At 60.8% G+C, this 56,904-nt stretch carries 54 protein-coding genes and 1 pseudogene (2 of these 55 cut by a window edge); 30 read left to right on the plus strand and 25 right to left on the minus strand.

What is annotated here, in order from left to right; translation table 11 throughout:
* Positions 1-293, minus strand: partial view of an ABC transporter permease gene (locus tag X742_RS159795; protein WP_023771395.1) — the start only. Its footprint begins 511 nt before the window's first position; only the first 293 of its 804 coding nucleotides appear in the window; the start codon lies at positions 291-293; its stop codon lies off the left edge, out of view.
* 94 nt (positions 294-387) lie between these two features.
* Complete coding sequence (locus tag X742_RS159790; RefSeq protein ID WP_023771396.1) at positions 388-1,371, minus strand: ABC transporter substrate-binding protein; 984 nt, start codon at positions 1,369-1,371, stop codon at positions 388-390.
* 435 nt (positions 1,372-1,806) lie between these two features.
* Between X742_RS159790 and X742_RS159785 the strand changes: the two genes are divergently transcribed.
* From X742_RS159785 to X742_RS159770, 4 genes are all read left to right on the plus strand, one after another.
* The gene (locus X742_RS159785; protein WP_023771397.1) at positions 1,807-2,202 is read left to right on the plus strand and encodes a GFA family protein; all 396 of its coding nucleotides are present in this window, start codon (positions 1,807-1,809) and stop codon (positions 2,200-2,202) included.
* Positions 2,203-2,250: 48 nt separating this feature from the next.
* Positions 2,251-2,667, plus strand: a complete 417-nt coding sequence (locus X742_RS159780; RefSeq protein WP_023771398.1) for an HD domain-containing protein — start codon at positions 2,251-2,253, stop codon at positions 2,665-2,667.
* A gap of 244 nt (positions 2,668-2,911) precedes the next feature.
* The gene (locus tag X742_RS159775) at positions 2,912-3,169 is read left to right on the plus strand and encodes a hypothetical protein (RefSeq protein WP_023771399.1); all 258 of its coding nucleotides are present in this window, start codon (positions 2,912-2,914) and stop codon (positions 3,167-3,169) included.
* A gap of 448 nt (positions 3,170-3,617) precedes the next feature.
* Positions 3,618-4,337, plus strand: a complete 720-nt coding sequence (locus X742_RS159770) for a Crp/Fnr family transcriptional regulator (RefSeq protein ID WP_023771400.1) — start codon at positions 3,618-3,620, stop codon at positions 4,335-4,337.
* Positions 4,338-5,006: 669 nt separating this feature from the next.
* On the opposite strand, the gene X742_RS159760 is transcribed toward X742_RS159770, so the two are convergent.
* From X742_RS159760 to X742_RS159750, 3 genes are all read right to left on the minus strand, one after another.
* Positions 5,007-6,353 (minus strand): sorbosone dehydrogenase family protein, encoded by a 1,347-nt coding sequence (locus X742_RS159760; protein WP_023771403.1) that lies wholly within the window; start codon positions 6,351-6,353, stop codon positions 5,007-5,009.
* On the minus strand, positions 6,350-6,781 hold the full coding sequence (locus tag X742_RS159755) for a DUF2231 domain-containing protein (RefSeq protein WP_023771404.1): 432 nt from the start codon (positions 6,779-6,781) through the stop codon (positions 6,350-6,352). Before X742_RS159755 ends, X742_RS159760 begins: the two co-directional genes overlap by 4 nt.
* Before the next feature lie 362 nt (positions 6,782-7,143).
* On the minus strand, positions 7,144-7,893 hold the full coding sequence (locus tag X742_RS159750) for a Crp/Fnr family transcriptional regulator (RefSeq protein WP_023771405.1): 750 nt from the start codon (positions 7,891-7,893) through the stop codon (positions 7,144-7,146).
* 600 nt (positions 7,894-8,493) lie between these two features.
* Between X742_RS159750 and X742_RS159745 the strand changes: the two genes are divergently transcribed.
* The 4 genes from X742_RS159745 to X742_RS159730 all read left to right on the plus strand — a co-directional run bounded on the left by X742_RS159745 (position 8,494) and on the right by X742_RS159730 (position 11,928).
* Positions 8,494-9,585, plus strand: coding sequence for a flavodoxin family protein (locus X742_RS159745; protein WP_023771407.1), 1,092 nt, complete (start codon positions 8,494-8,496; stop codon positions 9,583-9,585).
* Positions 9,585-10,439, plus strand: coding sequence for an alpha/beta hydrolase (locus tag X742_RS159740; RefSeq protein ID WP_023771408.1), 855 nt, complete (start codon positions 9,585-9,587; stop codon positions 10,437-10,439). Before X742_RS159745 ends, X742_RS159740 begins: the two co-directional genes overlap by 1 nt.
* 429 nt (positions 10,440-10,868) lie before the next feature.
* On the plus strand, positions 10,869-11,423 hold the full coding sequence (locus tag X742_RS159735) for a LysE family translocator (protein WP_245273854.1): 555 nt from the start codon (positions 10,869-10,871) through the stop codon (positions 11,421-11,423).
* A gap of 28 nt (positions 11,424-11,451) precedes the next feature.
* Positions 11,452-11,928, plus strand: coding sequence for a GNAT family N-acetyltransferase (locus X742_RS159730; RefSeq protein ID WP_084056256.1), 477 nt, complete (start codon positions 11,452-11,454; stop codon positions 11,926-11,928).
* Between the two features lie 81 nt (positions 11,929-12,009).
* On the opposite strand, the gene X742_RS159725 is transcribed toward X742_RS159730, so the two are convergent.
* From X742_RS159725 to X742_RS159715, 3 genes are read right to left on the minus strand one after another with little or no spacing between them, the layout of a single operon-like run.
* The gene (locus X742_RS159725) at positions 12,010-12,849 is read right to left on the minus strand and encodes a DUF3618 domain-containing protein (RefSeq protein ID WP_023771411.1); all 840 of its coding nucleotides are present in this window, start codon (positions 12,847-12,849) and stop codon (positions 12,010-12,012) included.
* Entirely contained in the window at positions 12,846-13,238 is a 393-nt protein-coding gene (locus X742_RS159720) for a phage holin family protein (RefSeq protein WP_015316434.1), read from the minus strand. Before X742_RS159720 ends, X742_RS159725 begins: the two co-directional genes overlap by 4 nt.
* A complete protein-coding gene (locus X742_RS159715) occupies positions 13,235-13,846 on the minus strand; it encodes a hypothetical protein (protein ID WP_023771412.1) in 612 nt (203 codons plus the stop codon). The genes X742_RS159720 and X742_RS159715 overlap by 4 nt, the downstream gene beginning before the upstream one ends.
* A gap of 331 nt (positions 13,847-14,177) precedes the next feature.
* Between X742_RS159715 and X742_RS159710 the strand changes: the two genes are divergently transcribed.
* Positions 14,178-15,818: a M20/M25/M40 family metallo-hydrolase gene (locus tag X742_RS159710; RefSeq protein WP_023771414.1), complete on the plus strand. Its 1,641-nt coding sequence runs from the start codon at positions 14,178-14,180 to the stop codon at positions 15,816-15,818.
* Positions 15,819-15,882: 64 nt separating this feature from the next.
* On the opposite strand, the gene X742_RS159705 is transcribed toward X742_RS159710, so the two are convergent.
* Complete coding sequence (locus X742_RS159705; RefSeq protein WP_023771415.1) at positions 15,883-16,728, minus strand: manganese catalase family protein; 846 nt, start codon at positions 16,726-16,728, stop codon at positions 15,883-15,885.
* A 176-nt stretch (positions 16,729-16,904) separates the two neighbouring features.
* Positions 16,905-18,023 carry a hypothetical protein gene (locus X742_RS159700; protein ID WP_245275514.1) on the minus strand — a complete coding sequence of 373 codons (1,119 nt, stop codon included), beginning with the start codon at positions 18,021-18,023 and terminating at the stop codon, positions 16,905-16,907.
* A 157-nt stretch (positions 18,024-18,180) separates the two neighbouring features.
* On the opposite strand from X742_RS159700, the gene X742_RS159695 reads away from it, so the two are divergent.
* The 3 genes from X742_RS159695 to X742_RS159685 are packed head-to-tail and all read left to right on the plus strand — an operon-like array spanning position 18,181 to position 21,073.
* Complete coding sequence (locus X742_RS159695; protein WP_023771417.1) at positions 18,181-19,353, plus strand: glycosyltransferase; 1,173 nt, start codon at positions 18,181-18,183, stop codon at positions 19,351-19,353.
* Between the two features lie 2 nt (positions 19,354-19,355).
* Positions 19,356-20,519 (plus strand): UDP-galactopyranose mutase, encoded by a 1,164-nt coding sequence (gene glf / locus X742_RS159690; RefSeq protein WP_023771418.1) that lies wholly within the window; start codon positions 19,356-19,358, stop codon positions 20,517-20,519.
* A 32-nt stretch (positions 20,520-20,551) separates the two neighbouring features.
* Complete coding sequence (locus tag X742_RS159685; protein WP_023771419.1) at positions 20,552-21,073, plus strand: ferritin-like domain-containing protein; 522 nt, start codon at positions 20,552-20,554, stop codon at positions 21,071-21,073.
* 55 nt (positions 21,074-21,128) lie between these two features.
* Here the strand turns inward: X742_RS159685 and X742_RS159680 are convergent, their stop codons facing one another.
* Positions 21,129-22,298, minus strand: coding sequence for a hypothetical protein (locus X742_RS159680; RefSeq protein ID WP_023771420.1), 1,170 nt, complete (start codon positions 22,296-22,298; stop codon positions 21,129-21,131).
* A 316-nt stretch (positions 22,299-22,614) separates the two neighbouring features.
* Between X742_RS159680 and X742_RS159675 the strand changes: the two genes are divergently transcribed.
* The 5 genes from X742_RS159675 to cyoD all read left to right on the plus strand — a co-directional run bounded on the left by X742_RS159675 (position 22,615) and on the right by cyoD (position 27,782).
* Positions 22,615-23,484: an MBL fold metallo-hydrolase gene (locus tag X742_RS159675; RefSeq protein WP_023771421.1), complete on the plus strand. Its 870-nt coding sequence runs from the start codon at positions 22,615-22,617 to the stop codon at positions 23,482-23,484.
* Positions 23,485-23,663: 179 nt separating this feature from the next.
* Positions 23,664-24,680 (plus strand): ubiquinol oxidase subunit II, encoded by a 1,017-nt coding sequence (gene cyoA, locus X742_RS01000000169895; protein ID WP_023771422.1) that lies wholly within the window; start codon positions 23,664-23,666, stop codon positions 24,678-24,680.
* Positions 24,681-24,682: 2 nt separating this feature from the next.
* Positions 24,683-26,686: a cytochrome o ubiquinol oxidase subunit I gene (cyoB, locus tag X742_RS159670; RefSeq protein WP_023771423.1), complete on the plus strand. Its 2,004-nt coding sequence runs from the start codon at positions 24,683-24,685 to the stop codon at positions 26,684-26,686.
* A complete protein-coding gene (locus X742_RS159665) occupies positions 26,683-27,369 on the plus strand; it encodes a cytochrome (ubi)quinol oxidase subunit III (RefSeq protein ID WP_023771424.1) in 687 nt (228 codons plus the stop codon). Before cyoB ends, X742_RS159665 begins: the two co-directional genes overlap by 4 nt.
* Positions 27,366-27,782 carry a cytochrome o ubiquinol oxidase subunit IV gene (gene cyoD, locus X742_RS159660; protein WP_023771425.1) on the plus strand — a complete coding sequence of 139 codons (417 nt, stop codon included), beginning with the start codon at positions 27,366-27,368 and terminating at the stop codon, positions 27,780-27,782. The genes X742_RS159665 and cyoD overlap by 4 nt, the downstream gene beginning before the upstream one ends.
* A 279-nt stretch (positions 27,783-28,061) precedes the next feature.
* Here cyoD and X742_RS1000000175595 read toward each other — a convergent pair whose 3' ends face one another.
* From X742_RS1000000175595 to X742_RS1000000174770, 3 genes and pseudogenes are all read right to left on the minus strand, one after another.
* Positions 28,062-30,629 (minus strand): DEAD/DEAH box helicase, encoded by a 2,568-nt coding sequence (locus X742_RS1000000175595; protein ID WP_348524171.1) that lies wholly within the window; start codon positions 30,627-30,629, stop codon positions 28,062-28,064.
* 147 nt (positions 30,630-30,776) lie between these two features.
* Positions 30,777-31,112, minus strand: a pseudogene (locus X742_RS1000000175600) (DEAD/DEAH box helicase); the annotation flags it as partial.
* Between the two features lie 530 nt (positions 31,113-31,642).
* Complete coding sequence (locus X742_RS1000000174770; protein WP_023771428.1) at positions 31,643-31,906, minus strand: hypothetical protein; 264 nt, start codon at positions 31,904-31,906, stop codon at positions 31,643-31,645.
* A 225-nt stretch (positions 31,907-32,131) separates the two neighbouring features.
* On the opposite strand from X742_RS1000000174770, the gene X742_RS159650 reads away from it, so the two are divergent.
* The 4 genes from X742_RS159650 to X742_RS159640 all read left to right on the plus strand — a co-directional run bounded on the left by X742_RS159650 (position 32,132) and on the right by X742_RS159640 (position 34,435).
* The gene (locus tag X742_RS159650) at positions 32,132-32,866 is read left to right on the plus strand and encodes a Crp/Fnr family transcriptional regulator (protein WP_023771429.1); all 735 of its coding nucleotides are present in this window, start codon (positions 32,132-32,134) and stop codon (positions 32,864-32,866) included.
* Positions 32,867-32,885: 19 nt separating this feature from the next.
* Positions 32,886-33,122 carry a hypothetical protein gene (locus tag X742_RS159645; protein ID WP_023771430.1) on the plus strand — a complete coding sequence of 79 codons (237 nt, stop codon included), beginning with the start codon at positions 32,886-32,888 and terminating at the stop codon, positions 33,120-33,122.
* A gap of 377 nt (positions 33,123-33,499) precedes the next feature.
* A complete protein-coding gene (locus X742_RS0136480; protein ID WP_023771431.1) occupies positions 33,500-34,093 on the plus strand; it encodes a sigma factor-like helix-turn-helix DNA-binding protein in 594 nt (197 codons plus the stop codon).
* A 165-nt stretch (positions 34,094-34,258) separates the two neighbouring features.
* On the plus strand, positions 34,259-34,435 hold the full coding sequence (locus X742_RS159640; protein ID WP_156939363.1) for a hypothetical protein: 177 nt from the start codon (positions 34,259-34,261) through the stop codon (positions 34,433-34,435).
* A gap of 420 nt (positions 34,436-34,855) precedes the next feature.
* Here the strand turns inward: X742_RS159640 and X742_RS159630 are convergent, their stop codons facing one another.
* From X742_RS159630 to X742_RS159620, 3 genes are all read right to left on the minus strand, one after another.
* Positions 34,856-35,248 carry a response regulator gene (locus tag X742_RS159630; RefSeq protein WP_023771434.1) on the minus strand — a complete coding sequence of 131 codons (393 nt, stop codon included), beginning with the start codon at positions 35,246-35,248 and terminating at the stop codon, positions 34,856-34,858.
* Positions 35,249-35,558: 310 nt separating this feature from the next.
* Entirely contained in the window at positions 35,559-36,080 is a 522-nt protein-coding gene (locus X742_RS159625) for a DUF1003 domain-containing protein (RefSeq protein ID WP_023771435.1), read from the minus strand.
* A gap of 41 nt (positions 36,081-36,121) precedes the next feature.
* A complete protein-coding gene (locus X742_RS159620) occupies positions 36,122-36,940 on the minus strand; it encodes an alpha/beta hydrolase (protein ID WP_245275515.1) in 819 nt (272 codons plus the stop codon).
* A gap of 12 nt (positions 36,941-36,952) precedes the next feature.
* On the opposite strand from X742_RS159620, the gene X742_RS1000000175610 reads away from it, so the two are divergent.
* Entirely contained in the window at positions 36,953-37,120 is a 168-nt protein-coding gene (locus X742_RS1000000175610; RefSeq protein ID WP_245275516.1) for a hypothetical protein, read from the plus strand.
* Positions 37,121-37,256: 136 nt separating this feature from the next.
* On the opposite strand, the gene X742_RS159615 is transcribed toward X742_RS1000000175610, so the two are convergent.
* Complete coding sequence (locus X742_RS159615) at positions 37,257-38,183, minus strand: NAD(P)/FAD-dependent oxidoreductase (protein WP_023771437.1); 927 nt, start codon at positions 38,181-38,183, stop codon at positions 37,257-37,259.
* A gap of 333 nt (positions 38,184-38,516) precedes the next feature.
* Here X742_RS159615 and xth point away from each other — a divergent pair, with 333 nt between their 5' ends.
* Positions 38,517-39,302, plus strand: a complete 786-nt coding sequence (xth, locus tag X742_RS159610; RefSeq protein ID WP_031247779.1) for an exodeoxyribonuclease III — start codon at positions 38,517-38,519, stop codon at positions 39,300-39,302.
* A gap of 16 nt (positions 39,303-39,318) precedes the next feature.
* On the opposite strand, the gene X742_RS159605 is transcribed toward xth, so the two are convergent.
* Together X742_RS159605 and X742_RS159600 are read right to left on the minus strand one after the other, a co-directional pair.
* On the minus strand, positions 39,319-39,603 hold the full coding sequence (locus X742_RS159605) for a hypothetical protein (RefSeq protein WP_023771439.1): 285 nt from the start codon (positions 39,601-39,603) through the stop codon (positions 39,319-39,321).
* A 103-nt stretch (positions 39,604-39,706) separates the two neighbouring features.
* On the minus strand, positions 39,707-39,949 hold the full coding sequence (locus tag X742_RS159600) for a hypothetical protein (protein WP_023771440.1): 243 nt from the start codon (positions 39,947-39,949) through the stop codon (positions 39,707-39,709).
* Between the two features lie 423 nt (positions 39,950-40,372).
* On the opposite strand from X742_RS159600, the gene X742_RS159595 reads away from it, so the two are divergent.
* The 7 genes from X742_RS159595 to X742_RS159575 all read left to right on the plus strand — a co-directional run bounded on the left by X742_RS159595 (position 40,373) and on the right by X742_RS159575 (position 51,979).
* Positions 40,373-43,525, plus strand: coding sequence for a GAF domain-containing protein (locus tag X742_RS159595; RefSeq protein WP_023771441.1), 3,153 nt, complete (start codon positions 40,373-40,375; stop codon positions 43,523-43,525).
* A gap of 246 nt (positions 43,526-43,771) precedes the next feature.
* Positions 43,772-43,915, plus strand: a complete 144-nt coding sequence (locus X742_RS0136485) for a hypothetical protein (protein ID WP_023771442.1) — start codon at positions 43,772-43,774, stop codon at positions 43,913-43,915.
* A 372-nt stretch (positions 43,916-44,287) separates the two neighbouring features.
* Positions 44,288-47,017 (plus strand): AMP-binding protein, encoded by a 2,730-nt coding sequence (locus X742_RS159590; protein ID WP_023771443.1) that lies wholly within the window; start codon positions 44,288-44,290, stop codon positions 47,015-47,017.
* Complete coding sequence (gene nadE, locus X742_RS159585) at positions 47,014-47,997, plus strand: NAD(+) synthase (RefSeq protein WP_023771444.1); 984 nt, start codon at positions 47,014-47,016, stop codon at positions 47,995-47,997. The genes X742_RS159590 and nadE overlap by 4 nt, the downstream gene beginning before the upstream one ends.
* Positions 47,998-48,000: 3 nt before the next feature.
* Entirely contained in the window at positions 48,001-48,429 is a 429-nt protein-coding gene (locus X742_RS1000000176490; protein ID WP_280800187.1) for a hypothetical protein, read from the plus strand.
* A gap of 4 nt (positions 48,430-48,433) precedes the next feature.
* A complete protein-coding gene (gene asnB, locus X742_RS01000000169900) occupies positions 48,434-50,098 on the plus strand; it encodes an asparagine synthase (glutamine-hydrolyzing) (RefSeq protein WP_280800188.1) in 1,665 nt (554 codons plus the stop codon).
* A 1,614-nt stretch (positions 50,099-51,712) separates the two neighbouring features.
* Positions 51,713-51,979, plus strand: a complete 267-nt coding sequence (locus X742_RS159575; protein ID WP_023771446.1) for an acyl carrier protein — start codon at positions 51,713-51,715, stop codon at positions 51,977-51,979.
* Between the two features lie 54 nt (positions 51,980-52,033).
* Here the strand turns inward: X742_RS159575 and X742_RS159570 are convergent, their stop codons facing one another.
* The 5 genes from X742_RS159570 to X742_RS159550 form a co-directional block, all read right to left on the minus strand.
* Positions 52,034-52,726 (minus strand): class I SAM-dependent methyltransferase, encoded by a 693-nt coding sequence (locus X742_RS159570; RefSeq protein ID WP_023771447.1) that lies wholly within the window; start codon positions 52,724-52,726, stop codon positions 52,034-52,036.
* Positions 52,727-52,786: 60 nt separating this feature from the next.
* Positions 52,787-54,046 (minus strand): polysaccharide biosynthesis/export family protein, encoded by a 1,260-nt coding sequence (locus X742_RS159565; RefSeq protein ID WP_023771448.1) that lies wholly within the window; start codon positions 54,044-54,046, stop codon positions 52,787-52,789.
* A complete protein-coding gene (locus X742_RS159560) occupies positions 54,033-55,295 on the minus strand; it encodes a hypothetical protein (RefSeq protein ID WP_023771449.1) in 1,263 nt (420 codons plus the stop codon). The genes X742_RS159565 and X742_RS159560 overlap by 14 nt, the downstream gene beginning before the upstream one ends.
* Entirely contained in the window at positions 55,292-56,296 is a 1,005-nt protein-coding gene (locus X742_RS159555; RefSeq protein ID WP_023771450.1) for an SDR family NAD(P)-dependent oxidoreductase, read from the minus strand. The genes X742_RS159560 and X742_RS159555 overlap by 4 nt, the downstream gene beginning before the upstream one ends.
* Before the next feature lie 64 nt (positions 56,297-56,360).
* Positions 56,361-56,904, minus strand: partial view of a sugar transferase gene (locus X742_RS159550; protein WP_023771451.1) — the 3' portion only. Its footprint extends 131 nt past the window's final position; 544 of the gene's 675 nt are visible here — the last part of the coding sequence; its start codon lies off the right edge, out of view — the gene reads right to left on this strand; it ends in the stop codon at positions 56,361-56,363.

Genomic DNA, 56,904 nt, shown 5'->3' on the forward strand with positions numbered 1-56,904 from the left:
AGCCCCAGTGGCACCGAGATCAGCGAGGAGACGATGAAGCCCAGGATCACCACCTTGGCGCTGGTCAAAGTGTGGTAGAAAAGGCTGCCGTCCAGGGACATGCGATAGGTCGTCTGCAGCACGGTTCCCGGCGTCGGCAGGAACATGTTCGGCACCACGCGGCCATAGGACAGCAGCGCCCAGCCGCCGATCACGACCACCCACATCGCCAGCGCGAGTGTCGTTGCCGTGCTGGCGGGAATGTTGGCGAATGGGGTCGTCAGGCGTGTCCACGCCGTCCGCCTCTGTGCCATGGCATGGCCTCCGTTGATTTTCTGAAGCGCGAAGCTCTGGCCTTTTGGGAAACCGGGTTCGGCCAGGCGGACCGACCCCGGCTATCCCGGAGGCTCACTGTTCCCTGATGAAATCGGTGTCGAGGATGGTTTTCGCGTCGATCGTCATCTTGAGCTTGCCGGCCTTGCCCCAGATGTCCTGCGCGAAATTCACCAGCTCGGACGCCTCGCTCTTTTCCGGCGTGCCGAAGAATTCCAGGTTGCGATCACGATCGTAATAGCGCACGCCCTTGGCGCCGGCGGCGAAATCCTCGGGCTTTTCGAGATAGCCGCCAATGCCCTTGGCCATGATCTCATAGGCCTTTTCCGGATTGGTCTTGATGTATTCAACCGCTTTGTAATAGCCCTTGACGAGGGCCTTTACGTCCTCGGGATGCTTTTCGATCAGATCGCATTTGAGGGCGATCACATCCACGATCAAGCCAGGGGTGGTCGTGGAATCGATCAACACCTTTCCCTTGCCGCCCTTGCGGACTTCGGTAAGGTGCGGCTCCCACGTCACGGCGGCGGGAACCTGGCCGGCGATGAAGGCGGTCGCCGCGTCGTCGGCGGTCATGTTGGTAATGGTAACGTCGTCCTCGGTCATGCCTTCCTTTTTCAGGAGCACGTTGAACCAGAATTCGGAAACGGAGCCCTCGTTCAAGGCCACCTGCTGGCCCTTCAAATCCTTGAGCGACTTGATCTCGGGCTGCGTGACGACGCCATCACCGCCGTGGCTGTCGTCGAGCGCAAGAACGTATTTGAAGCAGAGATCGTCCGAGCGGTACTTCATCAGCTCGTCGACGGTGGAGGCGGCGCCATCGAGATCGCCGCCGGCGACCGCAGCCATGTAAAGCGCTGATTCTTCTATGACCTTCAGGTCGACGTCGACGCCGGCCTCCTTGAAGTAACCGAGGTCGCGGGCAAGAAACAGCGGCCCGTAACCTACCCAGGTCGTCATGCCGAGACGGATGGCGCCCGCATTGGCGGGAGCTGCAAGTCCCAGGCCCAGCAGGCCTGCGCCGACCGCGCCCATCAGGCAGTTTCGAAATGTCTTCATTGTCGTGGTTCCCCTATGGCTGTTGCCGGCATCGGCCTCATTCTCGCGGCCTATGCCGGTTGCGTTTCGGCAGCCGCTCTTGTTTGGGCGTCGCCTCCCAGCGAGCCTTGCGTGTTCTAAGGTTCGCAACAGAGCATCCGGGCCGGATCGCAAAAAGAAGTCTTTTTCTGCCCATTGCTTCGTCGAAACCGAAGCGGCTTGATAGCCGATCGGCGGACTGGCTCTGGACCCTGGCTGGCCCATTTTCCGCAGGGTCGCCGACAGAAGCAGCCTCGATGGCACGGCGGTGGAAAAGACAAGCGCCTCGTGCGCGAACTCGCTCCTGCGGGGCACAGGAACCGACGAGGGCGGCCGACGTTTTCGCCAGATGAACGAAGCTGCCCGCACGGGATTGGAGAGCCTGCCGAAACGCAGGCCCATCGGACTGGAGCCAAGGTGGAACTGAACGGCGGATGTCTTTGCGGCCGGATTCGCTTCAACGTCACAAGCGAACCGAGAGTGCACTATTGCCATTGCGATATGTGCCGGCGCGCGACCGGAAGTGCATTCGCGGTCCTGGCGTGGGTGCCTTCGCCAGACCTGACCTGGATCGACGCCACTCCCGCCTATCGCCGATCTTCACCGATCGCCCAAAGGGGGTTCTGTCCTGCCTGCGGATCGCCGCTCACCCTTGCCTATGACGTCTCGCCCGGGGAAATCGCGCTGCATGTCGGCACATTCGACGACCCAGCGCGGTTGGAGCCTCGCTACAATTACGGATCAGGGCAGCGGCTTGGCTGGGTCTGCTGCGGCGTGGACTTGCCGCACCGCGAAACCGAGGAACGCTGGTAGCTCTGAAGGCAACGCGGATCGCTGGCCGAAAGGGTGGAGATGGATGCGATGAGTATTTTTTATCGGGCGGCCAAGATTGCGGAGCAGGCGCATGCATCGCAGCACGACAAGACAGGAGGACCCTATATCGACCATTGCCGTCGAGTAGTCGACGCCGTCGAAACGATAGACGAGAAAGTTGTCGCCTATCTGCACGACGTCCTGGAAAAAAGCGAAGGCTGGAGCCGGGCCAAGCTCGAGGAGGCGGGCTTTGGACCGACGATCGCCGCTGCGGTCGATGCCATGACACGCAGAGAAGGCGAGGACTATTTCGCATTCGTACGCCGGGCCGCATCGAACCCATTGGCGCTGCCGGTGAAACGGGCGGATCTCACCGACAATATCTGGCAATCACGGCAGATCGGAGCATCCACGGCCAAGTATGAAGAAGCATTGCGCATTCTTGACGACGAGTTCAGCAAGTGAATGCCGGAATACTGGCGGCAATCGCGTCATGGCATCCGACAGGCGCCACTGGTCGATGCCCTGTAGTCGCGCGATGCTAAGATGCATGGGTTACGGAAACCAACTCGTTTGGTAATTTTCGTACCAACGTTTTTTCGTGACACGCTGGGTGGGTGGTTTTATGAATCGACGACCGATCCGCGTCCGGCATGCCTTCTGGTGCGCAATGCCTGGCCGCCTTCGGATCGCTTCCAAGGTGACGCCCATGCGGGAATTGCCGAAAGACATTGACGCCGATGTGGTGATCGAAATCAGCAGATTGCTGGACGACAGCGCGCTTTTCGCGCCTGTCCGCGTTCATGAACTCACAGCAAGGGTAAGGCAGAAAGTGAAGACGGGGTTGCCGGATCGTTCGATCGAAGAGTTGATCGTGGAAATGGCTTCCTTGCGTCGATTGGCCATGGCCTTTGAACTGCCCGGATCGGAAAATGTAGTCCAAATTCCACAGCGGCTCCCACGCTGACCCGCATCAAGGTCACGCGCTGCACCCGGCGGTCAGGAAAAGCGATGCCTCGAACACCTGGGCGCCCGCCTCATTGCGCACCTTGCCGGTATCTTGACCAGCTCGCGATCCGGCAGTTCATCGCGAGCGACTTCCTGCGAAATGCGAATGGCTTCCGCCCTCGCCTGTTCTCGCGATTCAAACGGCTGGTCATCGTCGTCGGGTACGAGGCCGTTGCCGTAATAGAGATAGAAATGACACCGTTTCATTTTCGGGGCAGCCTTGGACACCTCTAGCGTGCTAATACCTGGCGACACTGGTGGTTCCCGCTCCGGCGCTTGCGCCAGAATACGCGCAGGCTGCCGATGATAGGGTCCGCCATCTTCCGAAGGCCTAAGGTCCGGCTGCTATCCTTGCGTCCAGGACATCTGGCGATCGGCGTTTCAACCCCGATCGCCTCGAGGCTATGATGTTAGAGTCTCTCTATCTGCAACTCGGCCAACACGACACTTTGTCGGACGTCGAGAAGGTCTTGTTGGCCGAAACGGTTGTTTTCGGACGCGAGTTCGAAAAGGGGCAAGATGTGGTCAAAGCGGGGTCCCGGCCAACCTATAGCACCATGCTGCTGGATGGCCTGGCGGCACGCTACAAGGTGCTCGAGGGCGGCGGTCGGCAGTTCACGTCCTTGCAGGTGCCCGGCGACTTCGTCGATCTCCACGCCTTTTTGCTCAAGACCATGGATCACGGCATCATCGCGCTGTCGCCTTGCCGGGTGATGTACGCGGATCACAACAAGCTGAAAGCTATTACGGAACAGGCCCCTCATCTGACCCGGCTGTTGTGGCTCGATACGCTGGTCGATGGCGCCATACATCGCGAATGGATCGTGGCAATGGGCCGCCGCTCCAGGACCTCGCATCTGGCCCATCTCATCTGCGAACTGTTCGTACGCCTGCAGGCGGTGAAACGCACCAACGGAATGAGCTTCCACCTACCGCTGTCACAGACTGAAATGGCCGACGTGCTTGGGTTGTCGGTCGTGCACATGAACCGGGTGATCGGCGGCTTGAAAAAGATCAAGGTAGTTAACTGGACGAACCATATGGTCACCATTCTGGACTGGGACCAGCTTGCCAGGCTTGCCGAGTTCGATCCTACCTATCTGAGCATCAACAACGAACCGAGATGAGCAGCCTTAAACTCAGTTACGAGGCGGATTGCTCCACCAACTCAAGCGGCCCGGGTTACGAGCGGGCCTTGTCCTTCCCTACGGGTGGATAGCGCCTGATTTGGCGGCAAGCCGGTCCAGCAGCTTGCGCGCTTCATCGATACGCGCGCCGCATGTCTTCAATATCCGAGCGAAGATCGGCAATCTGTGCCGCCGCCCTCCGTTGATATAGGCGCGCACTTTCATTGAGGAAGTAGTCAGGTTCCCACGGGTCCATCGCTATCAGATCCGTTGCGCACCAGTTCGAACGTCACCTTTACCGTAACGAGGGGTTTGCTAGCACCAGCTCGGACATGCAAGCCAACCTCTCGGAAATTGCCGTCAGGCATCTGGTCCTTTACTATTTCGAGCAACGCCTTTGCCGCCTCATCCTCAGCTACCTCCAAGCTCGGAAGCTCGGTTCCTTCAGTGTCCGGGAAGGAGGTTCCATTGTCGACTAGATCAAAATAATAGCGCGCCATCATTGCCGAACAAGGCGGCGCGACCTTTGTTCCCCTCGACCTAGCCGTATCGCGCGTGCCGGTTAACGCATACCTTGAATCTTCAGTAGAGGTTACGCCGCCGGTAACAGCGTGAGGGTCAACTGGCCAGCGTGTCACGTACCGGCTTCCTGCGTATACAATCCGATAGCTACCGAGATGCGGTCACGCGCCAGACCGTGTTTCCGACATCGTCCGCAATCAACAGCGCGCCCGCCTTGTCGACAGCAACGCCCACGGGTCGCCCATGTGCCTTGTTGTCACTGTCCAGGAAACCGGTGATGACGTCCTGAGGCTTGCCGTTGGGATGACCTCCATTGAACGGTATGAAAACGACCTTATAGCCGTTGAAGCGCTTACGGTTCCAGCTGCCATGTTCGCCGACAAAGGCGCCATTGCGATAGGATTCGGGCAGATTCGTGCCGGTGTAAAATGCCAGGCCCAGGGGCGCGACATGGGAGCTCAGTGCATAGTCCGGAGCGATCGCCTTGGCGACCAGGTCCGGCCGCTGCGGCATCACCCGCGGATCGACATGCTGGCCATAGTAGCTGTAGGGCCAGCCATAAAACGCGCCGTCCTTGACCGAAGTCATGTAGTCGGGAACCAGATTGGGGCCGAGTTCGTCGCGCTCGTTGATGACGGCCCACAGCGCTCCGCTCTGCGGCTCCCAACTCAAACCGTTGGGATTGCGCAGCCCGCTTGCGAAAATGCGCGAACGGCCTGTCGCCCTGTCGACCTCCCAGATCGCGGCGCGATCCTTTTCCGCCTGGATGCCGTTCTCGGTGATGTTGCTGTTGGAGCCGACACCGACATAAAGCAGCGATCCGTCCGGACTGGCGACGAGAGACTTGGTCCAATGATGATCGATCGGGCCGCCGGGCAGAGGCGTCAGCACGGTGCCTGGCGCGGTGATCGTGGTATCGCCGGATATGTAGGGATAACGCACGATCGCATCCGTGTTGGCGACGTAGAGATCGCTGCCGACCAGAGCCACGCCGAAGGGCGAATTGAGATGATCGAGGAATACATCCTGCACGTCGGGCACGCCGTCGCCATTCGAATCACGCAACAGCGTGATACGGTTGCTTCCCTCGGTACCGCCGCCCGACGTCGCCATGGACTCGATCCAGCCCATGATCAGGTCCTTCGGACGCTTGATCGCGGCGCCGGGCGGCGCCACGGACTCGACCACGAGAATGTCACCGTTCGGCAAGGTGTAGAGCGAGCGTGGATGCTTCAATCCCTTGGCGAATGCCTGGATCTGCAAACCCTTCGCGACCGTTGGTTTCTCGTCCTGTTTCCAGCCGACGACCGAAGCGACATGCATGGGCGGGACAAGATATTGCGTTGGTTCAGGCAGTGTCGGACTTGGGCCGACCTGGCCGCTCGGGTCTGGGTCGTCGTTGCTGCAGGCTGGCAATGCCAAAAGCGATCCGCACAACAGACCGAACCCAAGGGCACGCCGGACGTGAGTGTTCGAAACCTGCAGGGCGTTCATTCGACCACCTCCACGCGAGTGCGGCCGGTGCTCCATCCCAGCAACCGCACGAGAACCAAGACGATCACGGCCGCCGCGGAGAGGATGAGTCCTGCCGGCACGACCGACGTCCACGCGTCACGGCTGTGCACCAGCGCGTTGAAGAACGACAGCACAAGCACCACCAGGCTGCCGAGCAGATAGGCTCCGTGCGTACGGAGAATTCGACGGGTGAAGAGATCGAAAAGCGCCGCAAGCACCGCAAGAGCGCCCATCACGAGGCCGGCGAACAGCAGCCATGCGGAAAAATCGGCCCACATCATCTCCGCGGTTCGCCAATAGGTGAGGTCAGTCAGCAGCGCACCGATGAAACAAGCATTGGCGACCGCCATCGGTGTCCGATGGATCGGGCGGCCGACGACCACCGGTATCGATCGCGAATTGACCATGGACCTTCTCGCCCTGCTCCGGATAGCATCTGGGCTTCAAACAAACCTGGAGTTGAGATGTTCCGGGAACAGTTTGCGTTCAAGGACTTGTGATTGCCCTGACCAAGGGCGATCGCCGTCGGCGGTGAATGGCGCGAAGCGCGCCGGCATCGTCAGCGCGAGATTAAATTCGTACGTTTCTTACCAAACCTTGGCCCTTTATTGTCAGTCATTGGCAGAGGACTAGATTGACCAGGCGGCATCCCCAAATCATGCCGCAGTGGCCGATGCGGGCTTAGGCAATGTGCCGTCACTGGCATTGTCGCGTCGGCCACTCCCGCAATGCATGCAATACCCGCCCTGCAATGCCGACATGATGGCGGTCAGGTGGGCGGACGGTCCTGCCTCGAAGGGTTCTTTGAACCGAGGTCCCCGACCAGCCGACGGTATTGCAGTTCGGGAGGGCCGTAAGATTCTCGTGCCAGCGCCACGAGACCTTTCCGATCCCGGATGGTAATTTCGCCGCGGCGGGCACGGATGTAGCCATGGCTTTCTATTGTCTGAAGCCCCACGGTAACTCCGGGGCGCCTGACGCCCAGCATGACGGAAAGGAATTCGTGGGTTATCATAATCCTGTCGCCGACGGTCCGGTCACTGCACATCAGAAGCCATCTCGCCAGCCGGACCTCCAGGCTGTGTCGTGCGTTGATCGATGCCGTGTAGCTCGTCTGGACGTGGAGATACTGGACGTAGCGCAACAGGAACGGCCGCAAGGTCGGGCTCTCTTCCAAGGCTTCGACAAACGGCGAGGCGCTCATCCGTATCGCTTCGCTCGTCGACTGGATGTAACAATCGAAGCTTGCCAGGTCGTCGCCCATGATCAGCGCCGAACCGGTCATGCCTTCGAAGCCGATTATTCCCACCTCTGATTCCGCCGTTCCCGAAGTCTTGGCGACGACCGATGCGATGCCACTCTCCAGGAAATAGACAGCTTCGATCTTTTTGCCTTCGATCTCCAACGGCGAGCGCAATTCCAGAAAAACACTTTCGAGATGAGGCCGCAGCCGCTCGAAATCGGCCGCGCTCATTCGGCGCAACAACTCGCTCTTGGCCTGCAGAATCTTGTGATCCACGAGACGCTCTCCACTTGGGCAAGAGCGCTGGGATCTCTCGGCCGGCCGCGCCCCTCGAACGAGCGGACGGTGGCAAAACATAAACCGTCCCACCCGGCCAGCACTAGGCAGGCGGCCGCGTCGGTATGAAACCGACAGTAGCTGCTGTGGACAAACCGCAGGTTTTGTCGGCTATCCATCCTTGGCGAGAAGACGAGCTTCCCTGAGGATCGAGGAGCGGTCGAACCCCACCAGCAACACTATGTCTCGTATCTGCTGTTCCGTAGCGCCCGATTCTCGGGCAAGTGTACGCACGGCTTCGGCCGCTAGACCGGGGCGCTCGGGGTCTTTCGCCATGACATCCTAGCCTCACGCTGGGGCAGGAGTGCGATGGTCGCTCCCAAGCGTCAACGCCCGTATCGTGCTGCTGACGACCTCTTTGTGTACGCCTTCGTACCGAACTTGGCGAATCAATTCGCAACACGCCGGTTCGGGTGATTTCAGCGCGCCTCGTTTGTTCGCCAAAAAATCCTTGCAGATCATGGCTATCGCGCGTTCGGAACGCCGCGCCTGTTTGCTGCGTTTGAGCTTGGATGGCTTTCCACGCAGAGGTGAGACCCCATGTTCGATTGGCTGAAGAGCGGCGCGCCAGAACCGCGCAAGGGCATGCCCAGCCCCCGCCTCGACGAAGAGGCTTTCAAGCGTCGCTATGGCGAACAGTTCAACGATCCGGCGTTCGAGCCCCTGGCCGCCGACATCGAGCGAATAACGGAGGTGGCCTGGCAGGCCTACAGGGATTCCAGAAAGAGCCCGCGGACCCGAAAGGCGGGACGTGGCTTTGCCGATCCCGATTACGATCTGGCGGTCGATTGGCTCGAGGCCAGACAAGCAATCGAGCGCGCAAAGCGCATGAATGAGCGGGGCAAACGACGCCGCGTCCTGATCGTGAACGGATCGCCGCGCAGCGAGCACACCTGCCCCGGCGAGATGTCCAAATCCTATCGTTTGGTCGAAATCGCCCGGAAGATTTTCAACACCGGCGGCGCGGAAATCGAGATCCTGGATTTGTCCCGGCTGGCCGCCGAATACGGCCGCAAAATCTACCCCTGCAAGGCCTGCTTCTCCACTGCTGCCGCGCTTTGTCACTGGCCCTGTTCCTGCTATCCAAATCATTCGCTCGGCCAGACGCAGGACTGGATGAACGAGATCTATCCGATGTGGGTTGCTGCCCATGCGGTGATGATCATAACGCCTGTCCACTGGTATCAGGCCACCTCGCCGCTGAAGCTGATGATGGACCGTCTGGTATGCGCCGATGGCGGCAATCCCGATCCTAGTTCCACGCACGGCAAGGAGGCGCGGGAGGCGAAGGCGCTGGAACTCGAGGGATGGGACTATCCCCGGCACCTTGCCGGCCGGCTCTTTTCGGTAATCGTGCATGGCGATACCGAGGGAGCCGAAAACGTCCGGCGCTCTTTATCGGATTGGCTGAAATCGATCGAAATGGTCCCGGCGGGGCCGAAGGCCGAACTCGACCGTTACACCGGTTATTGGAAGCCGTACGCGACCAGCCACGACGACCTCGACGATGACAAGGACCTGCAGGAGGAAGTCCGAAACGCGGCGCGTACGCTTCTGGCCGCGGCGGTTGCTCGGAAGGAGGGCACTTTCGTCGCCGCTGGACAGTCGCTGACCGACCCTCGGCAAAAATGATGTTTGACGGCTTTGCCCTGGAGATCGTCAAGCTTGCGGATGCGATGTTGCGCGTGCGCCATGGTGGGGCTGGCCCGCCAGTGTTGCTCCTGCATGGGCACCCGCGAACCCACACCACATGGCATCGCGTCGCGCCGATACTGGCAAGACGTCACACCGTCATTTGCCCGGACCTGCCGGGTTTTGGGCAATCATCCGTCCCGGCCGATGGCTGGGAAAGCGCGGGATCTTCAAAGCGGGCAAAGGCCGGCATTTGCGTCGCTCTGATGCACAGGCTTGGTTTTGATCGTTTCGCCGTCGCCGGGCATGACCGTGGCGCCCTTACCGCATTCAGGATGGCGATGGATCATCCCGCCAGTATATCGCACCTTGTCGAAATCGATGGCATCCCGGTCCTCGAGCATCTGGAGCGTTGCGACAGCCGCTTTGCGACAGAGTGGTGGCATTGGTTCTTCTTTGCCCAGCCAGACAAGCCCGAGCGCGCCATCAATGTCGATCCGCAGGCGTGGTATGGCGGATCGGCCGAAGCGATGGGCAAAGAAAACTTCGAGGACTACCAGACGGCGATCAACAGTCCGCACGTCGTGCATGGGATGCTCGAGGACTACCGGGCCGCCCTAACGATCGATCGGCGGCACGATGCGGAGGATCGCGCCCAAGGGCTACGGGTCGAATGTCCAACGCTTGTCCTGTGGTCGCTGCGCGACGATCTTGAACGGCTCTATGGTGATGTGCTGGCGATCTGGCGCCCGTGGGCCCGGCACCTGCAAGGCCAAGGCATCGACAGCGGTCACCATGTCGCCGAAGAAGCACCGGACCTGTTGGCGAAGGCCATCCTGGACTTCCTTGCTTGACGGCCCACTGGTTTTGATCTGGCGAAGATGGGACGGGCAGCACAATGGTCGGGCCACGTGCTGCCGGATGACACGCAGCCTTCGTTCCCCGGGAACAAATCTCCCTTTGGAAAATTGTGACGCCGAGGAGAATATCGGAAGCTCCGGGCCGGAAATATCGCGTTGCGACGGAGTTCTCAGCGAGCAGGTATATTGAGAACATTTTGTGACCGAGGGGGGCTCCATGCGGTTCGACAAGGCCGGCTAGACGGCCCCAGGAGTGATCGCGCCAAGGCAAAATGTCGCCGCTTGCCGGGACAGGGGGCCGGCATTGAACGCGCCAAATAGGCTTGGGCAGGGAGGTGTAAGATCGATCCCAATCTGTGGTTCGCCTTTCTCGGCACCGTGATCCTGTTGCAGATGCCACCCGGCCCCGACAGCATGCTGGTCATGGCACGTGGCATCGGGCAAGGCCGTGGCGTGGCGTTGTTCACGGTCGTGGGAATGACATTGGGCGCAGGCACGGTGCAACTGCCGCTGATCGCCTTGGGTGTCTCCTCGCTCCTGCGTGCATCGCCATTGGCATTCGACGCGCTTCGTTGGGCTGGGGCAGCCTATCTGGTCTGGTTGGGCATAAGTTTGCTCTCGGGCACGAAAAGCGATCTGGATGTCGATTGCGTCAAGCGCGTCGGTCCGCTCGCAGCGATGCGGGAAGGTATGATAGCCAACCTCATCAATCCGTGGCCCATGACCTTCATGATCGCGTTCCTGCCCCAGTTCGTCGATCCGAACCGTGGCTCTGTCTGGTTCCAGATGCTGATGCTCGGCGCGACCCAGAAATTGACTGGCGTCTTGGTCCTGGGAACCTATGCGGTTGCTTCTGGTGTGCTCGGCGAATGGGTCATGCGTCGACCCCGCGTGAGACTTTGGCAACAACGGATAGCGGGCTGCTTCATTGTCGGCCTTGGCATTCGAATGGCCGTGGGCGGCGGGGCCGGCAAGTGAAGCGAAAGTCTCCTTCGCAGATCCAACGATGACAAGATCGAAGCAGGTTTCAGACTGGGCATGTTCAGCGAGCGGCGCAGCACGGAAGCCGGATCTCCTGATCGAGTTGGTTGAAACAGGCGGGGATGCCAAGGCAGAAGCGGGCGCTGCTCTCTATCGCTACAATGTGGCCAAGTCCGGCGTCGCGGATCGAATGCCGATCGGCGCCATAGTGCGCGACGCCTCGGGAAAGGTCGTTGGGGGTCTGTGGGGCAGGACTGAGCTTGGACTGTTGTTCCTGGACATGTTTTTCCTGACTGAGGATGTTCGAGGAAAGTCGTATGGCAGCCGGCTTCTGTCAGCCGTGGAAACAGAGGCAAGAAAGCGTGGCTGCGCGCGCGCCGTGGTCGAGACCAGCAGCTTCCAGGCACCTGGCTTCTATGTTCGCCACGGATACGAGGAATTTGGCAGGGTTGAATTTGGCATTCCGGGCACCGCGCGCATCTTCCTGCGAAAAGAGCTCTGAAGACTAGAGCGACAACCCTTTCGCGAGTTGCCTGCGCCGCCGCCAGTCGCATGAGGATGACGGCGGCTCCAGCATCCTCGGCTAGGATTTTTGTTCCGATGGGAGAGAGACCCGTTCCCGTACGGACTGCTCCGTCGTGTCGGCCGCGGACTTGACGATTTCACCAATCTGGTCGGCCACCGTGCCTGCTTGTGTGTCCTGCCGTCCAGCTTCCTGCTTGATCGTCTCATAGGCGTCCGCGGCAACCTGCTTGGCCTGGTCGAGGCCTTGCTCGAGCATGGTCTCCGAGGTGTTGCGAAGCTTCTCGCCATAGGCCCCCAGTTGCTCATCCTCCACTGCGGTATGGGGCAACATGGCGCCTATCGCGGCGCCGATGGCGAGACCGACCGCCGCGACCGCGAGGGGCTGATCGTTCAACAGCTCCTGTGCCGAGCGACTGGCTTTTGCAGCCATGTCGCCAGCCGTCGATCCTGCGCTGGCGGCGTTGCTCGTCAATCCTTCGGCGGCGCCGCTCGCTGCGCCCGTTATGGCCGCGCCCACGCTACTTGCAGCTGACGAGAGCGATTCAGCGGTTCCGGAGAGCGTGCTGCCCAAGCCGCCGCCCTCCGCCTCGTCACGCCCGCTGGGCGGAGTAGGCGCCGTATAGCCGGCCCGGCGACGATTGCCGTTCGACGGACCGCTGCCCAGCATCAGCCAAGCCAGACCTGCGCCCACCATGGTCACGGGCAAGGGATTGTCCCTGACCTGCGTTCTCAGATTGTTGAGCATTGCCGAACTCTCTCCTCCGGAGAAGATGCCGGTGAATTCATCCAGCAATTGTCCCGGGGACATCTTGCCTCGAATGGATTCGGCGGTCTCCACCACCCTGGCGCGCGCGGCCTCCGCCTCGCGTTCGAGTTCGGCTGCGGATTTCTCGGTCATCTCACTTGTTCCTTGATCACAGTCGCGTCGCGCCTGAGCTGTTCTTGGGTTCGGTCGGGAGTAAGTTCGGAAGGCGCCATGCTTGCCATGCCGGTGCGCAGCAGAATGACGCCAAGAATTGCCACCACAACGCCGACCAACAGGGAGGACCACCCGGCCCCCAGCCCTGCCCGCGTCAATGCGATGACCAGGGCCTGAAGCAGCACGAGCAGAGCCGCGAGCAGGCAGATGGCCCCGCCCAGCACCTCGGCGGCGCCAGCTCCCGTCTTGGTAAACTTTTCAGAGAGCTCCGCCCGCAGAAGCCTGGCTTCGGTTTGCACCAGCGTGGTGACGTTTTGGGCCAAGTCGGTCACCAGGGTCGCGAGGCTGGGATTGTCTTGAGTGTTCATCTGTCTTGCTCCCCATACGGCGTGGCCAGATCGTCAACGCCGCCGCCGAATCCTTGCACACCGTCGGCTGACCAGCCGGCAGCTTCGCCGGTCTGCGAGTTAACACCACCCGAGGCACTTCGAGATGCTTCGGGGCTTCTCGGTGGGGAAGCCTTGATGAATCGACCCAGCGCCAATCCGGCCAATACGGACCCGGCAAGCAGGACACCGGGGTTTTGCCGGCCGAAGGACTGCACATCCTCAAGCACCTGGCCAAACGGCTTTTCTTTCAACGAGGAGGAAAGCCGCTCCAGCCCGCCGGCGGCGTCCAGGGCAAATTTCGACGCGGTCCTTTCATCATTGTTGGCCAGATGCTCGCTGGCAGCGCGCAGCGCGCCGCCCAACGCCGTCAAGCTCGATCCGATGTCGCGCTGCGTCTCCTCCGCCTTGTCCGAAATAACCTGCGTGGCTTCCGTCGCGTAGTCGCCAGCCTTGCGGGCCAGTCCGTCGCGAGCATCGTGAAGCAACTCGCTCGCGCGCTGTTTTTCCCGGCCGAGCCTGTCGGAAACGTCGCTTGTCGCCTTGTCGAAATCAGTGGGTTTACGGCCCTGGCCGTCATTGCGTTGCATGGGTCACCTAGTGAAAACCGAGGAAGGAGAGGATCGCGAGCACGACAACGACGAGGCCGATAAGATAGATGACACCGTTCATGGGCACGTTCCTCCTTGGCAGCCCAACTTCATAGAACCTGCGATGTTCCGTCGGCGAAGAGCTTTTTGCGATCCAAGAGCAATGCGGGAAGAACCGGTCGGGAGCGCCGCCAGTCCGTCATCGAGACGAGCTGCCTCGGCCGAGAGTTGCTTCCAAGTCGATTCCACTGAGCCACCGCCGAAGTGCGCTTGAGAGAAATCGCTGGACCAGGATAGGGTCCACCGTTCCCACCCGAATGGCAGGACGGCAATGACCCGCAATCCTATCGAGACACTATCCAGTCGTGCGCGGCGCTGGGCAGTCGGTTTGACCGAGCAGAAGAGCGTCACCGGCACGGACGGCGAGGCTGCCTTCGGCCCTTGGTTGGCGGCGCAACTCCGAAAGGAGACGGCATTTCAGAACGCGGAGGTCTGGACGATCGAGGTCGGACCTCAGGACGGCCGTCACTGCGTGGCGATGCTCCTGCGCGGCACTGGTCGCCCGACCGTGCTCTTGACCGGTCACTACGACACCGTCGGGACAAGCGATTACGGACAGTTGGAGCCTCTGGCCACTCGGCCCGACGCGCTGACAAAGGCGTTGCACGGTTCCCTCGTCGCCGCGAATGCTCCAGCCGCCATCCTGGCGCACCATGATTTCGCGGGCGGCGAATTCCTTGCCGGACGCGGCCTTCTCGACATGAAAGCGGGCCTTGCAGCGGGGCTGGCCGTATGCGCCGAATTTGCCGAAAGCGCAAAGCCGGCTGGAAATCTGCTTTTTATCGCCGTGCCGGACGAGGAGAACAATTCCGCCGGCGCCCGCAAGGCGGCACAGATGCTGCCTGGACTCTGTAAAGAGCGCGACCTCGATTTGCTCGCGGTGATCAATCTCGATGCGATCGCGGATGATGGCGACGGCAGCAAGGGTCGCGTCATCGCTCTGGGAACCGTCGGCAAGCTGCTTCCAGCCGCCTGCGTGGTTGGTGTTCCCACACATAGCGGCTTTCCCTTGAATGGCCTCAATGCCGGCGCTATCGCCGCGGCAATCGCCACGCGGATCGAATGGGCGCCCGAGCTCACCGACATGTGCGGCACCGGACCCGGCACCCCGCCCAGCCTGCTCGGGATTCGGGACGGAAAGACCGGATATGATGTCACGACACCGCGGACCGCCCATGCCACCTTCAATGTGCTGAGTTATCGCCGAGCGCCCAGTGAGGTGCTCGACCGGTTCGACAGCCTATGCGCCGAAGCGGCCTCGCTTCTTTTGCAGGAGCTCCGGCGCCGCGTCTCTGCTCAGCACGAAACAGGTCTGCTTGAGGTGGTGCAATCTATCCCCGTCCATCGGTATGAGACTCTGCTGGCGCGTCTCGAAGAACCGGAGCGGCTGCGGCTCGAAGCTGTTTCTGCTTCGATCGCCGCCGGCGAACAGCCCCTGCCCGAGAAGTGCCGATTGATAACCGAGCAGGCTTGGGAACTCAGCCGCTTGGCCGGGCCAGCCATCGTGACGGGCTTCGGATCGATACCCTATCTGCCGACGAACCTTTCCGCGCAGCCGGCAGCCGCCAGGCTGCGAGCCGCTGCCGTCGAGGTGGCCGACGAGGCAGGGGCTCGCCATGGCAGCGTGGTCACGTGCGCGGACTATTTCGCCGGGATTTCGGACATGAGCTTCTTTGGCGAAGCGGCCGAATCCTCCCTCGACATCGTCGCCCGCAACACGCCAGCCTGGAAAGACAGCGTGCGCTGGCCTCTCACGCGAGCCCTGGCCAACATGCCGACGATCAACATCGGTCCGTGGGGACGCGATTATCACACGCCGCTGGAGCGATTGCATGTCGGCTATGCGTTCGACGTCCTGCCGCAGCTCATTCGCGATGTCTGCGCCAGGCTCCTTCGGCCCGACGCGTCCTGACAGGCACGAACGGCACAAGCGGATGCGGCCGCATTTGGCCGCCGCCTTCTGCCTGTGACGATGACTATTCGGCTGCCTTCCTGTCGAACATCTGCTCACTCTGCGCACCAGAGCTTGGCCGTGGCGGCGAGAGCATTGGCTCCTCGCCCATCGGTGCACCGGGCAACAGGGAGAACTCGCCCTTGCCGTCCATCGACGGGCCTTCGCTCCAGCGTCCCTGCGCCGGTGCGACACCTTCGACGAAACAGTTGATGAACGCATAGGATACGTCTTGATGCTCTTTCTCCCGCGGGAAGGAATTGGGCACCGGCAGAGACGCGGTCAGGCCGCCCATGTCCTCGATCGCCGCCAGCCACTGCTGCTGATGCATGGTGTCGCGCGCGATGAGGAATGACAGCATGTCCTTCATTCCGGCATCGTTGGTCATGTTGTAGAGGCGGGTCGCAAGCACGCGCCCGCTTCCTTCCGCGGTGACGTTGGCGACCATATCGGCGGCAAGATTGCCGCTGGCATAAACATGCGAAGCATTGAAGGGAACACCGTTGGAGTTTTCCGGCAGGGCGGCGAGCCCAGTCGACAAGATATGGCGGAAATTCATCCCGTTGAGGACAGAGCCGCCGACCGCATCGGATGACACGTCCTCCTGCAGTGAAAGCGGTGCCCCTTCGAGATTGAGCGCGACCGCGGTCGCCAGCATCTCGATATGGGCGAGCTCCTCGGTGGCTGTGTTCAACAGCAGGTCGCGGTACTTGGCCGGTCCACGGCACCCCCAGGCTTGAAAGAAATACTGCAAGGCGACACGAATTTCGCCTTCCACTCCGCCTATGGCCTGCTGTAAGGCGCGAGCAAAGATTGGGTTCGGCGTCTCGACTTGAACCGGGAACTGCAATTTCTTGTCGGTGTAATACATGGCTGACTCTCCGTTTGAAGTCAGCCGAACCTCAGCCCGGAAGCATTGTTCCGCCCGAGCAGGCGTTTAATTTGGGAAGAACTGGCAGCGGATCGTCTAGGGTCAGCGGAAACTCAATTGCACGACGACGACGGCCGGTCGAACACGGTCGTGCCGGCCGGCCGGCAGGGCAGGGATCATGCAACCTTGGAAAACAGTGCCACGTCACATCGGGCCAAGCCGTAGCGCCACCGGTGGTCGGTCGCGGCAACCCGGCTTTGGTAAAACAGTGAAAGCTGGCTGCCTTCGATCATCACCGTTGAATGACCGTTCTCGCCCGGCTGGCCTGGCTCGAGCACCGGCCCTATCGACACGTAAGGTCCGGCAACCTCGTCAGCGATGGCGAAAAACACGCGCTGACGATTCCCACGAAGGCCATTTGGAAGAAAACAAGTGGCGTTCAGGAGCACTCGGCCATCCGGCAACTCGACCAGTTGGGCACCTTCTATGCCCCATTCATAGTCGGGATCCTCTCTCGTATTGTGATGAGGGACATCAGCGTGATCGAGGATCTTGCCGATCCGCTTCCACGGACCGAACCACGAATCGGACTGGCTGCGAGCGAGATAGATGTCGGGCTGCGGCACTCTGTTGAATTTCGGCATGGCAGAGTAAACGAGATAGCGCTTGCCCCCAATGACCGCCGGGTGCGGATCGTAAATGCCATCCTCCTCCGTATCGGGGATGGCGAGAATGGCCGGGCTGAGAACCACCCAATGGAAGCCGTCGTTGGAAACCGCATGCTCGCAGCGGCCACCGGATTTCATGAACTCGGTCTGGATGAACATGTGGAAGACGCCACTTTCGTGGATGACGCCCGGAGCCGCGACCCCCGTCCCGTTGATGGGAAGCTCGATCGCCTCGTGCTCGATCCAAGGCCCATAGAGGTCGGGCGCCGTCGCGTGCAGGATTCTCCACGTCTCGGTCGTCACCGTCCCGCTAGAACCGAAGACATGCCACAGCCTGCCATCGAAGACGGGGCATGGGTCCTTGAGGTCATCCACGCTTTGCGGATGGAACAGCGGAAACACGTTGGTGTCGAAATCGATCTTCATCTTAGCCCCGGAATTTGCCCTTGCCCCGGACGCGCCCAATGCCGCGGGCGAATCAAGTTGATGTCCGGGATATTTTATAGCCAGCAAGTGCAACGCAAATACGGCAAAGGCGGTTCTCCACCAGCAAACCTCGTCGGGGGCAGTTCGATGACCCGCCATTTGAGACAGCCAGTCTGCCTCCGCGCGGCCGGCGCTTTGCATTCGTCCAATCCGAAGCGGCGACCGAGCTCTCGTTTCACTTTGGAACAACTCACCTACCCGAAAGTTAGGAGCTGAAACCGAAGTCTAGTTGTCCCTCATCCACGATTAACAAATGTTAGTCGCAACACAAATGACCGTCTATAAAAGGAATATCTCAATGGAAGCAGCCTTGGGCAGGGTAATGGTCAGTAAACAAGCTGACAGGCAAAATCTACTGGTTTGCTTCTCCCATTTAAGGTGGAATTTCGTTCATCAACGCCCGCAGCATATCCTCACTCTCGCATCCATGCAGCAGAGGGTTGTCTACTTTGAAGAACCTGTTTTCGAAGAACTGGCGCAGCCGCTATTGCGGACGAGCGAGGCCTCGCCAAACATTCTGATTGCGACACCAGTGCTCCCGGTCGGCACGTCGGCCGCGAAAGCAGACGCCGCGCAGCGGAGATTTGTTCAGCAGACAATCGCTTCTATGCCGCACAGCCGGCTGATCGCATGGTATTACACGCCAATGGCTCTTCGTTTCACGGAGTACCTCCAGCCGGACATATGCGTCTATGATTGCATGGACGAACTCTCGGCGTTCAAGAATGCGCCGCCCGAACTGAGGCAGATGGAGAAGGCGCTTCTGAACCGCGCCGATCTTGTTTTCACCGGCGGCCTGAGCCTGTTCGAGACCAAGCGCCACCTGCATCACGCGATCTATCCCTTTCCGAGCAGCATCGATGTGAACCACTTTCACAAAGCCAGGAAGCCGGGAAAGGACCCAGCCGATCAGGCCGGCATTCCTCACCCGAGGGTCGGCTATTTCGGCGTCATCGACGAGCGGCTGGACGTCGACCTCGTAGCCCAGGCGGCGGAGACCATGCCGGACGTGCATTTCGTCATGCTTGGCCCGGTGGTCAAGATCGATCCTACAAGCCTGCCGCAAGCCGAGAATCTTCACTGGCTGGGCGGGAAAGCCTACCGCGATCTGCCCGACTACCTGCGCCACTGGGATGCCGGCTGGATGCCGTTCGCCCTCAATGAAGCGACCCGCTTCATCAGCCCGACCAAGACGCCGGAGTTCCTCGCGGCCGGGCTGCCGGTGGTCTCGACGGCGATAGTCGACGTGGTGCGCAGCTACGGCGCTGCCGGACTGGTGGAAATCGCCGACAGCGACGATCTGGAAACCAAGCTCCGCTCGGCTCTTTCGCGACCGCGCCAGATGCTCCGGCGACAAGTCGACGCCTACCTTGCGGATACCTCCTGGGAGCGAACATGGAATGCCATGGCAGCTCACATCGAGCGCGCCCATGAACGCAAGAAAATCGTCCCTCTTCGCAGGAGCGCTTAGCCATGTTCGACTGGCTGGTCGTCGGGGCGGGTTTTGCCGGCAGCGTGCTTGCCGAAAGGATAGCCTCGCAGCGTCACGAAAGCGTCCTGCTGGTCGATCGTCGCGGCCACGTGGGGGGCAATGCGTATGATTGCTATAATGAAGCCGGCATCCTGATCCACCGCTACGGTCCGCATATCTTCCACACCAACAGCCAGGCGATCGTGGACTACCTGTCGCGGTTCACCGAGTGGCGGTCATACGAGCACAGGGTGTTGGCGGCGGTGGACGGGAAACTCGTTCCCATCCCGATTAATCTCGACACGATCAACAGCCTTTATGGGCTGGACCTGACCTCGGCCCAGTTGGAGGAATTCTTTGCGTCGCGACGCGAGACGGTAGAGGACGTTCGCACGGCCGAGGATGTCGTTGTCAGCACGGTGGGCCGCGAGCTCTACGAAAAATTCTTCCGTGGCTACACTCGGAAGCAATGGGGCGTCGATCCCAGTCAGCTGAGCAAATCGGTGACGGCACGAGTGCCGACCAGGACCAACCGTGACGACCGCTATTTCAGCGATAGCTTCCAGAAAATGCCGGCCGGCGGATACACCAGGATGTTTGAACGCATGCTCGACCATCCGAACATCAAGATCATGCTGCAGACCGATTTCCGCGAAATCCGTGAGAAGATCCCGTTCAGGCGGATGATCTATACCGGTCCAATCGACGAATATTTCGGGTGGCAGCTTGGGCATCTTCCCTATCGCTCGCTGCGTTTCGAGCACGTCACCCTGGACCGCGAGCAGTTTCAGCCGGTTGCGGTCGTCAATTATCCGCAGACGCAAGATTACACCCGCATCACGGAGTACAAACATTTGACCGGCCAGCAGAACGCGCGGACCAGCCTGACTTACGAATATCCGACGGATATCGGGGACCCGTACTACCCGGTGCCGCGAGCCGAAAACGAAGCGCTCTACAAGCGCTATGAAGCGCTCTCCGCAACCTGTCCCGACGTGTGGTTTGTCGGCCGCCTGGCAACATACCGCTACTACAACATGGACCAGGTGGTCGGACAGGCCCTGGCTACTTTCGCTCGCATCCAGAAAAGTCTGCCGGAATGGGCGGGCACCGGAAGGACGCCCCTAGGCGGACTGGCGGTGAGTTCTCCCGCACATGGGAGCTGAATTGGCGCCGGCAAATCAGAAGGAGAATTGTGATGGATACAAACTTCACCACGGAGAGCCGTTCGATCTTTATTGTTGGCTTGCGCAACGCCCATGCCATGGAGAACCAAGCGCTGTCGATCATGAAACCACAGGTCGAGCGTATCGAGAATTATCCTGAGGTGGTTGATCGCTTGCGCCGGCACATTCAGGAGACCGAGGGCCAGATCACCCGGATCGAGGCGGTCCTGGAGGGCCTCGATGAAGAGCACTCCACGCTCAAGGACACGGCCCTATCGATTGTTGGCAGCATGGCGGCCATGGGACACTCGATGGCAGGCGACGAGATCATCAAGAACAGCTTGGCGAATTTCGCCTTCGAGAACTACGAGATCGCTGCCTACAATTCGCTCCTGGTGCTCGCCGATGCCGGCGGCTTCCAGCATGCCGAAACGGCCCTCAGGCAGAATCTGAGCGAAGAGGAAGCCATGGCCGATTGGCTGAAGGAAAATCTGAGCGACGTGACCCTGCGGTACGCCAGGTTGCGCGAGGCGGGGGAGACCGCAAAAAGCTGATCCAACGGCGCGGGACGGCATCCACAACCCGCCCACCTTGTTGCCGGCCGCTCCTTCAGCGCGTCCGGTTCGGTGCGAACAGACCTTGCTGCCGAACCAGTTCGTCCGCGACGGGCTGGCGGAGGCGTCGCGTACCATCCGCCTGGATGACCGAAAACAACCCCACCTCCGCATGTCGGGAATTATCCCACCCAGGGTAAGCGGTTATCGGATACAGGCAAATACCCTCGATCGGCGCGTCGAGGCTCATCGCCGCACGCACCTCGTCGCAGACATAGTGGAGCCAAGCAGCCCCGCCCGATCCCTCCGAGCCGGTTTCGGCGATGAACATCGGCTTGCCATATCGATGAGCGACCTCGATCAGCATTTCCGACAGAGCACGGTACTCGTGGTGTCCCATCGGAATGGTCGGCCCATTTATGTACCATTGATTGTGCGGATAGAAGTTCAGGCCCACGGCATCGACAACATCCTCGCTGCCGCCCAACTCGGGTTCGACGCGGCCCAGCAACATGTCGTAGGCCTCGAACTGTCCCAGTCGGGCGTTTTCGGCGCGGCGCCGTTCGCCGCGGGTCCGGTCGCGAGGCGCGATGTGGATGAGCGGCTCGGCCCAGACAAATCTGCATGCCGGATCGACCTCGCGCATTGCACGAACACCGGCGATGGCAGCCTTGACGAGATGCCGCTTGAACCATCCCCGCTTGTTCAGCCCTACGCGCGGGAAATAGCCGACCTCGACGGCCCAGGCGAAGAAGGAGATTTCGTTGATCGGACATAACAGAGGCGATGTGCCGGTAATCGAGCGGTGCACCCTCACGGCTTCCGCCGCGAACGAGGCATAGGCATCGATGAAATGGATGGACCCCTGATCGACATGGTCCGGGGATCCATAGTGGAAGATATCCCAGATGACCTGGACACCTGCCGATCGGGCTGCCTCGACCATAGGCATCCAACTTGACCAGTCATAGGTTCCGGGAGCGGTTTCGATCAGGTGCCAGCGTAGCCCATCGCGAATGGTGCGCAGGCCGAGGTCGGCGCAGGCCCGGTAGTCGCCGAGGGCATGCAAATTGTGCGAGGTCGCACGAATAAGGTCGAGGCGGACGCCGTCCTTGCGCCGGTGCGAGGAGCACTCAAAGCCCGCCATGAAAAAACTGGCGAAGCGCGAAGCTCCCGGAGCCGGCTCACCCACTTCGTGCCCGTCCGTGAGTCCCACTTCGTCCATTCGGAGTCTCCTTTGGGCAGTTTCAAACTCGGCCGCCCTGTTCGGACCGCGAATTGCCTTTGGCGAAACGCCGGATCCGACCGGGCAAGCCGCATCCCTTTGCTCAGCTCAGCAGATCCTTCGTCCTGCCTGACCGGGTAGTGCCGAACNCCGAACCGACGGGCCGAGCCTTTGTTCCGGTGGTCGACCGCCTGGGAGCTGGGTGGCGATTGGCGACGTCAGGAACAAGGAGGCTTGAGCCAAGTTCGGGGCAATGTAGCACCGGCGTGGCTTAACTCGACCGGCTGCTCGGCAAACAACAGAGGCACGGGATCATATGACCGTTCAAATTCGACTTTCAGATATCGACCATGCCAGGCGCGAGGATCGTGGCGACGGTGCTTGGAGCATCGCACCGGATCTTGGCTATTTGCGGTTTGCAATCGTCAATGTCGTGTTGTTCGGCGCACCGGGCAGCGGAGACCGGAAATGGGTGCTGATCGATACCGGTTTGCCGACGTCCCGGAGCAGCATCCTTGCTGTGGCGGAAAAGCGCTTCGGGACTGACGCGCGGCCGGCTGCGATCATCTTGACGCACGGCCATTTCGACCATGTGGGAACGGTTCTGGACCTCGCGAATACGTGGGACGTGCCTGTCTTCGCACACCCGCTCGAGCGCCCCTATTTGGACGGGACCACATCCTATCCGCCGCCGGACCCCTGGGTTGGAGGTGGACTGATGGCGCTGCTTTCGCCGCTCTTTCCACGCGGGCCGATCGATCTTGGCAACCGCCTGGAACCCTTGCCGAGCGACGGATCGATCCCCGGAATGCCCGGATGGCAATGGCTGCACACACCAGGACACGCCCCGGGGCATATCTCGCTCTGGCGCGAGGAGGACCGCTCGCTGATCGTAGGGGACGCCTTCATCACCACAGGGCAGGAGTCGGTCTATGAGGTCGCCGTTCAGGATCTCGAGATGCACGGTCCGCCACGCTATTTCACGCCGGACTGGGATGCGGCGGAAAGATCGGTGAAGCGCTTGGCCGCGCTGAAGCCCCAGATGATCATCAGTGGACATGGGGCGCCGGCGGCTGGCGTGGGCATGCGTCAAGCTCTTGACAGCCTGGCTGATCGGTTCACGGAGTTTGCCGTGCCGCCGAAAATGAAATTCGTGCGCGAGCCGGCGACGGTTCCAAATAGCTGAGCCTCCGAGCGCAGCGCTCTGCCGCGGTTCTCAAGATCTGTCAAAACCGGGCCAGCTTTGCCGCTCGGCTGCCCAAGACGGGCGGCGGCGGAACAAACGTCACAGGCGCCAGTTAGGGCGTTCGTTGGGCGGCAAGCGACACCGGGCGTATCTCGAATTCTGCGTCAGGGAAGACTTAGATGGAAAACGCGAAGAACGCGTGCCCTCACGACGCGTCCTCCCCGAGATGCGTGGCGCAGCCGCTGTTTTTGCCACCCACCTTCAAGCCGGCGCACTCGCTGCTCGGGATACCCGCGGCCGCATTCTTGCCCGGCTGCGCGGGAGGCGTGCTCGACCCGCAAGGGCCAATTGGCGCGGGCAATCGCACGATCCTTTTGAACTCGCTGGCGGTGATGCTGGTGATCGTCATTCCGACGCTGATCGCACTGCTGGCCTTCGCTTGGAAATTCCGCGCCTCCAACAGCAGTGCCCGTTACGACCCGGAATTCACCTATTCAGGTCGGATCGAGTTGATCGTCTGGTCGATCCCGACGCTCACCATCCTCTTCCTTGGCGGACTGATCTACTACGGTTCCTATCACCTCGATCCGCGCAAACCGATCGCCTCGGCGCAGCCACCGCTCGACATCCAAGTGGTGGCGCTCGATTGGAAATGGCTGTTCCTCTATCCCGAGCAGGGAATTGGAGCGGTCAACCAGCTGGTCATCCCGGCCGGCGTTCCCGTGCATTTCAAGCTGACCTCGGCCAGCGTGATGAACACGTTCTTCGTGCCTCAGCTTGGCAGCATGGTCTATGTCATGAACGGCATGCAGACCGAGTTGCATCTGCAAGCCGACCGCGAGGGCAGCTATTTCGGTCAGTCGGCGCATTTCAGCGGCGACGGCTTCTCGGACATGAACTTCAGCGTGATCGCGGTTTCGGCCGATGCGTTCACCCGCTGGGCGTCATCGTTGCGTGGCGGCGGCGGCGTGCTCAACGCCGACGGGTACCGCGAACTCGCCCGGCAAAGCACAAACCTGCCACCGGCTTCGTTCGGCCATGTGCAGCCCGGGCTGTTCGAAGCGGTTGTCCAGCAGACGCTGCCGCCCGGCCCCGGCCCCGCTGAAAGTACCGGTAGCGGCGAGCCACAGGTCAGTCCGAAGGCGTTACGAGCGGCGGCCATGGCGCACCACCAGCAGGCAGAAGGGGAAGAATGACAATGCTCGGCAAGCTGGATTGGTCGGCGATTCCGTTCGACCAACCTATCCCCCTCGGTGCGGCCTTCGCGGTGTTCCTCGCTGCGGCAGCGGTGCTCTGCTGGATAAGTCTCAAGGGATATTGGCCCTATCTGTGGAGCGAGTGGATAACTTCGGTCGACCACAAACGCATCGGCGTGATGTACATCGTGCTCGCGATGCTCATGCTTTTGCGTGGCTTCGTCGATGCCATCATGATGCGCACGCAACAGGTTCTGGCCATCCACGGTCCAGGCTATCTTCCGCCCGAGCATTACGACCAGATCTTTTCGGCGCACGGCACGATAATGATCTTCTTCGCGGCAATGCCCTTCATCATCGGCCTGATGAATTTCGTCGTGCCGCTGCAGCTTGGCGTCCGCGATGTCGCCTTTCCGACGCTCAACTCAGTCAGCTTCTGGTTGACGGCCACCGGAGCCCTGCTGGTCAACATCTCGCTTGTCATCGGCGAGTTCGCGCGCACCGGCTGGTTGCCCTATGCGCCCTTGTCGGAAACCACCTACTCGCCGGGCGTCGGTGTCGACTACTATCTGTGGTCGATCCAGATCTCCGGCGTCGGCACTCTGCTGACCGGGGTGAACCTGGTGACGACGATCCTTAAGATGCGTGCGCCGGGAATGGGGTATCTGCGCATGCCGATGTTCTGCTGGACATCGCTGGCCTCCAACCTGCTCATCGTCGCGGCCTTCCCGATCCTCACCGCCACGCTCGCGATGCTGACGCTGGACCGCTATCTCGGCTTCCATTTCTTCACCAACGAAGCCGGCGGAAATCAGATGATGTTCGTCAACCTGATCTGGGCCTGGGGCCATCCCGAGGTTTACATCCTGGTACTTCCAGCCTTCGGGATTTTTTCCGAGATCTTCTCGACCTTCTCGTCAAAACCGCTGTTCGGATATCGTTCAATGGTCGCGGCGACGATGTTCATCTGCATCGTCTCGTTCATGGTCTGGCTGCACCATTTCTTCACCATGGGCGCCGGTGCCGACGTCAATGCCGCGTTTGGGATCGCCACCTCGGTCATCGCCGTCGGCACCGGCGTAAAAATCTACAATTGGCTCTTCACCATGTATGGCGGGCGCGTTCGTTTCGACACGCCCATGCTTTGGGCGCTGGCTTTCGTCACCACCTTCACCGTCGGCGGCATGACCGGCGTCCTGCTTGCCGTCCCGCCCGCCGACTTCGTGCTGCACAACTCGCTTTTCCTCGTGGCACATTTCCACAACGTCATCATCTCGGGCGTGCTGTTCGGCGCCTTCGCCGGCTTCACCTACTGGTTCCCCAAGGCATTCGGCTTCCGGTTGCACGAAGGTTGGGGGAAAGCGGCATTTTGGGTCACCTTGGTCGGCTACATGCTGGTCTTCGTGCCACTCTATATCGTCGGCCTGCTTGGCATGACGCGGCGCCTTCAGCACATCGACATGGATCTCTGGGCGCCGTGGCTGGTGGTGGCCGCGTTCGGCGTGCTGGTGATGATCATCGGCGCCGCACTGCAGATCATGCAGCTGGTGGTTTCGGTCCGGCATCGCGACAGGCTTCGCGACGAGACCGGCGACCCGTGGGACGGGCGTTCGCTGGAATGGTCGACATCCTCCCCTCCGCCCGCCTTCAACTTTGCGCGGCTGCCACACGTCGAGAACGAAGAACCCTACTGGAGCATCAAGCAACGGGGGATCGAGGAGCAGAGCGCGGAGACGGAGGCCGCGTACGAGCCTATCGAGATCCCGCGCAACAGCCCGACAGGCTTCGTCACTGCTTTTTTCAGCACGCTGATCGGTTTCGCGCTGATCTGGCACATCTGGTGGCTGGCGATCGTCGGCTTCATCGGCGCCTACGCCACCTTCGTCGTCTTCGCCTGGCGCGATCATGGCGACTACGAGATTCCCGCCGATGAGGTCGCGCGAATAGACCGAAACGGCCGAGCCGCGCAGCTTGCCTTCCTGCGCAGCTGGGAGCGTCCGGTATGAGCGATCACGCCTTCACCAGCGACATCAGCGCCGACCGCCAGACACGCGACCCATACCGGCTCAATCGCACCGGCAGCCATGGTGCAAGATCCGCGACAGGCCACGGACAGGGCGGTCCGGCGTCGAAGTTCGTCACCGTTGCCTACGGGTTCTGGATCTTTCTGCTGTCCGACATCATCATGTTCTCGGCTTTCTTCGCCGCCTATGCCGTGCTCGCCAAGGCAACCGCCGGCGGGCCGACCGGCAAGGATCTGTTCGAACCCACGCGCGTTGCGGTACAAACGGGCCTTCTGCTCAGTTCGAGCTTCACCGGCGGCTTGGCAACGCTCGCGAGCCACCGCAGATCGATGGCTGCCACCCAGTTCTGGCTGCTGATTACGGGCCTGCTCGGGGCAGCCTTCCTGCTCCTGGAGGTGCAGGAGTTCGCGGCGATGGCCGGCGAGCAGGCAGGCCCGTCTCGAAGTGCATTTCTTTCAGCCTTTTTCGCACTCGTTGGTTGCCACGGGACCCACGTCGCACTCGGCCTGCTCTGGCTAGGCACCATGATGGCGCAGCTGTGGGTCAAGGGTTTTCGACCCGATATTTTGCGGCGGCTCCACTGCTTCGGGCTCTTCTGGCACGCGCTCGACATCATCTGGGTTGCCATCTTCACGCTGGTTTATCTGTTGGGAGCATCGCCATGACCGAGATCGGGGGCGGGAGCGGGACCGGCGAGACGCCAGACCGCCGCGATTCAGCGCCGGGCGAGGAACGCATAACCGAGCACGAAATGGCGGGGGGCCTCTCTGGCTACCTGCTCGGCTTCGGCTTGGCCATCCTGCTTACGATTGCTTCGTTCCTGGCGGCTCAGACCAACCTGATCTACCAGCCGGCGGTGATTTCGGCCCTGGTGGTGCTCGCTGTCGCGCAGATGGGCGTGCATCTTGTCTTCTTTCTCCACCTGACGACCGGACGGGACAACACCAATAACGTTCTGGCCCTGGCCTTCGGCGTGCTGATCGTGGCGCTGGTGGTTCTGGGCTCAGTCTGGATCATGGCCCATCTGGATCAGAACATGGCTGCCATGACGGCCCATCAAGCCGGAGTGATGCCTTGAGCGAAGCGCGCGCCGGGCACGGTGTTAGCGGACTTTCATTCGCCTCGTCACGCGTTTCAGGCGGAACTTTGGTTCGGGCAGCAAGTTCGGACGCCATCGGAGACAACAGGCTCGCGGTAGATGGGCGCCCAGATCAATCACTTCGTCAAGGATATCCTCGTTGAGGTCGCTGAAATGCTTCCGGCGGTGACTCAGAGGGAAAGAACGCCGGCTGACGAACTGCCCATCGAAGCGCCGAACTTTCCCCACGATCTGGAACCGGTGATCCGAGCGAACCCATCATGGGCGGCGCCGGGCCAACCGGCCCGCACGCAAGGCAGCGAGCACCGAGCGAACGGCATCGATATCTGAGCCGCGAGACTGGATCGAGGGCCTGAAAATAAGCCGACCGTTGCGGAACTCGAAGCCCTGTGCGTTTTTAAAGCGCCATTTTGATGCCACCGGTTTCTTGCGGAAGGTGATCGCGATCCCTTCTGGTCCCACATCGACTTTGCTGATGTCCAGGTCCGCCGCGGCTATGCGCAACCTGGTCAGTTCCAGTAAATCCGCCACTTCGCCGGGCATGTCTCCAAAGCGGTCCTCAAGCTCTTCGCCGAATGCATCGAGGTCCGTCTCGGCAGCCATACGAGACAGCCTCGCATAGAGGCTGACGCGCACCGTCGGCTCGTTGACGTAACTATCGGGAAAGGCCCCGTTTCCGGCGCCGTTAATGTCGGCAAGCTGCTTGTCGGTATCGGCTCCTCCCGCAGCCAGCGAAACCGCCCGCTGCAGAAAATGTTGGTAAAGGCCTGCTCCGATCAGCTTCATGTGCCCGGCTTGATCTTCGCCGAAAAGGTCTCCTGCCCCGCGCAGGTCGAGGTCCCTTTGGCTGATCGCAAGGCCGGAGCCAAGCCGATCGAGCGCAATCACGGTCGACAGTCGGGCTCTTGTGCCTTCGGCCAGTTCGACGCCAGGTTCGGTCAGAAGAAGGGCAATAGCCTGCACCGCTCCCCTTCCCACCCGGCCGCGAAGCTGGTGCAGCTGTGCCAGACCGAACCTGTCCGCTCGCCAGATCAGTATGGTGTTGGCCCGCGGCACGTCGAGGCCGCTCTCGATGATGTCAGTGCTCAACAGGACGTCGCCGTCACCGTCAGCGAACCCGACCATGATCTCGTCCAGTTGTCTCCCTTTCATTTCGCCATGAGCCGTCTTGACCGCGAGTTCCGGCACCATTCTGTTTAGCTGCAGGCGAACCGGGTCGATGTCTTCAATGCGCGGAACCACCAGGAAGCTCTGTCCGCCCCGGCGAAATTCGCGCAAAAGGGCGGCTCTTGCCGAAGCTGGATCGAAGGACGCCAGAATGGTACGAACGGGACGTCTTTTGGCCGGCGGAGAGTTGAGTACGCTGACCTCCTGGATGCCCGACATTGCCGATTGCAGCGTCCGCGGTATCGGCGTGGCGCTCATGGTCAGCGTATGAAGACGGGGCGCCATGTTTCGCAACGCCTGCTTCAGCTTGACACCGAACCGGTGCTCCTCGTCGATCACCAGCAGTCCGAGATTGGCGAAGCTGACGCTCTTGGCCGCCAGGGCCTGGGTACCCACAATCACCGCGACCTGACCACTCCGCAGCCGCTCCTTCACCGCTCTCGCCTCCGCCGCTCCGACCATTCTCGAGAGGTGGGCGACCTCGAGGCCGGTTCCCGCGAATCTTCGGCTGAACGTCTCATAGTGTTGGCGTGCCAACACCGTCGTCGGCGCTATCACCGCCACCTGCTTCCCGCAGAGGGCCGCGGCGGCGCAGGCCCGCAGGGCCACCTCTGTCTTGCCGAAGCCGACGTCGCCGCAGACAAGGCGATTCATTGTTCTCCCCGACGACAGGTCGTCAAGCACGTCGCGGATGGCGGCAGCCTGGTCGGGCGTCTCCGTATAGGGAAACCGCGCCGCGAACCGGGCAAGGTCGGCGCGAGAGGGTTTTATGATGGCGGCAGGCTGGCTGGACCTGGCATTGGCAAGGTCCCTCAAGCGTTTGGCCAGCCTGTCGATATCGCGCAGCGCAGCCTTGCGTCGGTTGAGCCACCCATCGCTGTTCAAGCGATCGAGCGGCACCGCACCGGGTTCCGAGCCGTAGCGCCATATCCGCCCAAACTCATCGACCGGAACCAGCAAGGAAGCTCCGTCCCGATATTCCAGCCTGACGACATCCTGCTGCTGACCGGCCAACTCGACCTGTTCGACCGCCACCAGCATGGACAGGCCATGGTCCTCATGGACGACGACGTCGCCAATGCGCAACTCGGGTTCGAGTATGCTGGTGGCCGCACCGCCATTTGCTTTCAAGGCGTGGCCAAACAGGTCGGCCGCGGCCACCACCGCGATGCCTGATTGCTCGTCGACAAAGCCTTCGTCGAGAACGATCTCGACCCTGAGAAGAGAGCCCCTTGGGGCCGAACGGATCCGCGGCCAGTCAGCCACCTCCCTCATTCGCCGACCAAGCTTCCGATCGAGCAGACGATCGGCTCGCCGCAGTGCGGAGGCCTCGCCCGCGAATGCCACGGTGAGACCCGACCTTGTCTGCCTTTCCACAAATTCGGCGAACTGATGCCCGGATCGCGCGCGCTGGAAGAATTTGGGAACTCGCGCGGCAGAAACGGCGAGACTCGTTCCGTGGCGATTACGGACTGCGAAGTCCCATTCTTGACGCGATAGGTAAAACTGTTCCGGCAAGGGTTTGGCGGCCGCGGCAACCTCCTGCCTCGCACCACGAGCATCTTCGATCAGGTCCAGGAAGCGGTCGAGCGGCGCGCCTTCGAGACCTTCCGCGATGGAGACACAGGCGCTGGATGCCACATCGAAGACCGACGGCATGCTGCCGTACAACGCGACGAGCCGTTCTTCCATCGACGTCGCGCGCATGGCTGCCAACTCGGGATGATCCCCAGTTGCGAAAATCAGCTCGGATGCCGGCCCAACCGTGACCGACTCTCGCGACTGTTCGCTAAGCTGGCTGATGGGGTCATAGATCTTGAGTTCCCGGATGCAGCTATCTGGACCGATGACGACGCGAACCGGATGATCGGCGCCAGCGGGGAATATGTCCATGAGGTCGCCCCGAAAAGCTATCTCGCCCGGTTCGTCGACTCTTTCGTCGACACCGTATCCAATCGACTCGGCTCTCGTTCGGAAACCATCCGGGTCGAACCTTTGTCCGAGTTCCAGAGTTGTGAAACCGCCAGCAATGACTGGCGCAGGAGGCACCCGCTGGAGAGTGGTCTCGATCGACACAACCACGATGCGCGGACGTTTGGGCTCGCTTGCGATCTCACGCAGAGCGCTAAGCCTCCGCCCCATATTGGCGCGTGTCGGCCATACCCTGTCGTAAGGCAGGCAATCCCAGGACGGCAGCAAGATGACGTCCACGTTCGGCAGAAACCGACGCAAAGCCGCAGCGGTCTCTTCGGCACCGCGTTCCGAGGCGGCTATATGGACAATATGCTTGTTTGGACCGCTCTCCAGCGAGTCGGCCAGCGCCGCCGCGATTGCGGCGGAAGGCAAGACTTCTCTCGCGAGGTCCCCGTCATTCGACGAGTGATCGACTTCTTCGATGATTTCCGTCCGCGAAATGGGTCTGTTCACTGAGGTCTCACCTTGCCACCGTCGGAGAACGTCAGTGGGACCACCCCGTTCCTGAGGCGCGGATTAAAGTGTTGCGGGCAGTGGCAGCGCGTGCGGTCTTGCGTTCCTATGGAGCAACGCACCAACGATGCGGCTCTCGATGAGCCGCTTCTGTTGGCAGCGGTGCCGCCGCGGACGATGGCCGTTTACCCGGCCATGCTCCAGATCTCCCCTATGGCTTGAACGAACTCGTAATAGCGCGGGCGCTACGTGTCAGCCTTGCCGACCAGCGGGCTAGAATGGCCGCCTTGCTCGGAGACCTGGCTGGAACCTGTATGGAAGTCAGAGACGCCGCTGCCGTCCGGGCTCACATAAGAAGTACCGTGGGTGTGTGGCTTCAGGAGCTTCGCTTCCCGGACCAAGGACGGCCAATTGAGCCCTAGGAGCGCTACCAGTTCGCGGGCGTCTTTTTCGCTGATGCTGGTCTCCTTGATCAGGCGATCAATGAAAGCTGCCTTAGGCTCATCCATAGCGAACTCCCCGAAGAGTCCGAGGTAACCGCGAATGCCTGCCCTACGTTCCGGCGGAGCGGCGTTAGGTATGAAAACGTACAAAGCCGTGGGTGCGTTTGCTCCATAGACCGCGGTTTTGATCGCGTCTTTGGCAAACCAGGCCTGCTTACTCGGATTTCACCGCCATCCGGAACTTTTAGCTGGGATAAAAGTTCGGTGGGCAAAATCAGCTAGGTAGCCATTTTGTCCCCCTCTTCATCCTCGGATATACTTATCCGCAAGCTTCAGACCATCTCGGACATTCGAGAAGCTGAAATCGCGGTTTTGAAAAGCATACCCATTCAGGAGAAAGATTTTTCGGCCAACCACGACCTGGTGCGTGAGGGTGACCATCCTGTTTACTCGTTTGTCGTCCTGGATGGTTTGATCGGCTCCACCAAATACACAAGCGAAGGAAAGCGACAGATCACGTCTTTCTTCGTGGGCGGAGACATCCCCGATCTGCACGGGCTGCATCTGTCGGTCATGGACTGTAATTTCTCGACCCTGACGCCGGCCCGAGTGGGCTTCATGCGACACGACGTTCTACGCAGCATTTGTGACCAGCACCCTCGCATCGCCACCGCTTTCTGGCGGTCGACGCTGATCGACGCCGCGATGTACAGGGAGTGGGTCACCAACGTTGGAAGACGTGAGGCTTACACCCGCATGGCTCACATTTTGTGCGAACTCATATTTCGCTTGCGGGCGGTGGGACGCATTCAGGATCACATTGCTGATATTCCCATAACCCAAGCCGCACTTGGCGATGCATTGGGTTTGTCGACGGTCCACGTCAACCGAATGCTTCAGGAACTACGACGTGAAGGCCTAATCGCCACCACGGGGTCGAGAATGCATGCAATCGACTGGCCCGGCCTCACTCACGCAGGGGATTTCGACACGACTTACCTGCATCAAAAGAACCCGGCAGATTAGTGGTGACGGAAGCTCTCCCATGGCACGATTTTTCTTTGACACCGGCGATCGCGATTTGGTCTTGCAGGATGAGATAGGTGTCGAATGCGCTGGCCTAGAAGAGGTGCGCCGAGTCGGATTCGAAGGCCTCATTGACCTCACGAGAGACGCACTGAAAGGCGTTGACGGGCAGAAATTGTTTGTCGAGGTGCGTGATGAAAATGGGGACAAAGTTCTGCGGCTGAGCCTCTCGCTTCAGATCAAATTGATGAGATGAATCCGGCCGATTTTCGCGCCAGTACTGGATCAGCCCCACCCAACCAGCTTCAACATGCCCATCGGACGGCATTGAGCCAGAAGACGTATCTCGAAAGCCCCGGGCCATAGGATCACTCGGTGCTCGGTCATGGAGTAGATCAATCGGTGCAAGTGGCGGGCGCTTTAATCTATGTAAGTGCGCCTAGTCGGCGACCGGATTAATTGGGTCTGTGCGTGCCGGGGACAATGCATCCTTGCTTGCACGCAGGACCCTGCAGACGACGGGTCCGAGTGTCAGCCTGGAGCAAAACATGACAATTGTCGCTTCTTGGACCCTTCGCCCCACCAGATCAGACCGACACGAAAGAGGTCCCATGTCCCTGGAGGATCGGTGTGATGGCTGAACACCGTCGCAAGCTCACCGCGTCCGATCCGGCGCTTGCGGAGCAGACACAGCCCATTACCTACCCAGGAGGCTCGTCCTTACCAAGTTCTGGCGAACAGACGAACCTAGTCGACCTTGTTCCCGCATTGCGGGCATTCGCACGTTCGCTTTGCGGCAGCATCGACGAAGCTGACAATCTTGTCCGAGAAACACTGGTCAAAGGCATTGCAGATCTCGATGGTCTTGACGGAAGCCGGGTAAAGCCCTGGATCTTCGCCACCATGCGCAGGGCTTCCTTGGCCAGGCTTGAAGGCGCAGCCCCCCAGCCTCGAGGACCGGCGAGTTGCTTGTCGGAGCCTTTTGCCACCGACACACAGGAACAGATGGAAACCGGCCCAAGGATAGCGCGTGCCATTGACCTCCTGGCGGATCCGGAGCGGCAGGCCATCGTTCTGGTTTGCATGCTCGGACTATCCTACGAAGACGCCGCCGACATCTGCGATTGCGACACAGCCACCATCAAGGGTCGGATACAGAATGCAAGGACAAGAATGGCTGTCCTGTCGGGTGTCCCGACGGAAGCCACGCCTGAAAAATCGAATTGATGGTGAGCGCGGCAGTGTTCAAAGCAAAAATTCGCGATGCCTGTCAGGCAGCCACGCATCGCTTGCCCTAAAGTAGCCCAAGCTCAACCGCAGGTTTGTTATGCATGACAGGGAACCATGAGGGGATCCGCCGAGTTCGACCTCGGACAAGCTCGGGTTCCCAACATGGAAGAAATCGGCAAGGCGCAACAGAAGGCCATAGCCCGTCTCATTCGTCAGTGGATTGCATCGGACGCCAGCCGTCGCCAGCTTCGCCAGTTGCTGGACCTACCGACTGACACGGACGTGCCACGCCAGCATCGGTCGTTGCTCGACGAACTCGACCGAAAGCTCGACGAATAAGTGCATGCTTGCTTGGGACAAATCCCACAGGTATCCGATAGCGGCGAAGTTTATTCCCCGAAAGGCCATGAAACCGCAGCTTCTCAGAAACCTCCCAACACGGAAGATCAGTCGTCATCTTCCCAGCGGCTGCCGGGATAACTGTTCAAGCTCGTTCTCGTCCGTGATCCCGGCCTGGTAGTAAGCAAGAATGCGCGAGGCGCGCCGTTCTCTCTCGGCTTCAGTCTCGTTCTTGAGATTGCTGCGTGCAAGGACACGGCTCAATATGGCAAGTTCCGATGGGGTATAGGCATCCCTATGCATTTTATCCCGCCCATGCGCTGCAAGAAACCTACAATAAGGATTCCCCGGCACGCCCTAACGCCGGTCGGGACTGAATGTTCCATGGGTTTTCGTGGAGGGAGAAAAAGCTCATCAGCGCTAGATGTGAGTTTCTGGGGCTTGCTGTGCGTTTAAAAGCTGCGAAACGGCGGTTATGATTTGCGGCAGAAAGAAGGGCTTGGTGATGATGATGCTGTTGGGCACTCCTTCCGCTCCCCAGTGTACCGCGCTGTCGCCGCTCATATAGACAACTGGGATGGTCGAGTTGGACCTACGCAAATGCCGGGCGATCTCCCACCCGGATTGTCCCGGCCCCAAACGGATGTCGGTGAGCACGGCCTTGAACCTGGTGGGATCGCGGTCGAAGGCGGCCAGCGCCTCGGCAGCATTTCGAACGCCGACGACCTGGGAGCCAGCCTCCTCCAAAGCTGACTCGAGGTCGAGCAGTATCATCGTCTCGTCTTCGACGATCAGAACAACGCCATCGCTCATCCGGGATATCCCCAAGTCGCCACCGCCACTACGATCTCGGCGTCAACTTGGTTCCATATGACACGCATCGGCCTGTTGTCGGCTGAGTCCCGCCGCGACCTCGCGGCGGAGTCATGAGAAGCCCGCCTCGGAAAGCCGAGACGGGCTGAAGCTGCTTCGACAGCCTCGAAGGCCAAGACAGGGGAGGATTGTAGGCCCGCGACCGAACCTTGAAGTGCAGCGAATGTTCCTCCGGATGTAGGCTCTTATTGGATTAGCCTCTGCGGCAGCCCGCCTCCAATGCGGTCATTTTCGTTTTTGCTCAAGGTTTCTACTGATCTCCAGACGCTTGCTGGATTTCCGTCATCACCTGCCGGGGATCGACATTCTCGGCCAGTTGCGGCAACTCCTCATCGGCCGGTGTCGAGACATTGAGGCGTGCCGTCAAAGCAGCCACCATTTCGATGAGCCGCGTGGTTTCGTGTTCGTTGAGAAGGCTGATCTGCAGATCCAGCTCCGCTCTGCGCTCGCTGTGTTCGGCCATTCTGTTTTGGTTGATCAGTACGAAAGTGGACAGGAAGATCGCCTCGACAGAGGCCACCATGGCCAGGATCACAAAAGTTGGGTCCCAAGCCGGGACGGCCGGTATCAGGCCAAGGTTCGCAAGGATCCAGGCGACCAGAATTGCGAGATGCAAATAGACAAAGGGCATGCTTCCCGCGAAGCGCGAAACGGCGCCGGCAATTCGCACCTGAACGCCTTGGTGCTCCTCCTGTTGTCGCCTGTGGTCGACGAGAGCCTGTATGTTCTCCTGAAGGACCGACTGCATGTCGGCGGGATGCTGATCGTTCATACTTGAAAGCCCGGTTTGGCGGCCAATGTTACGAGCGTTGCTCATCGCCCGCCTGGGACGTCCGGCGAGGCTGCACCGCCTGAACTAGCCGGCTCATAGCCGCTGGTCTCTTTAGACGAGGAGTGCCGTCCTGCAATCGCGTCCACCATGGCGATCACCGCCTCAGGGGCGCTCTGATGAACCATATGGCCGGCGCCCTCAACGACATCGAGGAGGGACCCACCGACCTCCGCATGCAGGCGTCGTGCCTCCCCCTCGGCGTCGAACAGCCGGTCTCCAGAACCTGCCAGGATCCCGGTCGGGACGGCAATGTCCGTGTAGCTGGCCTTCGTCAGCAGGGCCGCCGTCAGCATCGATGCGGATTCCAAACACACCGCCCGCAGTTGGGAAGGGCGGCTGGCGACATCTTTTGCGAGAACGGCGAAGTCGACAGCGACATCCGCTGGGTGGAAGATCTTCTGCATCGTCCAAGGCCAGGCAAGCCTCACAAGCAACGGCAGCAAGGTGTGGCGAAAAGCGGTGCCGACGACTGGCAGAGCCGGGAGGGCGGCCAGCGCAAGATCAAGCCGCGGCGGCGGATAGTAATAGCCGGAGACCAGCACGACGCCGGCAACCCAAGGAGAATGCCTGCGCGCCAATTCGAGGGCTACCCAAGCGCCCCACGAATGTCCAAGCACGATGTAGTTCTCGATACCCAGCCTGCCGGCGGCGGCATGTATGAGATCGGCTTGGTCGCGGGCAGACCACCGCCGGCCGCGCGACCGCGTGCTTCGCCCGAAGCCCGGCCGATCAAATGCGAGTACCCGGTAGGTTTTTGCCGCCTGATCGAAGATGCCGCTCGACTTGAAATCCTGCGCCATGGATCCGTTTCCATGCAGCAGAATGAGCGGCATGCCGGTGCCGGCTTCGATAAAATGCAGGCGAAGACCGTCAACCTCCATGACATGGCCGTGCGCCCGGCCAGCAAGCGCACGTTTGGCGCGGGCGTGATTGTACCCGGCAAGTGCCGACAATGCGGCGACGAACAGCACGGTCGATAGCTTCGGTCCATCCCTGTCGAACGCCATGCCAATGCCTGCCAGCAACTGTCCTGCCCGGTGCCCTCCGTGCCAAACCTTCGGAGTGGCGGCTTGTTCCGCTGGACAACGACGTTGCTTTGTAGCCGGCTCAAACAGCCTAGGCGGTAAGCTCTCTATGGGCATGGGATGCGGCGATGGCAGCTTGTCCAAACGCGACCGCTATCTGATTTAGCGCTTTCACAACGTCACCGATGGCGTACATGCCGTCGACGGAAGTCTGCTGGTGCTCATCGACCGTGATGTAGCCCTCCGCGCAACATCTCGCGCCGACGGCCAGGGCGAGTTGCGAGCTCACCTTGCATCCCAGGGCCGCGTAGACTGCATCGAAGCGGCAGGTCGCTCCATCTTGCAAAATCGCCGCACAACCGTCAGCAGCCGGGCTGAGCCTGTCGAGAGTGTGACGGATGGCTATCCCTCTTTCGCCGGCCGCGCGACGCGTGCTGGTTGGAAAGTCCGATGCGTGGGTGCCCAGCATCGTTACATGCGGTGTGAATCGACTGAGGAAAATGGCCTCGTGCAAGGCTCTGTCACCCTGCCCCACGACCGCTATCTTCCGGTCGATCACCTCATACCCGTCGCACACCGGACAAAGCCGAACGACACCTGCCGCAATCGCCTCCGCCAAGCGAGGCAATTCGGGTGTCGTGTCGACAATCCCGGTCGACAGGAAGACCTTACGCGCGCGGATTGCGCCGATCGAGGTCTCAGCATCAAAGCCTCCCTCGCCAGCGGCCAGCGAAAACACCTGCCCCCGTATCAAGGTTGCTCCGTACAAGCTCGCGTGACGTCGAAGCCGATCGAGAAGGTCAGGGCCACTTATCCCTTCGGGAAAGCCCGGACAGTTATGGCTTTTCGGGATCAGAGCGGCACGGGGATGGCCGGCATCGACCACCAGCACGCGATGGCGAAAGCGGGCGAGATACTGGGCCGCTGTCAGCCCCGCTGGCCCGCCACCGACGATCAGCACATCTTCGGCGTCGGCGAGCGGGTGGCCGGCATGGCTTTCATCGAAGGTTTGCTCCATCAGCGGCGAACTATCTGGTTCGTTCGATGTTCCAGCACGACACGCCGAGGGACCGCATTAGCCCGCCGGCATCAGCCGCAACCAGAGAGCTTCGATCTCGTTGTCACACCGCTTCCTACTCGGGGTCGAAACCTTCTTGCCGCTTCGCGGTTAATCCTAACGGACAAGGTGAGCACCTGCGAAACACAACCGAAGACTCATCCTCGAACGACGTCGGGCGGCTGGCAGGCGATAAATGATATGAGTGAAGAGCTGAGGCAGCCGACAAAAGGCACTGCCGAACTCGCTCAAACGGGGAGCGCCATTTTATGAATAGATGCCTCAAGGCTTCAGATGATCCGGGTCGCTACCTTTAACGTAAACGGCGTCAACGGTCGATTGCCGGTTCTGCTCAAATGGCTAGGTGAGACGCACTACGACATCGTTTGTCTCCAGGAATTGAAGACATCGGACGAAAAGTTTCCTGCCGATGCCATCAGCAACGCCGGCTACGGGGCGATATGGCACGGACAGAAGTCGTACAACGGCGTAGCCATTCTCGCTCGAGGCAAGCAGCCGCACGAGCGTCGGCGCGGGTTGCCCGGTGACGCCGATGACACGCATAGCCGTTACATCGAGGCGGAGATCGACGGTCTCGTTGTTGGTTGCCTATACCTGCCCAACGGCAACCCGGCGCCTGGTCCGAAGTTCGACTATAAGCTCCGCTGGTTCGAGCGGCTGATCGACTACGGACGGCTCCTGATCAAGGACGCGCCCGCCAGCCTGCTTTGCGGCGACTACAACGTGGTGCCGGCGCCGATCGACGCCGCGGTTCCGGCACGATGGCTGGGCGACGCCGTCTACTTCCCGGAGAGCCGACAGGCTTACGCCGACCTGCTTGCCGATGGCTGGACCGACGCCGTCAGGCTGATCCGTCCCGAGAGAGGCGTCTATACCTACTGGAATTTTTCCTACCGGGGCGGTTACGACCGCAGCTCCGGCCTCCGAATGGACCATCTTCTCGTGAGCCCCTCGCTCACGGACAGGCTGGGCGGCGCGGGCGTGGATGAGTCGGTACGAGGATGGGACAAGCCAAGCGATCACGCGCCGGCCTGGATCGAACTCGACTGGCCCCGGTGAACTGAGAATTCGGGCTTCAGCCGGACCGCATGACGCCAGGTTCGTCCGCCTCTTTTAATCGCTGCGAATCCTCGGGGGCGGCGACCAGATCCTGGAATCCAAGTGTGACGACGAGATAACCCGCCTCGTCGTAGACTTTCGTCACCCAACTGGTCGGGTCCGCGCCATCGATAATTCCGTCAAGCATGGCCTCCTTGGCTGCGCGCTTCGCCTCTTTGATAGCCTCATCCCGATCAGCCATGTCGGCGAAGATTGCAGGCTGGGACATGCCCTCGATAAACTCGAAACGAAATTTCGGCATCGATCCCTCCTGTCGGTGGTGATAACGGATCGGCCATTGCTGGCAGGGTGACGGTCAACGCCACCGTTTCGAAAAGGATGCACCGATTGTGCGCCTGCACCGGTCAGGCAGCGTTGCTGGCTTCCTTTTGCCAGTCGTCCTGCCAACGCGCGCGCACGGCAATCATCAGCATGGCCGATTCCGTGATCCCGGTCTGGAAAAGCCTGATCAGCTCTCTCGCGATGGAGTGAGCCGCCGCGGTGTCCGGCAAAATGGCAAACTCCTGGCACATCGCGTCGAAGACCGCGCGAAGCGTGTCCAGGTCATTCGGGTAGAGGGTATCCGTGCGAATGGGTCGGTCAAGCATCAAGCGTCTCCAAACGAGCGAGAGTGCGATGGTCTCCCAAGCAGCGGAGCGTTACATGCCCGCTGACCTCTCGCTTATGCGGCACAGCGCACGACGTGTCGCTAACCTACGATGGACCGAGGCAAGTTCGCGCACAAAGATCCAATTGCGTATAGCGACGCGGCTAGCGCTACGCGTCCATGGTCCGCCGGAGCGCCCAACGGAACCCGCACGACCGTCGAACCGCGGCACTGTAGAGGTTTCTAAAGCTAAACACGACCAAGGAACATCGTGGATGTTTCTCGCCGTTCAAGCCGCGTCTCATCGTGTATCACCCAAGGTGTTCGCGCGAACCGCCGACCTGCCCGTCAAAGAAGCGTCCTGCCCGCAATGGAACTCTTGGCCGTCAATCGCATTATCCAGTCCGGGCAAAACGGGGGCGATATGGGGGTCACTGCAGGCGATCGTCAATCTGAACTGCAACGCTTCGAGCTGTTGGCGGCGCTGGGCGACCGGATTCGCGAGATTACTGATCCTGCCGAATTGGCCCACGCAGCCGCGGAACTGGTAGGGAGACATTTCGATGTCAGCCGAGCCGGATACGGCACGATCGATCTTGAGAAAGAAACCATCACGATCGAGAGGGACTGGAACGCGCCAGGCATCAAAAGCCTGGCTGGGACCCTGAATTTCAGGAACTACGGCTCGTATATCGAGGACTTGAAGCGGGGCGACACCGTTGTCTTCGAAAATGCCGAGACAGACCCGCGAACAAGGGATCATGCAGAGGCTCTCAAAGCCATCAGCGCCCAATCCGTCATCAACATGCCGGTTACCGAGCATGGCGGTTTGGTGGCGCTGCTGTACCTGAACCACTCCGCGCCCAGACGCTGGGCCAAGGAGGAGGTGGCGCTTATTTCGGAAGTGGCGGATCGGACGCGTACCGCCATAGAGCGGCTTCGCGCTGAGCGAGCGCTGCGTGAGAACGCCGAACGCCTGGCTTTTCTCGACCGTCTTGGAAGGGAGATTGCGCTCGCGGCCGACGCCGACGCCGTCATGGCGATCACCACTCGTCTGTTGGGCGAACATCTTGGCGTCTCGATTTGCGCCTACGCCGACATGGAGCAGGACCAGGACCATTTCACCATCCGTGGCGACTGGAGCGCACCCGGCTCGCCCAGCATCAGAGGGTATTACAGTCTTGCCGATTTTGGCCGCCTGGCAGTCACCAATCTCAGCGCCAATCGGCCGCTCATCATCAACAACAACCTCGAGGAAATTGCGCCCGAGGAGGCAAAGACCTTTCAGAACATCGGCATAACGGCAACCATCTGCATGCCCTTGGTAAAACAGGGCCGTCTGACCGCCCTGATGGCCATTCACGACAAGCAGCCCCGCGTCTGGTCACAGCGCGAACTGTCCTTGCTGACGGAGGTGACGGAGCGGTCCTGGGCTCACATCGAGCGCGTTCGCTCGGAACAGGCGGCCCGGGCCAGTGAGGAGCGCCTCCGGCTTGCCACGGACGCAGCCGCTATCGGGACCTGGGACTACGATCCCGTCACCAAGGCTCTGCGGTGGGATGACCGGTGCAAAGCCCTTTTCGGCCTCCCGCCAGATGCGGAGGTAACATATGAAAGCGCGTTCCTGGCGGGTATTCATCCAGAAGATCGGGCCCGCGCCGACGAGGCCGTACGCCAGGCGCTCGCGCCGGGCACGACTTCCCGCTACGACATCGAATATCGGACGGTCGGCTTGCACGACGGCAAGGAACGCTGGATTGCGGCAGCGGGCGAGTCGCTTTTCCAGTCAGGGCGCGCGGTCCGCTTCATCGGTACCGTCATGGATATCACCGCGCGAAAGCGGGTGGAGCATCAGCTTCAGATGATGAACGTCACCGCTGCCGCGGTAGCGGCCGAGCTCGACGTGGAGCGGATTGTTCAAACGGTAACTGATGCCGGCGTAGCGCTGTCGGGCGCACAATTCGGAGCTTTCTTCTACAATGTGATCGACGACAAGGGCGACAGCTACATGCTCTACGCCCTGTCGGGCGCACCTCGCTCCGCGTTCGAAAATTTTCCAATGCCTCGCAACACGGCGGTGTTCGACCCCACTTTCCGCGGGACAAGCGTGATTCGCTCCGACGACATCCTCGCCGACCCGCTCTACGGCAAGAACTGGCCCCGCAAGGGAATGCCGGAGGGCCATCTGCCAGTACGTTCCTATCTTGCGGTACCGGTTGTCTCGCGTTCGGGCGAGGTGCTGGGCGGCCTCTTCTTTGGTCATGCAGAGATCGGCGTCTTCGCCGAACAGCAAGAGAAGGCCTTGCTGGGGCTTGCGGGGCATGCCGCGACGGCAATCGACAATTCTCGACTATTCAAGGCGCTGCAGACGCTCAATGGCACCCTTGAACAACGTGTCATGGACGAAGTCGCCGAACGCACCAGAGCAGAAGAGCACCTGCGGCAGGCCCAGAAGATGGAAGCTGTCGGACAGCTTACCGGCGGCATCGCGCACGACTTCAACAATATGCTGGCTGTCATCATCGGCGGCCTGAACCTTGTGCAGCGCAAGCTCAGAAACGGCGATACCAACGTCCACCAGTTCGTGACCGGCGCGATCGATGGAGCCCAACGTGCTGCGGAACTTACCAAGCGGCTGCTTGCCTTCTCCCGCCAGCAACCCCTGGCGCCCAAGCGCCTGAATCCCAATCGCCTCGTCTCGGATATGAGTGAATTGCTGAGCCGGACGCTTGGGGAGCCCATCCAAATCGAGACCGTGCTCGCCGCGGGACTATGGCATGTGGAAGTCGACGCAGGGCAGCTGGAAAGCGCGTTGCTCAACCTTTGCGTCAACGCGCGGGATGCCATGCCCGCTGGCGGAAGGCTGACCATCGAGACATCCAATGCCCATGTCGACGACCGGTATGCGAGAGAAAACGCAATACCCTCCGGCCAGTATGTGATGATAGCTGTCACGGACACCGGAACCGGAATGACTGCCGACGTATTGGCCAGAGCCTTCGATCCGTTCTTCACCACAAAGGGGGTTGGCAAAGGCACCGGGCTGGGGCTCAGCCAGGTTTATGGATTTGTTCGCCAGTCCGGCGGCAGCGTCAAGATCTATTCCGAGCAAGGTATCGGAACCACTTTGAAAATCTACCTGCCGCGCTCGCACGGCGACGTGGTCGACAGCCAGGCCGAGTCCGTCGCGGGCGAGCACCCCGGCAGTGAGGACGAGATCATCATGGTTGTCGAGGATGAAGATCGCGTCCGGCTGATGGCTGCGGAGGCGCTGCGGGAACTGGGCTATTCCGTGTTGGAAATGCAAGGGCCGCGAGACGCGCTGGCGGCCGTCGCAAGCGGGCAAGTGCCGTCGCTTCTGTTCACTGACGTGGTCATGCCGGAGATGTCAGGGCGGGAACTGGTCGATCATGTCAAGAGCATGCACCCGTTGCTAAAAGTGCTCTACACCACCGGCTACACGCGAAACGCGATTGTTCACAACGGCACGCTTGATTTTGGAACGGAGCTTTTGACCAAGCCCTACACGATTGACGAATTGGCGGAAAAGATCCGTAAAGTGCTGGATCGCAAGTGAACGCTCACGGCCCGAGGCACACCTATCCCTCTCCGCTTCAGTTGCTTTACGGAACGCCGCGCTTGGCGGAATTGGCGCATTCGCCAAGACAACTGCCGTACCGCGGACGCTATCGGGGCTTCATGCACCCATCAGTGAAACCTTTTCCCCACTCGCAGCTTGTTCGCGACACCGGAGGAATCGATCGTGTCAAGGCGAGATGGAGAGATGGGGGATCAACCGACCAAGAGGCGTCGTACACGTCCCTTGAAAGGCGAGGACGCGGAGGTCCGGCATGTCGTCGAAACGCACGACCTGTCGCCCGCTCAGGCAAGAGAGCTGGTACGTCGCCACGGCAACGATTGGCGCAAGATCGATGAGGCGGCGAAGTCATACAAGGACAGCGCCTGACGGGAGCCTCCAAGTCTCCCGGGAAGACGCTAGATCCTGAAAAGCCTATTTACAGCACGGCTGGTCTCGCCTGACAGGCTTGTTCGCGAGAGGCCGCGATTTCCAAGTGAAAACAAGAAAGCCCGCTGCCTCGGGGAGTGCAGCGGGCTATCGGCTAGGAGTTGAGGGGACATCTCCACGCTGGGGAAACAACAGTTCAACAGCGGATTGGTTCCAACCATGCTCTCTGTTCATTCGCTTCGCAATACGCGCCCGTGGCAAGGGAAGCCGACGCCTAATCTCTTTCCGTGCCCTGTTCATCATCAGAATGATCGATGAATTCCCCCTCTCGCAAGCTCATAACCGGGTATCAACCGCAAACTCAGGCAAGCCATGCTCCCGGCGTATTTGAATGCACCAGCAGCGGATCAGGACCATCATCAGGATTCTCGGCCCTCCCGCAGATGGATAGACGTCCCGGCCTCCGCCCTGGATCAAGGTGGCCCGGCGCTGCGCCTTCATCAAAAGTTGGGTCCGACATTTGCGGATGTCGGGATTGCCGATCAGCTGAAGAAAGTCGCGGCCCAATATTCCGAAAAAGCCGCCGTGCATGACGGCGTGAACCAACTGTCGTACTTCGAGCTTGCAACTGCCGTCGAAGTCCTGTCCCGCCGGATCGCTGCCGTCGTTCCCGAAGGGCAGCCGATCGGAATTTATCAACCAAACACCGTCTGGTACATCGTTGCTGTCCTGGCGAGCATGGCGGCGGGAAGGATTTCGGTCCCGCTCAACGCCCGGGACCCAATCGCCCGTGTCAACGAGATCGTGGGCGTCGCGCGGCTCCGCGCCATTCTTGGCGTTGGAAACCGGCATGCGGGTTTACCCGAGGACATCCGGTGGATCGATGTGACTGTCAGCCCCGCGTCGACGGAGCGGCTGTCGTCAACGCAATTGCCTGCCGTATCCGTCGACGCACCGGCGATGGTTCTTTACACGTCTGGCAGCACCGGATCTCCGAAGGGCATAGTCAACAGCCAGCGCAGCCTGCTCTGGCGGGTGCATCAATATGCCGATGCGTGTCACATCAATTCCGACGATGTCTTCCTCCCCTTGACAGGGCCCGCCACCATAGCCGGATGTCGAGAAATCCTGACTTCGGTCCTGTGCGGCGCCACTTTGCATATGGTCGACGTGGAAGCGATCGGTCTGCGTGCGGTTCGCGAGCGAATGCAGCAGGTTGGCGCGACGCTTACTTACCTCGTGCCCGCGCTGCTTCGCGCCCTCATGGCCAATGCTCCCGCCGATGCGTTCGGATCGCTCAGGGTGGTCCGCGTCGGCGGCGAGAAAGTGCTTTGGACCGACATTGCCCTTTTGCGAAAGGCGATTCCTGCTCATTGCCTCGTACAGATCGGCTACTCGTCAACCGAGACGACCGGGTCACAATGGTTTCTGCCTCGCGTTCAACCAAAGCACCAAACGTCCGTGCCGGTCGGCCGGCTCTTGCCAGGAATAGCGTTTGCGATCGTCAACGAGGACGGTGACAGCGTACCGCGGGGTGGAAGCGGGGAACTCGTCATCAAGAGCCCCTACGTCTTGCTCGGCCACTGGGAAAACGGCACCGTCATTCCTGCCGAGGCGGATCCCGATGATCCACGTCAACGGATATTCGCTACCGGCGATCTCGTCCAATTGGACAATCGGGGCCTGCTGAGGATCGTCGGCCGCAAGGGGCGGCAGATAAAGATCAACGGTCGGCGCATCGAGCCGGCCGAAGTCGAAAGGATCCTGCGCTCCGCCTCGTCGGTCGAGGATGCGGTGACGATCGTGACCGAGGCCAACGAACTGGTCGCTTTCGCGATCCCCAGGAATTCCGCCGGTCCGGCCTTCGCCGACGACCTTCGCCAGCTGCTTGCAAAGACGCTACCGCCGCCACTGCGCCCGCTTCGGCTCCACAGGGTAGAGGATATTCCGCGCCTGGCGGGCGGAAAAATAGATGTGGCGAAACTCGGGAAAATGGATCTTCTGGCCAAGAAGCCTACCCAAGTTGCCGATCCACCGATTTCAGGCAGCGATCTCAAAGCCCATCAAGCAGTACAGAATGCCTGGACCAGGGTCCTCAACACGCGGGCAGCCGTCGGGCGATGGGATGAAGCGGGAGGGGACTCGCTGAAGCTGCTCCACTGCGTCATGGAGATCGAGAACGAAATCGGCCAGGAACTGGATCTTGAGGCATTTACCGTCGGGATGAGCGCCGAGGCGATGGTCAACGCGGTCGCGTCCGCACAAGGCGGCAATGCGCCCGGCCATGTGCTGGAGCATGATCGGCCTTTTCTCTTTCTGTTTCCGGGCTCCGTGGGCTATGGGCCTAGTCTTGCAGCCTTCGCCTCAGCCATGGGCAAAGTCGCGACGGTCCGGCCGATAAGATATCCCAGCCTCGCGACCATTCTCAGCGGCCAGAACGATCTTGCCGCCATGGTGGACGCCGCGCTTGAACAGATCAGCCGCATCCAGCCGTCGGGGCATGTAAGGCTTCTCGGCCACTCGCTCGGCGGAGCCGTCGCGTTCGAAGTTGCCGTGCGCCTGCTGAAGGAGGGAAGGTCCGTGAAGTTTGTCGGTATCCTCGACACCAGCCTGGCTGGCGAGCGGAGCCGGCCCTGGGAGACAATCACCCGCACCTTGCGTCGGGTCCGGTCCAACCGCATGTCACCCTATCGAATGGCTTGCCGTGTTTTGGCGAAGCTCACGGTCAAGGTCGGCCAGGAAGCTCGTCTTGCCCACGCCATCGACCACTTTTCCCGGGGACAATTCAATGCAACCAGCTTTCGCATCAAGCTGGAGTTGCAGGAAGTCTTGCGTGCGCAGGCCTTCTTCCGTTGGTTGGAGCAGCCAAGAACGGTGCTCCCGATCACCGGAACGCTGTTCCGTTGCGCGCGACCGGGAATGCCTCTTGCCATCGGGTGGGATCGGGTGTTCGCGGACCTGCAGGTCATCCCGATTGCTGGCAACCACATTGATCTGGTCGTCGAGCCTCACATCGGCGTCAATCGTCCGCTGATCGAGGAGGCGGTCGCTCGCACTTATTCGCCGGCCGAGTCTTCGACCATGAAAGGCAGCTTCGCGTGACTTCGCGGTTCGGCAAGGATGTTCTGGCACTGGATGCGGCCGCGGAGGTCGACCGCATCGTAGCATCCGTGCGCGAGCAGGTATTGGTCACGCTTCGCCGGCGCGGAGTGGTGGTCGGGCTCTCAGGCGGCATCGACAGTTCGGTGGTCGCATCCTTGTGCGTGGCTGCCTTCGGCAAGGACAAAGTGTTCGGGATCTTCATGCCGGAACGTGACTCGTCCGGGGACTCGCTGAGGCTGGGGCGCGTTATCGCCGGTCAGCTGGGCATCGACACCATCGCCGAGGACATTGCGCCGGCGCTCGACGCCATCGGTGCCTACAGCCGGCAGATGGAGGCCATTCGCACCGTTGTTCCGGACTACGGCGAAGGGTGGAAATGCAAGCTGGTGCTGACCTCGGTGCTGGAGAGCAAAGGCCTCAATATCACCCGTCTCACCGTTCAGGATCCCGAGGGGAAGATCGATACCGTGCGCCTGTCAGGAGCGGCCTATCTGCAGATAGTGGCCGCGACCAATTACAAGCAGCGCATTCGCAAGATGACTGAGTACTATCACGCGGACCGTCTCGGCTATGCGGTGGCGGGCACGCCTAACCGGCTCGAATATGATCAGGGGTTTTTCGTCAAGCAAGGCGACGGAATCGCTGACCTGATGCCCATCGTCCATCTCTACAAGACGCAGGTCTATCAACTGGCGGAATATCTCGGTGTGGACGGGGAGATCCGGCGCAGGCCGCCGACGACCGACACCTTCTCCATGGCGCAGAGCCAGGAGGAGTTCTATTTCGCCCTGCCCTATCATCAGACGGACCTATGCCTCTACGGCGTGAACCATGGCATCTGCGCCGATGATGTCGCGGATGTTGCCGGGCTGTCACCAGATGAGGTCCAGAAGGTCTTCAAGGATATCGAAGCCAAGCGTCGAGCGGCACGCTATCTGCACGCCCTGCCTTTGCCTTCGGTGCCAATGACGGTGGACTGACGGATGTGCGGGATCGCCGGAATTGTCGCGCTGAGCGCCACTGCCCCACCTCCTTCGCGGGAAGCGCTGTTGCGTATGGTAGGCGCGCTCGCGCACCGCGGACCCGACGAGCGGGGGCTGTACCGCGACCGACGCGCGGGTTTGGCGCATGCCCGCCTGTCCGTCGTCGACCTGCTGCACGGCCAGCAGCCACTCGCCGACGTCAGCGGCCTGACATGGATCGTCTTCAACGGCGAAATCTTCAACTACGTCGAATTGCGCGACAAGTTGATCGCGCTTGGTCACCGCTTCCGTACGCGTAGCGACACGGAAGTCGTGCTCCATGCTTACCAGGCCTGGGGCCAGGCCGCCTTTGAGCGGATGAATGGTCAATGGGCAGTCGCGATATGGGACTCTGCTGCCGGCCGNGGCCTGGGGCCAGGCCGCCTTTGAGCGGATGAATGGTCAATGGGCAGTCGCGATATGGGACTCTGCTGCCGGCCGCCTGATCCTGTCGCGTGACCGCTACGGGATCTGCCCGCTGTATTATTGCGAGCACGCCGGCCGCGTCTTCTTTGCAAGCGAAGTCAAAGCCATTTTCGCCGCGGAAACAGCGATACCTCGCGCCTTTGATCCGGCAGGGATCGATCAGACGTTCACATTCTGGACGGTAATCCCGCCCCAGAGCGTCTTCGAAGGCGTCAAGGAACTGCAGCCTGGACATATCCGGCTCTATGAGGGCGGCGTGGCGCGGGAGACGGCCTTCTGGGAGCCGCATTATCCGCGGATTTCCGGTTCGGACCCTGAGTGGTTCACCGGCTCGTGCGACGATGCCGTCGAGGCGGTCCGCGGTGCGCTCGAAGCCGCGACGGCGCTGCGGATGGTGCAGGCCGACGTGCCGGTGGGCTGCTATTTGTCCGGTGGGCTCGACAGCTCACTTGTCGCGGCGCTTGGGAGACGTTTCGCGGGGGAGCGCTTCCAGACATTCTCCTTGCGTTTTGCCGACGCCGAATACGACGAGACCTATTTCCAGCGCCTGGTCGCCGCCGCGACTGCGAGCGAGCACCACGAGGTGGTGATTTCCCGCCGCGACATTGCAGCGGTTTTTCCCGAGGTCGTCTACCACGCCGAGCGGCCAATCCTGAGGACGGCCCCGGCACCGCTCTTCCTCCTTTCCAAGTTGGTCCGCGAGCGCGGCATCAAGGTTGTGCTGACAGGGGAAGGCGCCGACGAGATGTTCGCCGGCTACGACCTTTTCCGCGAAGGCAAGGTTCGCCGCTTCTGGGGGCGCCAACCTGCTTCGAGCCGGCGTGCGCGACTGCTCGAGCGACTCTACCCCTATCTGTCGCGCTCACCGGTGCACCAACAGGCCATGGCGCGACAGTTCTTCGGACGCGATCTTCATGCCTGCGACATGCCCGGCTTTGCACACGACACGCGCTGGCGCACCACGAGCGCCATTAAGCGCCTATTCTGCCCCGACATGCGCGGCGCCTCGCAGCACCGCAATGCGGTCTCCGAACTGCTCACCCCCCTCCCCGCCGAATTTTCGCGATGGAGCTTCCTTGCCCAGGACCAATATCTCGAAATCCGAACGCTGATGTCGGGCTACCTGCTCTCCTCGCAGGGCGACAGGATGCTGATGGCACACTCGGTCGAGGGGCGCTTCCCCTATCTCGACGACGATGTCGTGGCGCTCGCGAATTCGCTTCCTGACGCATACAAGCTGCGTGTCCTCGATGAAAAGCACGTGCTCAAGCGAGCGGCACAGCCGATCGTACCACCGCAGGTCGTAGCCCGAACGAAGCAGCCCTACAGGGCGCCAAACGCGCTTAGCTTCGTTGGCCATGATGCACCAGATTACATTCGCGAGGCACTGTCGGACACGGCATTGCGCGCGGCAAATGTCTTCGATCCTAAATCGGTGGCTATCCTGCTCGGCAAGTGCCGGTCCAGGGCCGGCGACGGCGATCTCTCCAACTCCGACAACATGGCACTGGTCGGCGTGCTGTCGACCCAGATTCTGCATCAGCAGTTCATCGCAAGCCGCCCGGGCGGAGCGGACAAAGCCAAGCTCAGGATCGACGTCGATCACGAGCGGCGGGAAAGGGTCCTGGCATGATCCACGGCGCCATACCACTTCTGCAGGACTACCTCATCCATTCCGCCGGCCGGCTTGGCGGCAAGATCGCGTTGGTGGCCGGCAAGCAACGCGTCACCTACGCGGAGATCGATGAGCGCTCCGACAGGATCGCGCATTTCCTGGCTGCGGCGGGCGTCGAGCGTGGTGACCGCGTCATGATCTTCGCCGACAACACGGTCGAAACCGTCGTCAGCTTCTGGGCGGTGCTCAAGGCGAGCGCCGTGGTCTGCATCGTCAACCCGCTTACGAAAAGCGAGAAGCTTGATTACCTGCTCAACGATTGCCTGCCAACGGCGCTGATCACGGACAGCCATCTGCACTCGATATTCTGCCAACCGTCGCGCGACTGTCACTCACTGCGCGCGGTGATCGTTTCTGGGCCGATCGACGAGGCCGAGTTCAACCGATTGCCGCACGCCGTGCGCTGGGACACGATCGTCGAAAGACCTTCTGTTGCGCCGCCGCGCAAATCGATCGACATCGATCTCGCCGCCATCGTCTACACCTCCGGATCCACCGGCGAACCCAAGGGGGTCATGTTGACGCACGGCAACATGACTGCCGCGTGCACATCGATTGCCTCTTATCTGGAGCTGCGTGAAGATGAGGTGATCCTGAATGTCCTGCCCCTCGCCTTCGACTACGGGCTCTATCAGATGATCATGGCCTTTCGCACCGGCGCACGGCTCGTCCTCGAACGCTCCTTCGCTTTTCCGGCGCAGATCCTTCAGGTCATCAAGGACGAGCAGATCACAGGTTTTCCCGGCGTGCCCACAATCTTCGCGGCGCTTGCGGAGCTCAGATCGCTGAAGAGCACCGATTTCTCGAGCATTCGGTATGTCACCAATACGGCGGCCGCCCTGCCGCTCAAGCAGATTGCCATGCTCAGGGAGCTGTTTTCGGGTGCACGCATCTATTCCATGTACGGTCTCACCGAATGCAAACGCTGCAGCTATCTGCCGCCCGACGATCTCGGGCGAAAGCCCCTGAGCGTAGGCATTGCCATTCCCAATACAGAAGTGTGGATCGTCGACGAGGGTGGCAGGCGGGTCGGCCCGGGCGTCGTTGGCCAACTGGTAGTTCGCGGCGCAACGGTGATGAAAGGCTATTGGGGCAAGCCCGAGGCAACTGCAAGGAAGCTGAAGCCGGGGCCGCTGCCGGGCGAGCAGGTCCTCTACACGGGCGACTACTGCCGGATGGATGCGGAAGGCTATTTGTACTTCGTCGGCCGTGGTGACGAGATCATAAAATCACGAGGCGAAAAGGTCGCTCCCAAAGAGGTGGAAAGCGTGCTGATGGACGTCCCTGGCGTGAAAGAAGATCGGAAGAGCACACGTCTGAACTCCNACCTCCTCGGACAAGCGGTCAAGGCATTCGTGGTCATCGAGCAGGGAAGAATTGTCGGCGAAAGGCAGCTCCTGATGGAGTGCCGGAAACGGCTGGAGAATTTCATGGTGCCAAAGACCATCGTAATCGTGCCCAGCCTGCCGATGACCGATACCGGAAAACTCAAGAAAGCGGCCCTGTCGTAGATTGTTTCAGATGCGCGATCGCAAGTCGCCTTTGCAATGGAGGATGGATTAGATGGATTCCATGATATCGGCCGCGGAAAGCGACGACATCCATATCAACCAGATCCGCAGCTTCCTGGCCTCGAATTTCTACATCGCGGACGTCAAGGCGCTATCCCTCACCGCATCATTGCTCGATCAGGGGATCGTCGACTCGACCGGAGTGCTCGAGGTGATCGGGTTCATCGAAGAGACTTTCGGCATCACGGTGGAAGACAGTGAACTCCTGCCGGAAAACCTCGATTCAATTCAAGGAATCGCGCGGTTCATCGTTCGCAAGAAGAAATGATCTGGCGCAAGAAGAAATGATCTGGACGGTCGGCCCGGTAACGGCCGAATGCAATCATGCCTGCCGCCTGGCCTCTGCCAGGACCACCCGCACTTCACCGGCATGGTTGGCGAAAGTGCGTATCTGCGCGTAGCCCTTGCTGCGCTCCAGAAGACTTATGACTTGGCGGTCCTGACCAAGCCCCACCTCGAACAGTAGGACGCCGCCTGGTCGGAGGTAGCGCAGCGCGTCCTTGACGACCCGCATATGAATGCTGAGCCCATAGGGACCGGCCGCGAATGCCTCTCGCGGCTCGAGCACAACCAGATGGCGGCGGTCACCCTCGAGGCGCTTCTCCGAAATGTAGGGCGGATTGCAGACGATGGCATGAAGCGTGCCGTCGAGCTCCAGTCTGGACACCCCTTCGAACAAATCACCCTGATGCACTGAAATCCGGTCGGTCAGGCCATGATGAACGACATTTCGCCGCGCCGCGTCGATACAGCCGTCGGTAAGGTCGCAGGCCCAAACTCGCGCGGATGGGATATGGCTAGCGATCGCGCAGGCCAGGTTGCCGGCGCCGCAGCACATATCGACCACACGCGGCGCCGGCAGGTCCATTGCGCGCAGAACATCTACTGCAATGGAGCCGAGCAGCTCTGTTTCCGGCCGCGGCACCAGCGCACCGGGCGCAACCAGGATCTCCATTCCCATGAAGATAATGCTGCCTTTGTTGTAAGCGCCGGCGACGCTGATCTCTTCGCTCACGACCGTTCTCGCAACGACATCGAAGATATTGCCGCTGCCGGCGGCGCCGGCAGGGATTGTTTATTGCACCGCCGCGCTTTCGAGCGCGCTGCTGAACCTGACCTCGATCGTATCACCCGGCGCCACCGCGGTATCCAGGTCGGCCGGCTGCTTGCGCCATCGCGCATCGACGGAGCGGATGATCGTCACCTGGGCCCGCACGGTTTCGCCGCCGATCGGCTGCGGCAACGCGGATGCTCCCTGCGGCTGCAATTTCTGGCTGACCGCGTGCAGCCTTGCAGTGATGTCGGCCAGGCGCGCGTGTGTATCCCGCAACTCGTTCAACAAACCGGCACGCCTCTGGTTGTCATTGCGCTCGATCTGCCTTGCAAGATCATCCTGCTGGCGCCGAGCCCTCATGAGTTCGACCGATGTTTCAAGCGCACGGCTCGAGGACAGAAGCACCGCGCGCCGGACATCGGCGAGCCGGTTGTTGGTCAGGTTGCCAGCCTTGAAGAGCTTGGTCACCTGCGCCAAATCCTCTTCATCGGCCTTGACTCCATCGGCTTCGTCCTGCTCGCGCTGGAGCAACGCCTGGACCTGGGTCGCTGCATCCTTGGCGCCCTTCTCCAGAAAGCTCTGCTCCTGCTCGAAATTGTCCAGCGAGAGCTTCAGCCCTTCTGCCTCCGCCTGCGCAATTTCGGTTGCAAGGGAAGAAGAGAGCGGAAAGCCCTGGGGGGCCTTCATGTCGAAATCGGGCTGTTTTTGAAGTTCGGCACGTATGCGCGCACTGTGGAAATAGTCCTTGATGTATTCTCCCCAGATCGTCTCATAATCGCGCTGCAAGTCTGTTGGGTCCGGCCCAGCCTGGTTCGCCCGTGCGCGCAAGAGGCTGAAGCCGCCGGCGACGGCTATCGCCTGCCGAACCGTCATGAGCGGACGAAAGGCTTGCTGCCCAGGAGCGAGCACTTCGCCAGTCACGTAGATTGGACGGTATTCAGCGACGATCGCCGTCACGTCGCCGGGTCTGACGACCGCCACCTGCTCACGGCCGTCCGGCATGCGTATGTGGTAGATCTTGGTCGGCAGGATCGCCTGCAAGCGCGTCTGAAGTTCGGACGGGGTCAGGCCGGCGACAGGCACCGTGCCCGCCTCGGCGAGAACGATGGTGCCGTCCATCTGCACCACCGCACGTTGCGTCCGCTCGGGAAGCGAGGTGATTGCGATCTCGATGGTGTCTCCGGGCGAAATTCGATAGATCGTCGCATCGGCTGCCGCAGCCATCGGCAGGGCGCAAAGCATCGCAAGTGTCGCAAGGAAGAATCGGCTAAGGTTGACCATTCGCGACTATCTCCTTCTTATTCTGGTTTTCGGGCCAGTCGACGCGGGTGACGAAGTCGTAAACCGGTCCACCAGCCACACCCCAATTGCTGGACCAGATCACCTGTGTGCCGTCCGGCGAAGGTGACGCGTGCGTTTCGCTCCAGTAGTCGGAGGGTGCGTTGCGTGTCTGCACGATGCGCCGAACTTCGCCGCTGCCGTCGATGCGCAAGGCGATGACTTCCCGTGCAAATGGTGCCCAGCCTGGGTTGGCCGATATCTCCTCAGGGTTGCCGCCATAGGTCAGGAAGACCCAGCCGGGCCGCTTCAGAGCACGCGACGATGCATGCTCTGCTTCGCCGTATCCGGTCAGGGAGGTCACCTTCCCATCGGACAGTCTTCGCTTGATTACGTGATACTTGTCGGGGCCGGATTTGCTGATGCCAACATAGACCTCGCTGCCGTCGTCATCGAGCGTAAGGTCTCCGTGGCCGGGGCGGTGATGGTCCGTCCACCTCTGTCGCAAGGTGCCATCGACACTAAGAATGGCCCTCTGCTCCGTGCCATCTGCTAGGTTTTGAAAGCAAAGGATGTTCGTGCCGAGCGGGGAGATAGTGCAGGAGCTGGTGGTTCCAGGAACCTGAGCGAGATCGATGTCCGGGAATTTGAATCGATCCGCGAGATCGAAGGCGAACACCACCGCTTTTCCATCGGCGCGGACAGCGCGGACGGCTATACGTTTGCCGTCACGGCTTGGATTGCCCTTCGACGGCCCGAATTGCAGATCGTGGTATTGAGCCGTGACGAAGACAACGTCTTCGTGGTCTGTCCTTGGCGCCCATATCGAGATCTTTCGATCCTCCACGCAGATCATCACGTCTGCGTCTCGAGGATGCCATTCGCATTCACCGCCTTTGTCGCGGTGGAATAGCGGAGCATATGTCTTGCCGTCGAGGAAGCACAGCCCGTTGCAGCCATTGGCCAGCACGAGCAGGCTCTGGTCCGCATTCCAGGCTTGAGCGCTCGAATAGCGATGGCTGCAATATTTCGTCCCACACACGACACCTCCCCCAAGTGCGCCTGGTTTGGTGATGCGCATGAAATTCGTGCCGAATGCCGGGTCTGTCGCGGGACGCAGATAATCTGGGAGATCCATCGGCATTGGGGCGACGAACGTCGTGGACATGCTGTTTCCTTGGCTGTCGGCCGCCCGCAGCAGGACAGCAAAAGCGATCAGGAGCAGCGCCAATGGAAACGGGTAAAACCTCATGTCATGTAGCTCATTTCGCGGCGTACCCGACCTTCGCCGAGGCGCGCCCGCCACCAATCGATGGTTCTGGCCAAGCCGTGGCGCAAACTCGTTTGCGCAGTCCATCCGGTTTCACGTTCGAGCCGTGATGAATCGGCCAGCAGAGCGCGAACCTCGGAGTTTTGCGGCCGCAATCGACTCTCGTCGCGGTGGACGGGCTTCTTACAGTCGCTCAGCTCGAGCACGAGATCGAGCACGTCCGATATGGTCACGGCACGCTGGCTTCCAGCATTGTAGGCATGGCCGAATTCGAGTGTGGCTGAACCCGCCCTCAGGAAGGCAGCCGCTGTGTCCTCGACGAAGGTCAGGTCGCGGACCGGGCTGGTATCTCCCACCATGATCGAAACACATTTTGGATCGAGCGCCTGCCGGATGATTGTCGGTATTATGGCTCGTTCGCTTTGCCGCGGCCCGAATGTATTGAACGGCCGGAGGATCACGACGGGCAGGTCGAAGGATTTGGCATAGGACTGCGCCATCATGTCGGCGCCGATCTTGGACGCCGAATATGGCGATTGCCCCTGAAGAGGATGGGACTCGCTGATCGGCATGCTGAGCGCCGTGCCGTAAACCTCACTGGTCGAAGTGTGAATGATCCGTTCCGTCTCCCACTGGCGGGCCGCTTCAAGGACATTCAGCGTCCCCATGATATTGGTTTCCACATAGGACTGGGCGGCCGCGTATGAGTACGGGATCGCGATAAGCGCAGCGAGATGAAACACGACGGCTTGGCCGCGCAAGATGCGGTTCAGGAATGCACCGTCGCGTACATCGCCTCGAACGAGTTTCAAATGACCCCGGATGTCGTCTGGCAGATCATCCAGCCACCCATGGCTGTCGAACGAATTATAGAGGGCCAATGCGGTCACCTCGGCACCGTTGCGGACGAGTGCCTCGGTCAGATGCGATCCTATGAATCCATCCGCGCCAGTGACCAGAACTCTCTTGCCATTGTAACTCATAACCAGGTGTTCCTTCTTTCACCTGAAGCGCTCCGGTTGCCGAGCGCGCAAACAGAAACAGCCTTCAACGCCTGAGCAGCCCGACAGGCATCCAGCCGATTACCGCCAGAAAGCCGAGGATCATCCACACAACATCCGAAGCGATGGTTCGTCGGGGATAATAGGAAAGATCGAACTTGGCTTTGATCGGAAACAGCGCTTCCCTGTAGAAGGACGACAGGTCTCCTGAGGCAGGGTAGAGAGAGGCTTCGTGACGGAAAAGAACTTGCGTCGGGCCGACCAAGCCGGGTTTATATCTTAGGACCGCCTCGAAGCCGCCATGGAAGCAGTCAGCAAAGGCGAGGCTTTCCGGTCGTGGCCCGACGATGGCCATGTCGCCTCTGAGCACATTCCAGAGTTGCGGCAACTCATCCAGTTTGGTGCTGGCCAAAATGCGCCCGATCTTCGTCAGCCGACGGTCGCCTATGCTGGTCAACGCAGGGCCCTGAGGATCACACAGAACCTCGAATTTGCGGAATTTATAGATATGAAACATGCGGCCCCCTGCACCGAGGCGAGGCTGCCGGAAAAGCACGGGGCGTCCGCCCTCGAGAAATAGCCCAAATGCA

This window comes from Mesorhizobium sp. LNHC229A00, from assembly GCF_000502415.1.
Classification (GTDB): Bacteria; Pseudomonadota; Alphaproteobacteria; order Rhizobiales; family Rhizobiaceae; genus Mesorhizobium.

Bases quoted from the DNA above. Each gene is read 5' to 3' on its own strand.
- X742_RS159590 (WP_023771443.1), top strand. From the start codon at position 44,288: ATGCTCCCGGCGTATTTGAATGCACCAGCAGCGGATCAGGACCATCAT.
- X742_RS159620 (WP_245275515.1), bottom strand. From the start codon at position 36,940: ATGGCGCAGGATTTCAAGTCGAGCGGCATCTTCGATCAGGCGGCAAAA.
- X742_RS159710 (WP_023771414.1), top strand. From the start codon at position 14,178: ATGACCCGCAATCCTATCGAGACACTATCCAGTCGTGCGCGGCGCTGG.
- X742_RS159790 (WP_023771396.1), bottom strand. From the start codon at position 1,371: ATGAAGACATTTCGAAACTGCCTGATGGGCGCGGTCGGCGCAGGCCTG.
- glf (WP_023771418.1), top strand. From the start codon at position 19,356: ATGTTCGACTGGCTGGTCGTCGGGGCGGGTTTTGCCGGCAGCGTGCTT.
- X742_RS159725 (WP_023771411.1), bottom strand. From the start codon at position 12,849: ATGACCGAGAAATCCGCAGCCGAACTCGAACGCGAGGCGGAGGCCGCG.
- X742_RS159745 (WP_023771407.1), top strand. From the start codon at position 8,494: ATGTTCGATTGGCTGAAGAGCGGCGCGCCAGAACCGCGCAAGGGCATG.
- X742_RS159685 (WP_023771419.1), top strand. From the start codon at position 20,552: ATGGATACAAACTTCACCACGGAGAGCCGTTCGATCTTTATTGTTGGC.
- X742_RS159615 (WP_023771437.1), bottom strand. From the start codon at position 38,183: ATGGAGCAAACCTTCGATGAAAGCCATGCCGGCCACCCGCTCGCCGAC.
- X742_RS159780 (WP_023771398.1), top strand. From the start codon at position 2,251: ATGAGTATTTTTTATCGGGCGGCCAAGATTGCGGAGCAGGCGCATGCA.
- xth (WP_031247779.1), top strand. From the start codon at position 38,517: ATGATCCGGGTCGCTACCTTTAACGTAAACGGCGTCAACGGTCGATTG.
- X742_RS159625 (WP_023771435.1), bottom strand. From the start codon at position 36,080: ATGAACGATCAGCATCCCGCCGACATGCAGTCGGTCCTTCAGGAGAAC.
- X742_RS159715 (WP_023771412.1), bottom strand. From the start codon at position 13,846: ATGCAACGCAATGACGGCCAGGGCCGTAAACCCACTGATTTCGACAAG.
- X742_RS0136480 (WP_023771431.1), top strand. From the start codon at position 33,500: ATGGCTGAACACCGTCGCAAGCTCACCGCGTCCGATCCGGCGCTTGCG.
- X742_RS159575 (WP_023771446.1), top strand. From the start codon at position 51,713: ATGATATCGGCCGCGGAAAGCGACGACATCCATATCAACCAGATCCGC.
- X742_RS159720 (WP_015316434.1), bottom strand. From the start codon at position 13,238: ATGAACACTCAAGACAATCCCAGCCTCGCGACCCTGGTGACCGACTTG.
- X742_RS159640 (WP_156939363.1), top strand. From the start codon at position 34,259: ATGGAAGAAATCGGCAAGGCGCAACAGAAGGCCATAGCCCGTCTCATT.
- X742_RS159760 (WP_023771403.1), bottom strand. From the start codon at position 6,353: ATGAACGCCCTGCAGGTTTCGAACACTCACGTCCGGCGTGCCCTTGGG.
- X742_RS159755 (WP_023771404.1), bottom strand. From the start codon at position 6,781: ATGGTCAATTCGCGATCGATACCGGTGGTCGTCGGCCGCCCGATCCAT.
- X742_RS159565 (WP_023771448.1), bottom strand. From the start codon at position 54,046: ATGGTCAACCTTAGCCGATTCTTCCTTGCGACACTTGCGATGCTTTGC.
- X742_RS159595 (WP_023771441.1), top strand. From the start codon at position 40,373: ATGGGGGTCACTGCAGGCGATCGTCAATCTGAACTGCAACGCTTCGAG.
- X742_RS159605 (WP_023771439.1), bottom strand. From the start codon at position 39,603: ATGCCGAAATTTCGTTTCGAGTTTATCGAGGGCATGTCCCAGCCTGCA.
- X742_RS159695 (WP_023771417.1), top strand. From the start codon at position 18,181: ATGGAAGCAGCCTTGGGCAGGGTAATGGTCAGTAAACAAGCTGACAGG.
- X742_RS159700 (WP_245275514.1), bottom strand. From the start codon at position 18,023: ATGCAAAGCGCCGGCCGCGCGGAGGCAGACTGGCTGTCTCAAATGGCG.
- X742_RS159645 (WP_023771430.1), top strand. From the start codon at position 32,886: ATGGCACGATTTTTCTTTGACACCGGCGATCGCGATTTGGTCTTGCAG.
- asnB (WP_280800188.1), top strand. From the start codon at position 48,434: ATGAATGGTCAATGGGCAGTCGCGATATGGGACTCTGCTGCCGGCCGC.
- X742_RS1000000175595 (WP_348524171.1), bottom strand. From the start codon at position 30,629: ATGCCGTCGGTCTTCGATGTGGCATCCAGCGCCTGTGTCTCCATCGCG.
- X742_RS159770 (WP_023771400.1), top strand. From the start codon at position 3,618: ATGTTAGAGTCTCTCTATCTGCAACTCGGCCAACACGACACTTTGTCG.
- X742_RS159740 (WP_023771408.1), top strand. From the start codon at position 9,585: ATGTTTGACGGCTTTGCCCTGGAGATCGTCAAGCTTGCGGATGCGATG.
- cyoB (WP_023771423.1), top strand. From the start codon at position 24,683: ATGCTCGGCAAGCTGGATTGGTCGGCGATTCCGTTCGACCAACCTATC.
- X742_RS159560 (WP_023771449.1), bottom strand. From the start codon at position 55,295: ATGAGGTTTTACCCGTTTCCATTGGCGCTGCTCCTGATCGCTTTTGCT.
- X742_RS159730 (WP_084056256.1), top strand. From the start codon at position 11,452: ATGACAAGATCGAAGCAGGTTTCAGACTGGGCATGTTCAGCGAGCGGC.
- cyoA (WP_023771422.1), top strand. From the start codon at position 23,664: ATGGAAAACGCGAAGAACGCGTGCCCTCACGACGCGTCCTCCCCGAGA.
- X742_RS1000000175610 (WP_245275516.1), top strand. From the start codon at position 36,953: ATGCAGCAGAATGAGCGGCATGCCGGTGCCGGCTTCGATAAAATGCAG.
- X742_RS159665 (WP_023771424.1), top strand. From the start codon at position 26,683: ATGAGCGATCACGCCTTCACCAGCGACATCAGCGCCGACCGCCAGACA.
- cyoD (WP_023771425.1), top strand. From the start codon at position 27,366: ATGACCGAGATCGGGGGCGGGAGCGGGACCGGCGAGACGCCAGACCGC.
- X742_RS1000000174770 (WP_023771428.1), bottom strand. From the start codon at position 31,906: ATGGATGAGCCTAAGGCAGCTTTCATTGATCGCCTGATCAAGGAGACC.
- X742_RS159600 (WP_023771440.1), bottom strand. From the start codon at position 39,949: ATGCTTGACCGACCCATTCGCACGGATACCCTCTACCCGAATGACCTG.
- X742_RS159735 (WP_245273854.1), top strand. From the start codon at position 10,869: ATGGCACGTGGCATCGGGCAAGGCCGTGGCGTGGCGTTGTTCACGGTC.
- X742_RS159705 (WP_023771415.1), bottom strand. From the start codon at position 16,728: ATGTATTACACCGACAAGAAATTGCAGTTCCCGGTTCAAGTCGAGACG.
- X742_RS159775 (WP_023771399.1), top strand. From the start codon at position 2,912: ATGCGGGAATTGCCGAAAGACATTGACGCCGATGTGGTGATCGAAATC.
- X742_RS159680 (WP_023771420.1), bottom strand. From the start codon at position 22,298: ATGGACGAAGTGGGACTCACGGACGGGCACGAAGTGGGTGAGCCGGCT.
- X742_RS159555 (WP_023771450.1), bottom strand. From the start codon at position 56,296: ATGAGTTACAATGGCAAGAGAGTTCTGGTCACTGGCGCGGATGGATTC.
- X742_RS159630 (WP_023771434.1), bottom strand. From the start codon at position 35,248: ATGAGCGATGGCGTTGTTCTGATCGTCGAAGACGAGACGATGATACTG.
- X742_RS159675 (WP_023771421.1), top strand. From the start codon at position 22,615: ATGACCGTTCAAATTCGACTTTCAGATATCGACCATGCCAGGCGCGAG.